This window comes from Streptomyces physcomitrii, assembly GCF_012273655.1.
Classification (GTDB): Bacteria; Actinomycetota; Actinomycetes; order Streptomycetales; family Streptomycetaceae; genus Streptomyces; species Streptomyces physcomitrii.
In genome coordinates, this window is the sequence record NZ_JAAWWP010000002.1 from 1 (window position 1) to 57671 (window position 57671).

General features: G+C 71.9%; 39 protein-coding genes (1 of these 39 running past the window's edge). 15 read left to right on the forward strand and 24 right to left on the reverse strand.

Annotation, left to right across the window (positions count from 1 at the left end; all coding sequences use genetic code 11):
• Nucleotides 1-722 precede the first annotated feature (722 nt).
• The 3 genes from HFV08_RS03260 (at nt 723) to lacZ (ending at nt 6330) form a co-directional block, all read left to right on the forward strand.
• Nucleotides 723-1937: a PucR family transcriptional regulator gene (locus HFV08_RS03260; RefSeq protein WP_210429833.1), complete on the forward strand. Its 1215-nt coding sequence runs from the start codon at nt 723-725 to the stop codon at nt 1935-1937.
• 228 nt (nt 1938-2165) lie between these two features.
• Nucleotides 2166-2624 carry a lamin tail domain-containing protein gene (locus tag HFV08_RS03265; protein WP_168535704.1) on the forward strand — a complete coding sequence of 153 codons (459 nt, stop codon included), beginning with the start codon at nt 2166-2168 and terminating at the stop codon, nt 2622-2624.
• A 490-nt stretch (nt 2625-3114) separates the two neighbouring features.
• Complete coding sequence (gene lacZ / locus HFV08_RS03270; protein ID WP_168535706.1) at nt 3115-6330, forward strand: beta-galactosidase, LacZ type; 3216 nt, start codon at nt 3115-3117, stop codon at nt 6328-6330.
• A 393-nt stretch (nt 6331-6723) separates the two neighbouring features.
• On the opposite strand, the gene HFV08_RS03275 is transcribed toward lacZ, so the two are convergent.
• From HFV08_RS03275 to HFV08_RS03285, 3 genes are all read right to left on the reverse strand, one after another.
• On the reverse strand, nt 6724-8391 hold the full coding sequence (locus HFV08_RS03275; protein WP_168535708.1) for a vWA domain-containing protein: 1668 nt from the start codon (nt 8389-8391) through the stop codon (nt 6724-6726).
• A gap of 344 nt (nt 8392-8735) precedes the next feature.
• Nucleotides 8736-9599, reverse strand: a complete 864-nt coding sequence (locus HFV08_RS03280; protein ID WP_168535710.1) for an ABC transporter permease — start codon at nt 9597-9599, stop codon at nt 8736-8738.
• Entirely contained in the window at nt 9596-12304 is a 2709-nt protein-coding gene (locus HFV08_RS03285) for an alpha/beta fold hydrolase (protein ID WP_168535712.1), read from the reverse strand. Before HFV08_RS03285 ends, HFV08_RS03280 begins: the two co-directional genes overlap by 4 nt.
• A gap of 244 nt (nt 12305-12548) precedes the next feature.
• Between HFV08_RS03285 and HFV08_RS03290 the strand changes: the two genes are divergently transcribed.
• From HFV08_RS03290 to HFV08_RS03300, 3 genes are all read left to right on the forward strand, one after another.
• Nucleotides 12549-13007, forward strand: coding sequence for a GNAT family N-acetyltransferase (locus HFV08_RS03290; protein ID WP_168535714.1), 459 nt, complete (start codon nt 12549-12551; stop codon nt 13005-13007).
• A gap of 339 nt (nt 13008-13346) precedes the next feature.
• Entirely contained in the window at nt 13347-15032 is a 1686-nt protein-coding gene (locus tag HFV08_RS03295; protein WP_168536499.1) for a sugar ABC transporter ATP-binding protein, read from the forward strand.
• Nucleotides 15029-17068, forward strand: a complete 2040-nt coding sequence (locus tag HFV08_RS03300) for an ABC transporter permease/substrate-binding protein (RefSeq protein WP_168535716.1) — start codon at nt 15029-15031, stop codon at nt 17066-17068. Before HFV08_RS03295 ends, HFV08_RS03300 begins: the two co-directional genes overlap by 4 nt.
• 268 nt (nt 17069-17336) lie before the next feature.
• Here the strand turns inward: HFV08_RS03300 and HFV08_RS32635 are convergent, their stop codons facing one another.
• The 11 genes from HFV08_RS32635 to iolC all read right to left on the reverse strand — a co-directional run bounded on the left by HFV08_RS32635 (nt 17337) and on the right by iolC (nt 32403).
• Nucleotides 17337-17531, reverse strand: a complete 195-nt coding sequence (locus HFV08_RS32635; RefSeq protein ID WP_446696842.1) for a hypothetical protein — start codon at nt 17529-17531, stop codon at nt 17337-17339.
• An 844-nt stretch (nt 17532-18375) separates the two neighbouring features.
• Nucleotides 18376-18864 carry a hypothetical protein gene (locus HFV08_RS03315; protein WP_168535718.1) on the reverse strand — a complete coding sequence of 163 codons (489 nt, stop codon included), beginning with the start codon at nt 18862-18864 and terminating at the stop codon, nt 18376-18378.
• 104 nt (nt 18865-18968) lie between these two features.
• Complete coding sequence (locus HFV08_RS03320; protein WP_168535720.1) at nt 18969-19271, reverse strand: hypothetical protein; 303 nt, start codon at nt 19269-19271, stop codon at nt 18969-18971.
• Nucleotides 19264-24048, reverse strand: coding sequence for a wHTH domain-containing protein (locus tag HFV08_RS03325; RefSeq protein WP_168535722.1), 4785 nt, complete (start codon nt 24046-24048; stop codon nt 19264-19266). Before HFV08_RS03325 ends, HFV08_RS03320 begins: the two co-directional genes overlap by 8 nt.
• Before the next feature lie 196 nt (nt 24049-24244).
• Nucleotides 24245-24523, reverse strand: coding sequence for a hypothetical protein (locus tag HFV08_RS03330; protein ID WP_168535724.1), 279 nt, complete (start codon nt 24521-24523; stop codon nt 24245-24247).
• A 373-nt stretch (nt 24524-24896) separates the two neighbouring features.
• Nucleotides 24897-25271: a VOC family protein gene (locus HFV08_RS03335; RefSeq protein WP_168535726.1), complete on the reverse strand. Its 375-nt coding sequence runs from the start codon at nt 25269-25271 to the stop codon at nt 24897-24899.
• Between the two features lie 309 nt (nt 25272-25580).
• Complete coding sequence (locus tag HFV08_RS03340) at nt 25581-27119, reverse strand: CoA-acylating methylmalonate-semialdehyde dehydrogenase (protein ID WP_168535728.1); 1539 nt, start codon at nt 27117-27119, stop codon at nt 25581-25583.
• A 124-nt stretch (nt 27120-27243) separates the two neighbouring features.
• Complete coding sequence (gene iolD / locus HFV08_RS03345) at nt 27244-29133, reverse strand: 3D-(3,5/4)-trihydroxycyclohexane-1,2-dione acylhydrolase (decyclizing) (protein WP_168535730.1); 1890 nt, start codon at nt 29131-29133, stop codon at nt 27244-27246.
• On the reverse strand, nt 29130-30026 hold the full coding sequence (gene iolB, locus HFV08_RS03350; RefSeq protein WP_168535732.1) for a 5-deoxy-glucuronate isomerase: 897 nt from the start codon (nt 30024-30026) through the stop codon (nt 29130-29132). Before iolB ends, iolD begins: the two co-directional genes overlap by 4 nt.
• Nucleotides 30027-30128: 102 nt before the next feature.
• Nucleotides 30129-31016 carry a Cgl0159 family (beta/alpha)8-fold protein gene (locus tag HFV08_RS03355; protein WP_246341513.1) on the reverse strand — a complete coding sequence of 296 codons (888 nt, stop codon included), beginning with the start codon at nt 31014-31016 and terminating at the stop codon, nt 30129-30131.
• A gap of 424 nt (nt 31017-31440) precedes the next feature.
• The gene (iolC, locus tag HFV08_RS03360) at nt 31441-32403 is read right to left on the reverse strand and encodes a 5-dehydro-2-deoxygluconokinase (protein WP_168536503.1); all 963 of its coding nucleotides are present in this window, start codon (nt 32401-32403) and stop codon (nt 31441-31443) included.
• 551 nt (nt 32404-32954) lie between these two features.
• On the opposite strand from iolC, the gene HFV08_RS03365 reads away from it, so the two are divergent.
• From HFV08_RS03365 to HFV08_RS03380, 4 genes are all read left to right on the forward strand, one after another.
• On the forward strand, nt 32955-33854 hold the full coding sequence (locus HFV08_RS03365) for a sugar phosphate isomerase/epimerase family protein (protein ID WP_168535734.1): 900 nt from the start codon (nt 32955-32957) through the stop codon (nt 33852-33854).
• A 275-nt stretch (nt 33855-34129) separates the two neighbouring features.
• Nucleotides 34130-34327: a helix-turn-helix transcriptional regulator gene (locus tag HFV08_RS03370; RefSeq protein ID WP_040253322.1), complete on the forward strand. Its 198-nt coding sequence runs from the start codon at nt 34130-34132 to the stop codon at nt 34325-34327.
• A 363-nt stretch (nt 34328-34690) separates the two neighbouring features.
• Nucleotides 34691-35008 carry a heavy-metal-associated domain-containing protein gene (locus HFV08_RS03375; protein WP_168535736.1) on the forward strand — a complete coding sequence of 106 codons (318 nt, stop codon included), beginning with the start codon at nt 34691-34693 and terminating at the stop codon, nt 35006-35008.
• A gap of 129 nt (nt 35009-35137) precedes the next feature.
• The gene (locus HFV08_RS03380) at nt 35138-37465 is read left to right on the forward strand and encodes a heavy metal translocating P-type ATPase (RefSeq protein ID WP_168535738.1); all 2328 of its coding nucleotides are present in this window, start codon (nt 35138-35140) and stop codon (nt 37463-37465) included.
• Nucleotides 37466-38229: 764 nt separating this feature from the next.
• Here the strand turns inward: HFV08_RS03380 and HFV08_RS03385 are convergent.
• The 3 genes from HFV08_RS03385 to HFV08_RS03395 form a co-directional block, all read right to left on the reverse strand.
• Nucleotides 38230-39546 carry a citrate synthase gene (locus HFV08_RS03385; RefSeq protein WP_312885346.1) on the reverse strand — a complete coding sequence of 439 codons (1317 nt, stop codon included), beginning with the start codon at nt 39544-39546 and terminating at the stop codon, nt 38230-38232.
• A 332-nt stretch (nt 39547-39878) separates the two neighbouring features.
• A complete protein-coding gene (gene recD2, locus HFV08_RS03390) occupies nt 39879-42110 on the reverse strand; it encodes an SF1B family DNA helicase RecD2 (RefSeq protein ID WP_168535745.1) in 2232 nt (743 codons plus the stop codon).
• Between the two features lie 69 nt (nt 42111-42179).
• Nucleotides 42180-43427 (reverse strand): outer membrane protein assembly factor BamB family protein, encoded by a 1248-nt coding sequence (locus tag HFV08_RS03395; protein ID WP_168535747.1) that lies wholly within the window; start codon nt 43425-43427, stop codon nt 42180-42182.
• A 317-nt stretch (nt 43428-43744) separates the two neighbouring features.
• Here HFV08_RS03395 and HFV08_RS03400 point away from each other — a divergent pair, with 317 nt between their 5' ends.
• The 3 genes from HFV08_RS03400 (at nt 43745) to HFV08_RS03410 (ending at nt 47869) form a co-directional block, all read left to right on the forward strand.
• Entirely contained in the window at nt 43745-44806 is a 1062-nt protein-coding gene (locus tag HFV08_RS03400) for a LacI family DNA-binding transcriptional regulator (protein WP_168535749.1), read from the forward strand.
• Nucleotides 44807-44936: 130 nt separating this feature from the next.
• On the forward strand, nt 44937-45722 hold the full coding sequence (locus tag HFV08_RS03405) for a sugar phosphate isomerase/epimerase family protein (RefSeq protein ID WP_168536505.1): 786 nt from the start codon (nt 44937-44939) through the stop codon (nt 45720-45722).
• Nucleotides 45723-46033: 311 nt separating this feature from the next.
• Nucleotides 46034-47869 carry a glycoside hydrolase family 3 protein gene (locus HFV08_RS03410; RefSeq protein WP_168535751.1) on the forward strand — a complete coding sequence of 612 codons (1836 nt, stop codon included), beginning with the start codon at nt 46034-46036 and terminating at the stop codon, nt 47867-47869.
• Nucleotides 47870-48032: 163 nt separating this feature from the next.
• Here HFV08_RS03410 and HFV08_RS03415 read toward each other — a convergent pair whose 3' ends face one another.
• Nucleotides 48033-48206: a CsbD family protein gene (locus HFV08_RS03415; protein WP_168536507.1), complete on the reverse strand. Its 174-nt coding sequence runs from the start codon at nt 48204-48206 to the stop codon at nt 48033-48035.
• A 373-nt stretch (nt 48207-48579) separates the two neighbouring features.
• Here HFV08_RS03415 and HFV08_RS03420 point away from each other — a divergent pair, with 373 nt between their 5' ends.
• Nucleotides 48580-48927, forward strand: a complete 348-nt coding sequence (locus tag HFV08_RS03420; RefSeq protein ID WP_168535753.1) for a PRC-barrel domain containing protein — start codon at nt 48580-48582, stop codon at nt 48925-48927.
• Between the two features lie 18 nt (nt 48928-48945).
• Here the strand turns inward: HFV08_RS03420 and HFV08_RS03425 are convergent, their stop codons facing one another.
• The 5 genes from HFV08_RS03425 to HFV08_RS03445 all read right to left on the reverse strand — a co-directional run bounded on the left by HFV08_RS03425 (nt 48946) and on the right by HFV08_RS03445 (nt 57147).
• Nucleotides 48946-49887: a YihY/virulence factor BrkB family protein gene (locus tag HFV08_RS03425; RefSeq protein ID WP_168535755.1), complete on the reverse strand. Its 942-nt coding sequence runs from the start codon at nt 49885-49887 to the stop codon at nt 48946-48948.
• A gap of 388 nt (nt 49888-50275) precedes the next feature.
• Complete coding sequence (locus tag HFV08_RS03430) at nt 50276-51697, reverse strand: S28 family serine protease (RefSeq protein WP_168535757.1); 1422 nt, start codon at nt 51695-51697, stop codon at nt 50276-50278.
• Between the two features lie 243 nt (nt 51698-51940).
• Complete coding sequence (locus HFV08_RS03435) at nt 51941-52348, reverse strand: hypothetical protein (RefSeq protein WP_312885347.1); 408 nt, start codon at nt 52346-52348, stop codon at nt 51941-51943.
• A 129-nt stretch (nt 52349-52477) separates the two neighbouring features.
• Nucleotides 52478-56275, reverse strand: coding sequence for an ABC transporter ATP-binding protein (locus tag HFV08_RS03440; protein WP_168535759.1), 3798 nt, complete (start codon nt 56273-56275; stop codon nt 52478-52480).
• A gap of 125 nt (nt 56276-56400) precedes the next feature.
• Nucleotides 56401-57147 carry an SDR family oxidoreductase gene (locus HFV08_RS03445; RefSeq protein ID WP_168535761.1) on the reverse strand — a complete coding sequence of 249 codons (747 nt, stop codon included), beginning with the start codon at nt 57145-57147 and terminating at the stop codon, nt 56401-56403.
• A gap of 115 nt (nt 57148-57262) precedes the next feature.
• Between HFV08_RS03445 and HFV08_RS03450 the strand changes: the two genes are divergently transcribed.
• Nucleotides 57263-57664, forward strand: a complete 402-nt coding sequence (locus HFV08_RS03450; protein WP_168535763.1) for a MarR family winged helix-turn-helix transcriptional regulator — start codon at nt 57263-57265, stop codon at nt 57662-57664.
• A gap of 3 nt (nt 57665-57667) precedes the next feature.
• On the opposite strand, the gene HFV08_RS03455 is transcribed toward HFV08_RS03450, so the two are convergent.
• Nucleotides 57668-57671, reverse strand: the final stretch of a protein-coding gene (locus HFV08_RS03455; protein ID WP_168535765.1) for a serine hydrolase. The gene runs 974 nt beyond the window's last position; the window shows 4 of its 978 coding nt (coding positions 975-978); the start codon falls outside the window, past its right edge — the gene reads right to left on this strand; the stop codon is at nt 57668-57670.

The window sequence follows — 57671 nt, forward strand, 5'->3', positions numbered from 1 at the left end:
CCGACGGCACCCTTCGGACCCGGTGACACCACCCCCCAGGTCATCCCGTCGACAGGGGGACACAGTCATACCGGGCCCGGAGGCCAGCGGCCCTCTTGCAGGACCGCGAAAAAGATAACGGGGGCGGCGGATCGGCGGTTCTCGGAGCGGGGGTCCCGGGAGCGGGGGTCCTGGGAGCGGGGGTCCTGGGAGCGGGGGTCCTGGGATGAGTGGTCCTGGGATGAGTGGTCCTGAGACCGCCGGTCCTGGGATCCGGAGTCCTGGGATCGGCCGCCCTGGGACCGGCAGTCCCAGGAACCGGAGTCCTCGGACCGACAACCCCAGGACCCGCGATCCCGGGATCAGCAGCCCTCGGACCAGCAGTCCTCGGATCGACAACCCCGAGACCGGCGATCCCCGGAACAGCAGTCCTCCGCCCGGGGATCACCGGATCCGCAGTGCGTCCCAGAATGAGGAAGGCGGCGGTACGGAGTCTTGGACGCGGCCCACAGTTCCCGGCGCTTGCCGTGGTGGCCCGCCACAACGGCCGCCCGAGCACCCGCTCGGACGCCCTCCCGGCCCGCCACCGCCGGTACGCCCGGCCGTCCCCGCCACGGCTCCGACCCCGGCCCGCTGTCCTCCCGTACAGAATCCGGGCGGTCCGTCTGTGCGCGCGTACAACAGGACCGCTCCCCCGGCGTCCGCCGCTCCCCCGCGCCCGGGCCGGTCGGTAGCCTGCCGCCATGAGCCGCCCTCCCGCACCGCCGCCGGAGATCGCGCCGGTGGCGACCGCACTCCTGGAACGCGCCCCGCACCTGGGCACCCGGATGGCCCGCCGCATCCGTGCCGAGGTGGACTACTACGGCAGCGAGGAGCGTGTCCCCTTCGGGGAGCTGTCCGCGTCCTGTTGCCGCAACACCCGTCTGGTGTTCGGGCAGTTGGCGGACTCGGGCCCGGCCGAGGACCTGGCCTCGGCGCACGACACCGGACGCGAACGGGCCCGGCAGGGCGCGCCGCTCGGCGAGTTGCTGCACGCCTACCGCGTCGGCTCGCAGTTCCTGTGGTCGGAGCTGACGAGCGCGGCGCGCGGGGCGGGCGAGGTCAGCTCCGAGACCGTGGTGGCGCTCGCCGCCTGGTGGGTGAACGAAGGACTGGCCGCCGCGGCGAGCGACGCCTACCGGCAGGCCGCCGCCCAGTTGCTGCTCCAGCGCGAGCGGGCCAGGGCGGCGCTGGTGGAGGCCCTGTTCACCGGCCTGCTCACCGACCGGACCACGCTCTGGGAGGCGGCCACCACGCTGGGCCTGCCGGCGGAGGGGACCTTCCTGGTGGTCGCCGCCGAGGTCCCGGCGCCCGGCCGGGAGGCGCTCCCCGGATTCGAGGCCCGGCTCAGCGGCGAGCAGACCCGCTCGGCCTGGCGGCTGATGCCCGACCTGCAGACCGGCGTGGTCGCGCTGCGCGGCGCGGGCGGCGAGGAGGACGTGGTGCGCCTCGCCCGGCTGTACGCGGACGCCCGGGTCGGGATCAGCCCGCCCTTCGGCAGCCTGCGGGAGACACCGCGGGCGCTGCGCCTCGCGCGGCTGGCGCTCACCGGACTGCCCGGCGGCAGCGCGGGGGTGGCCCGGTTCGACGACAGCGTGCTCGCCCCGCTCGTCGCGGCGGCGCCGGAGGAGGCGGGCCGGATCGCCACCGCGGTCCTCGGCCGGGTCCTGGCCGTGGAGCCCGCGGAACGCGCCCGCCTGCTCGGCACCCTGGAGCACTGGTACGCGGCGGGCGGCTCGGTGCCGCGCGCGGCGAAGCGGCTCTACTGCCACCCGAACACCGTGCGCTACCGGCTGCGCCGCCTCCAGGAGCTGACCGGCCGCTCCCTCCAGGACCCCCGGGTGGCGGCCGAACTCGCCGTGGCACTACAGGCCTTGCGGCAACTGCCGGACGAGACGGCGCCCGGGGAGGGTGCGTAGGCGTACGGATGCGGCGCACGCCCACGTCGCACGCGCCCACCGCGTACGGAGTCCGCGCACAGAGCTCGCGCACAGAACCCGCGTACGGAGACGAGAGGCGCGGCGGGTGGACCTCGCGTGCGGCGAGGAGCTTTCTGCGAAGTGAAGAAAATGTGACGGCGGCGTGCATAATCTGAGGTGCCGCCGGGCCTCAACTGGGGGGTGCCCGGCCCGAATCCAAGGACACGCATGTCTCGTACGCGTATACGCCTCACCGCGGCCGCCTCCGTCGGCGCCGCCGCGCTCGGCCTGGCCCTGCTGCCCGCTCCCGCCGAGGCCGCGGGCTCGGTCCACCTGTACAAGATCTACTACGACAGCCCGGGCAAGGACACCCGCAGCAACGGGAGCCTCAACGGCGAGTACGTGCAGATCCGGAACACCACCTCGGCCTCGGTCAGCCTCAAGGGCTGGACGGTCACCGACTCCTCCCGGCACAGCTACACCTTCGGCAGCTACACGCTCGGCAAGGGCAAGACCGTCACCGTGCGCACCGGCAAGGGCAGCAACACCTCGGCCACCCGCTACCAGGGCCGGGCGGCCTACGTCTGGAACAACGACAAGGACACCGCGACCCTGAAGAAGTCGAGCGGCGCCAAGGTCGACAGCTGCGCCTACAACTCCTCGCGGGTGGACTACAAGAAGTGCTGACGTCTCGTCAGTAGCGGTCAGCGGAGGGCGACTTCGGTATCTCGTCCACCCTCCCGCACCAGCCGCGGCCGACGCGCGTGCGCGTCGGCCGCGGCCTGCCGCCGGGCCCCGCACAGAGGTGGGGGAAGGGGGCCCGACGGCGACTCGGGGCGGGGTGCACTCCTGGGACCCGGGATGCCGAGGCGGCCGCGGACCGCGATCCGCCCGGGAAGGGGGTTCCCTCCCGGAAGAGGGTGAACGGAGGCTGTCCGTTCCCTGAACGGCGGAAGTTTCCCGCTCCCGGGACGACAAGGGCACGAAACCCAACACCCGTGCCAGACCAGTCGAGTTGACGAGAAGCGAGCCGATTCCCGCAGAACCGAGCGAGAACACACAGCAGTTGGCGGACTTCAGGGAATTTCAGCCACAGCCCTGGCGTATTTCCTCTTGTTCCCCGAACAGCGGCTGTCCGACTCTGGTTGTTCTTGTCGCCTTCTGTTCGGAGACCGGAATGAGCGCATCAGGACCCAGCCGCCGCCGCATACTGACCGCCGGAGCCGCCCTGACCGGATGGGCCGCCTTCGCCGCGCAGAAACAGGCCTTCGCCGCGGGCGCGGGCCGCCCGGGGAAGGGCCCCGCCGCCGCCCGGAAGGCGCCGGGCGGGGAGTGGAACGCCGACCCGGAGGTCTTCCAGGTCAACCGGGAGCCCGCCCGCGCCCGCCTCGTCCCCTTCGCCTCGGCCGCCGAGGCACTGCGCGGCAAGCTCACGGACTCGCCGTACTACCGCTCGCTGAACGGGAGTTGGCGCTTCCACTGGGCGAAGAACCCGGCGGCGCGCCCCGAGGGCTTCTTCACCCCGGAGTACGACGACAGCGGCTGGGACCGGATCCCGGTGCCGTCGAACTGGGAGCTGCACGGGTACGAGATGCCGGTCTACCTCAATGTGCCCTATCCCTGGACCGGCTTCGAGAAGCCCGAATTCCCTGATGTGCCACAGGAGTTCAACCCGGTCGGCTCCTACCGGCGCACCTTCACCGTCCCCGGCGACTGGGACGGGCGGCGCACCCTGCTCTCCTTCCAGGGCGTGAAGTCGGCCTTCTTCGTCTGGGTCAACGGCGAGCGGGTGGGCTACAGCGAGGACAGCTACACGCCCGCCGAGTTCGAGGTGAGCCCGTATCTGCGGCCCGGCGAGAACTCCCTGGCGGTGGAGGTCTACCGCTGGTCGGACGGGAGTTGGCTGGAGGACCAGGACATGATCGACCTGTCCGGGATCTTCCGCGACGTCTACCTCTACTCGGTGCCGCGCACCCACGTACAGGACCTCTTCGTCCGTACCTCCTTCCCCGGCGGCGACTTCGGCCGGGCCCGCCTGGACGTCACCGCGGCGGTGCGCGGACCGGCCGGAGCGCGCGGGACGCACACGGTCCGGGTCCAGCTGCACGACGCCGCGGGCAGACCGGTCTTCGACCCGCCGCTGCGCGCCGAGGTCCCCCTCGGTGAGGGCGGCGGGGGCGGCACGGAGGTGGAGCTGCACGGCGAGGTGCGCGCGCCCCGCCTGTGGTCCGCCGAACGACCCGACCTCTACACCCTGGTCCTCAGCCTGGAGGTGGACGGCAAGGCGAGCGACGTCCACCGCACCCGGATCGGATTCCGCGAAGTCGACTGCGGCCCCGGCCGGTTCACCGTCAACGGCGAGCCGGTGATGCTGCGCGGCGTCAACCGCCACGAGACCGACCCCGACCACGGCCAGGCGGTACCCGAGTCGCGGATGCGCGAGGACATCCGCCTGATGAAGCGGCACAACGTCAACGCCGTCCGCACCTCCCACTACCCCAACAACCCGCGCTGGCTTGAACTCTGCGACGAGTACGGCCTCTACGTCATCGGCGAGACCAACCTGGAGACCCACGAGGTGCGCGACCGGCTGCCCGGCTCACTGGCCGAGTGGCGGGCCGCGTGCGTGGACCGGATCCGCTCCATGGTCGAGCGGGACAAGAACCACGCCTGTGTGATCGCCTGGTCCCTCGGCAACGAGGCCGGCGGCGGCGACAACTTCCGCGCCATGGCCGACTGGGCCCGCGCCCGCGACTCCACCCGCCCGATCCACTACGAGGGCATGAACGAGGTCGCCGACATGTACAGCATGATGTACAGCACCCCGGCGACCGTCGAGGAGTACGGCAGGTCCGGCAACCCCGTCCCGCACATCCTGTGCGAGTACGCGCACGCCATGGGCAACTCCACCGGCAACCTGCGCGAGTACGGCGAGATCTTCGACCGCTACCCGAACCTGCACGGCGGCTTCGTCTGGGAGTGGGTGGAGCACTCGGTGCGCCTGCCGGTCCCCGGCGACCCGCGGCACAGCTACTTCTCCTACGGCGGCGACTGGCACCCCACCTACCCCAGCGACGGCAACTTCTGCGCCGACGGACTGGTACGCGCCGACCGGCATCCGCACCCCGGGCTCCTGGAGGTAAAGCAGGTCTACAGCCCCGTCGGACTCGGCGCGGGCGAGCGGGACGGCGAGGTGGCGGTCCGCAACAAGCACCTCTTCTCCACCCTCGCCGCCTACACCCTGAGGTGGAGTGTCACGGTGGACGGCACCGAGACGCAGAGCGGAACCGCCCCGGCGCCGAAGGCCGGTCCCGGACAGGAGGCGCGGGTACGGCTGCCCGTACGCAAGCCCGCCGAGCCGGAGCCCGGGGCCGAGTACCTGCTCACGGTGCGCGTGGTGCTGACGGAGGCGACAGCCTGGGCGGAGGCCGGACACGAGATCTGCGCCGGGCAGTTCGCCCTCGACTGGCGGGTGCCCGCGCCCGCCGCACCGCGGCCCGCCGAGCTGCCCCCGCTCCGACTCGACCGTGCCGGACGCCGGGTGAAGGTCGGCGGCCGCTCCTTCGAGCTGGTCCTCGACGAGAGCACCGGCACCCTCTCCTCCTACCGCGCGGGCGGGCGGCTGCTGCTCTCCGAGGGCCCGGTGCCGCACTTCTGGCGGGCGCCGACCGACAACGACATCGGCCGCGGCTTCGAGAAGGAGGCCCGCACCTGGCGCGAGGCGGGCGCCCGGCGGAAGGTGACCTCCGTCGAGGTCTCCCGGCCCGCACCGGGCGAGGTCCGTATCGAGGTCACCGCGGAACTGCCGACCGAGCCGGAGCCCGCCACCTGGCAGACGGTCTTCCGGGTGTTCGGAGACGGCTCGGTACGGGTCCGCCACCACCTCGACGCCCCCGCGAAACTGCCCGAAATCCCTCTGATCGGGGCCCTGTTGACGGTCCCCGAGGGCTTCGAACGGCTCGAATGGTACGGCCGCGGACCGCACGAGAACTACGCCGACCGCAAGGCAGCCGCCCTCGTCGGCCGCTACCGCGCCACCGTGGACGACCGCTTCACCGCCTACACCCGCCCGCAGGAGACCGGCAACACCACGGACGTCCGCAGCCTCCGCCTCACCGACCGCTCCGGTACGGGTCTCCTGATCCACGCCGACCCCGAGGGCGACGAACCCCTCCTGGAGACGAGCGCCCTGCACTACACCGCCCTCGACCTGGACGGCCCCCGCCACCCGTACGAACTGAAACGGCGCGGCGAAACCCTGCTGGCCGTCAACCACCGCCAGACCGGCGTGGGCGGCAACGACTCCTGGGGGGCGCCGCCGCTGGACGCGTATCGGCTGCGGGCGGGGCGGGGGTATGCGTACGGGTATCGGGTGGTGGGGGTTCGGGGGTGAGGGGAGGTTAGGTGCGGTGAGGTGAGGTGGCCGTGGTCAGGTGCCGTCAGGGTGCCGTCCCCCCAGCTCGTGGGGCAGGGCTCGTGACTTGGGGTTCTGGGGCGTAGGCACGACGGGTGGGGCTGACGGCTGACGGCTGACGGCTGACGAACCGAAGGTGACGGGTGGCATGTGACGGATGACAGATGACGGATATTGATATCTGTCATCTGTCATCTGCTACCTGTCACATGTCACCCGTCACCAACCACCGACCACCGACCACCAGCCACCAGCCACCAGCCGACCGTTATCCACCGCCCCGCCCCACTCCCCCGCTTCCCCCGCTCACTCACCCACCACCCACTCCCCACCCCACCCCCTCACTTCACCTCAACTCACCTCGTCCTCACCTCACCGCAACTCCCCCTCCTCCCCACCACTCCCCGGCGGCTGGCTGGCCCCCCGTTCCCGTAGCTCGGCAGCCTTGTCCAGGGTCTCGGCGAGGTCGTCCACCGACCTGTCGCCCGAGCTGTCCGCCAATTCCTGCGCCTGCTCAGCGAGTTCGCCGAGGGACGGGGTAGCCGGAAGGGTCTCCCAGCGGTCGTCGCGGCCGCGCAGGGCGTCGGCGAAGTAGGCGGCGACGGCGGTGGTGCGCAGACCGGTGTCCGCCTCGTCGAGGTCCTCGGCCAGGTCGCCGGAGTCGAGGCGGCCGGAGGTCTCGTGCGGCTTGCGGTCGTCGGGGTCGAGCCAGCGGACCGTCGCCTTGGCGAGACCGCCCTCGGCACCCTCCTTCAGACGTACCGCGTACAGCGCGGTCACCGTGTGGCCGGGGCCGACCTCGCCGCCGTCGACGCGGTCGTCGCGGAAGTCCTCGTCGGCGACCTGCCGGTTGTCGTAGCCGATCAGGCGGAAGGCACGCACCGTGTCCCGGTCGAAGGCGACCTGGGCCTTGGCGTCGCGGGCGCGCAGGCCGACGTTGGCGGGCAGTTGCTCGGTGAACAGGGCCCGGGCCTCCTCGCGTTCGGAGACATAGGTGGTGTGCCCGTCGCCCTTGTCGGCGAGGCGCTCCATCAGGGCGTCCCCGTACTGGCTGCCGACGCCGACCCCGAAGAGGGTGATGCCGTGCTCGCGGCGCTCCTCCTCGATCCGGTCGAGGATGTCGTCGGCGTCGGTCTCCCCGGTGTTGGCGAGGGCGTCGGACAGGAGCACCACCCGGTTCGTCGCCTCCTTGCGGCGACCGTCGGCGGCGGTGTCGTACCCGGTGCGGACGCCCGCCTCCAGATTGGTCGAACTGGTCGGCTCCAGCTCCTCGATGCGGTCGCGTACCCGGTCGCGGTTGCCGTCGAGCCGGGTCATCGGCAGGATCTCCTCGGCCTCCTCGCTGAAGGCGACGATCGCCATCGAGTCCTCGTCGCGCAGCCCGCCCGCCGCCGACTCCAGGGCGTCCCGTACGAGATCGAGCCGACCGGGCTCCGCCATCGAACCGGAGACGTCGACGACGAAGGTCAGCGCGGCAGGCGGCCGCTCGTCCCGCGGCACCGAGCGGGTCGCGAGGCCCACCCGGACCAGGGACCAGTCGCCGCCGGTGCGCGCGCCGTCGACGGTGACCGCGAAGCCGTCGCCGCCGGGCTGCCGGTACTCCTGCCGGAAGCTGTTGACGAACTCCTCCGGCCGTACGGTCTCCGGGTCCGGCAGCGTCCCGTCCTCGATGGAGCGGCGGGCGAAGCCGTAGGAGGCGGTGTCCACGTCGAGGGCGAAGGTGGACAGGTAGTCCGCCCCGGGCCGCTTCGAGGGCTTCTCGTCCCGCTCGCCCTCCCCCTTGTCCGTGTCCTGCGCGCCGCCCGGCGCGAAGGGCGCGGCACTGCGCGCGGGCGCCCCTCCGGCGGCGTCCTCCCGCGCGGCTCCCGACTTGTCGTCGGAGGAGCCACCGTCGCTCGTACACCCCGTGAGCAGCAACGCGCCCGCGGCCCCCACCGCGACCACCACGCCGAGCGGCCCCGGCCCCCGCCTCCATCGATCCCGCTTCCCTGGATCCGGCTTCCCTGGATCCCGCCTGCGCGTCCCGGTCTGCGTGTGCATCCCGCCCCCTCTTCCCTCTCCCGGTTCCGTCCTCGTCCCGGCGATGTCGGGAACGGGCAGGGCGGGGGCACGGTCGCCCGTACTGCCCCGGCCGGCCCTCCGCCGGACGGCGAGCGCGGTACCGCGCTCACTACTCCGACGCGGCAGGCACCCGTTTCGCTCGGCCTGAAGTGTTGCGAGCCGGTCACAAGGCGGCCACGGGGAGGGAGACTTGGGGGAGGTCTGGGGGCTACGCCGGGACGGAGCGCGGTCCGCCCAGTGGCCGGGGACGGGAGGCGCACAGCCCGGCGGCCGCTCGGACCCGGCCCCGCTCGGCTGCGTACCCCACCCGGGGACTCAGCCCCTCACGACACCACGTCCTTCCCCCGGAACCCCCGGAAGGCCAGCGCCAGGAGCACCACCGCGTACGTCACGGAGAGGGCGGTGCCCTGGATCATCCCGCCCCATTCGGGCTGGGGCTGGAGGGCGTCGGCCCAGGCGAACTGCCAGTGGGCGGGGAGGAAGTCGCGCCAGTCGCCGAGGGCGGTGACGGCGTCGAGGACGTTGCCGAGGATGGTCAGGCCGACCGCGCCGCCGACCGCGCCGAGCGGGGCGTCGGTACGGGTGGAGAGCCAGAACGCGAGCCCGGCGGTGACGAGTTGGGAGGCGAAGACATAGCCGGTGACGATCATCAGGCGCTGCAGGGCCGTACCGGCGGGCAGGGCGCCGCCGGTCGGGATCTCCAGCGGGCCCCAGCCGTAGGCGAGGCTGCCCACCACGAGGGCGAGCAGCGGGAGCAGCACGATCGCGGCGAGGCTCAGGCCGAGGGCGACGGTGAGCTTGGAGACCAGCAGCCGGGCCCGGGGCACGGGGGCCGCGAGCAGATACCGCAGCGAGGACCAGCCCGCCTCGGAGGCCACGGTGTCCCCGCAGAAGAGCGCCACCGGGATGACCAGGAGGAAGCCCGCGGAGACGAAGAGGCAGGTTGCCGCGAAGTTCGGTCCGGAGGCGGTGGCCGTGTCCATCAGGCTGACCCGGCCGTTCCTGCCGCCCGGTTCGCCGCCCACCGCGAAGGCGAGCAGCAGCACGAAGGGCAGCAGGGCGAGCACGGCGCCCATCACCAGGGTGCGGCGCCGGCGCAGCTGCCGGGCGAGTTCGACGCGCAGCGGCAGGGTGCGCAGCGGACGGTAGCCGGGGGCCACCTCGGGGGGTGCGGCCGGGGCGCTCACGCGCTGCCTCCGATCAGGGTCAGGAAGGCGTCCTCAAGGCGGCGGTGCGGGCCGAGGGATTCCACGGGCACCTCCAGGCGTACGAGTTCGGTCAGCAGCCGGGAGGCGCCGGTGGTGCCGTCGAGCTGGACGAGGAGCCCGCCGTCGGTGCGGACGGCGGAGCGGACGCCGGGCAGGGCGGCGATCTTGTGCACCACCGGTTCCGGAACCGCGCCCGCGGTGCCGACCAGGAGCTGTTCGCCGCTGCCGGTGATCTCGGCGACCGGGCCCGCCTGGACGAGGGCGCCGCGGTCCATCACCACCAGGTGGGTGCAGGACTGCTCGACCTCGGCGAGCAGATGGCTGGAGACGATGACGGTGCGCCCGGCGGCGGCGTACCGGATCATCACCTCGCGCATCTCGCGGATCTGCGGCGGGTCGAGTCCGTTGGTGGGCTCGTCCAGGATCAGCAGGTCGGGCAGGCCGAGCATGGCCTGGGCGAGGGCGAGCCGCTGCCGCATGCCCTGGGAGTAGGTGCGCACGGCGCGGTCGAGGGCGCTGCCCAGACCGGCGATCTCCAAGGCCTGGTCGGTGTGCGCGTCCTCGGCGGGGCGGCCGGTGGCCCGCCAGTACAGGTCGAGGTTGGCCCGGCCGCTCAGGTGCGGCAGGAAGCCGGAGCCCTCCACGAAGGCGCCGACGCGGGAGAGCACCGGGGCACCGGGCCGGATGGCGTGGCCGAAGACGCGGATCTCGCCCTCGTCGGGGCGGATGAGGCCCATCAGCATCCGCAGGGTGGTGGTCTTGCCCGCGCCGTTGGGCCCGAGCAGGCCGAGCACCTGCCCCTTCTCCACCCGGAAGGACAGCTCGCGCACCGCGTACCGGTCCGCGGACCTGGCGTACCGCTTGCTCAAATTGCTTATCTCCAGCGGGACTTCGGCGAGAGCCGGGTCCGGCGGCGGGGTCGCCGTGGTGCGGCGGCGGCCGGTGAGCAGCAGGCCGAGGGCGAGCAGGGCGCCGCCGAGCGGCAGCCACCACACCCAGGAGGGCAGCGGGGCGGCGTCGGTGTCCACGGCGGGCGCGGTGGGCACCCGCAGCGGGCCCTTGAGGGTGGCGCGGTAGGCGGCGGGCTCGGCGGGTGAGGCGTAGCCGAGGTCGGTGCTGGCGAGGACCAGGCGCAGGCGGTGGCCCTTGCGCAGTTCGTGGTCGACGGCGGGCAGGGTGAGCTCGGCCTCCTTGCCGCCGCCGCTGCCGGTGCCCTTCACCCGTACCGGGGCGACCAGGTTCGAGGGGAGCACCTCGCTGGTGCCGTCGCCGCCGACGTCGTAGACCTTGCCGAAGAGCACCATGTCCTCGCTGCTGGACTTCAGCTGGACGCGCACCGTGGGCGCGCCGGTGATCCGCAGATCGCGGCGGAGCGGCGCGGAGTCGAAGCGGGCGTGCTGGCCGGGGAAGTCGAAGGAGATGCCGCGGCCGAAGGAGGAGAGCTGGGAGAGCGCGGTGCCCCCGCCCTCCTCGCCTCCGCCGCCGCCCGGCCCGCCGAGTCCGGGCAGGCCGGAGATGGCGGGCGGGCTGCCGCCCGCCGGGTTCTCGAAGTGCCGGGTGCCGCCGCCGAGTTCGACGTCCCGGCGGCGGTTGCCGAGCCCCGGGTACGCCTCGGCGTCGGCGCCGCGCAGGGTGGCGGCGCCGTCGGTGGAGTCCACGCCCCCGGTGCGGGTGACGCGGAAGGCGGGTCCGGTGTCGGTGCCCTTCTCCTCCTTCAGGTACCGGTCGAACCAGTCGGTGACGCGGCCCGCTATCCGCGCGGTCTCCATGGCACCGCCGTCGTGGCCGCCCGCGATCCAGTCGACGTCGACGGGGGCGCCGTTGGCGCGGATGGCCCGCGCCGCCTCGTCGGCCTGGCCGAGCGGGAAGAGCGAGTCGTTCTGCCCCTGGAAGAACAGGGTCGGTACGTCGATGCGCTTGCCGACGGCGGCCGGGCTGCGTGCCTCCAGGAGCCGCCTGGCCGCCTCGTCGGGCACGCCGGTGCGCGCCACCCGCTGGTACATCCGGCACAGCTCGGGCTCGAAGCGGGCGCAGCCGCCGCCGGTGTTGAGGAAGAGGCCCGCCCAGGTCTTCTTGAACACGCCGTTCGGGAAGAGGGCTTCGGCCAGGCTCCAGTAGGTGATCGACGGCGCGATCGCGTCCACCCGCTTGTCGTACCCGGCGGAGAGCAGCGAGACCGCGCCTCCGTACGAGGCGCCGGTGACGCCGACCCGCGGGTCGGCCTTGCCGTCGAGCCGCACCTCGGGCCGCGCGGCGAGCCAGTCGACGAGCCGGGAGACGTCGGCGACCTCCGCCTTCGGGTCGTTGAGGCCGATCTTCCCGCCCGAGTCGCCGAAGCCGCGGGCGGACCAGGTCAGTACCGCGTATCCGTCCCGGGCGAGCTTCTCGGCCTGGCCGCGGACGTCGTCCTTGCTGCCGCCGAAGCCGTGGGTGAGCAGCACGGCCGGGCGGCGGCCGTCGCCGGAGGTGAAGTAGGAGGTGTCGATCCTGGTGCCGCCCGAGTCCAGTACGCGGTCGCTGCGGTGCACGGGCGGCGCCTCGTCGGAGGCGACGGCACGGAAGGTGCCGGCCCCGGCGAGCACGGCCACGGCGGCCCCGGCGGCGAGCCACCGGCGGGGCGTGCGCAGGGCGGGCCGGAGCCCACCGCGCAGCGCGGCCCGCAGCTCGGGCAGTCTCAGATCCATGCGCCCCACCGTACGGGCGCCCGCCGACAGTCGCGGCGCCCGCTGGTCGGAACCCCCGCGCCTCCCCGGGGAGTAGAGGCCCCGGCCGCCCTGCACCCCCTGCGGTACACGGCCGCCCGGATCCCCTCCCTGAGCGCCTTGTGCGCCGTGCACGCCCCCTGCCATGCGCCCGGGCTCGCGGCGCCCGCGCCCCGGCGCCTCCGTGGCGCATCCCACACCCGGCCTACGTGGTAGGAAACCCCGCATGGAGATCCGACGCGCCACGACCGTCTTCCAGATACTGTCCGCGAGCCGCCTCTTCGACGCGCGCGCCGACCCCGACTGGGCCCGGCGATTCCATGACAATCCGGGCCACCATCTCTTCCTCGCCTATGACAGCGGCGCCGAGAACCGCGCGAGCAAATCGGACCCCGTCGGCTTCGTCAGCGGCGTGGAGACCATCCACCCCGACAAGGGCACCGAGATGCTCCTCTACGAACTCTCCGTGGACGAGCCCCACCGCCGCCGCGGCATCGGCACCGCCCTGGTCCACGCGCTCGCCGACTACGCCCGCACCCACGGCTGCTACGGCATGTGGGTCGGCGTCGACCCGGACAACGCGCCCGCCCTCGCCACCTACGCCAAGGCGGGCGCCCGGGACGAGGGCCGGTTCGCGATGCTGGGCTGGGGATTCGGGGCGCGACCGGACGGGAAGCCCCACTGAGGGGTGCACCCCGCCGCCGTCCCCGGAGCACCGGGCCCGGATGCCGTACGACGACGGGTGGTCCCCCGGAGAGGGGCGGGACCACCCGTGAGCGACCCCGGACCATCCGCGAGCGACCCCGAGGACCTGCCGCGGCCGGAACGGCCCGCCGAGAGCGGGGATGTGCCGCGGCCCCAACAGCCTTACGGGGCTGAGGAATTGCCGCAGCCACCTCAACCGGCGGGCAGAGCCGAGGAGTTGGCCGGTGACCAGGCCACCGACCCGACACCCGGCGTCCCGACTCCCGGTGACCCGAGGTCCGGCCGCCCGACGCCCGGCGACCCGGCGGCCGACCGCCCGATGCCCGGCAACTCGGCGGCGGCCGACCCCGCCGAGATCCTCCGCCTTGAGGGCATCCGGAAGTCCTTCCCGGGCGTACTCGCCCTGGACGGTGTCGACTTCGGCCTCCGGCGCGGCGAGGTGCACGTACTGCTCGGCGAGAACGGCGCGGGAAAGAGCACCCTGGTCAAGATCCTCTCCGGGGCGTACCGGCCCGAGGCGGGCCGCATCCGCGTCGACGGGCGGGAGGTGCGCCCGGGGAGCACCCGGGACGCCCAGCGGCTCGGGATCGCCACCATCCACCAGGAGTTCAGCCTCGTCCCGGAGCTCTCGGTGGCGGAGAACATCTTCCTCGGCCGCCAGCCGCGCCGCTTCGGCCTGGTCGACCGCGGGCGTCTGGAACGGGCCGCCGAGGAGGTCCTCGACCGGGTGGGCCTGGACCTCCCGCCCCGCACCCGCCTCGCCGAACTGGGCGTAGCCCGCCGCCAGTTGGTGGAGATCGCGCAGGCGCTCAGCCGGGAGGCCCGGATCCTGGTCATGGACGAGCCGACCGCCGCACTGGCCGCCTCCGAGACCGAGCAGCTCTTCCGTATCGTCCGCCGTCTGCGCGCGCAGTCCGTGGGCCTGGTCTTCATCACCCACCACCTGGAGGAGATCGCCGCCCTCGGCGACCGCGTCACCGTGCTCCGCGACGGCCGGGTGGCCGGTGAACTCCCCGCCACCGCACCCGCCGAGGACCTCGTACGCCTCATGGTCGGACGCACCCTCAGCCGGCAGTACCCGCCACGGGAGCGGAAGTCGACGAAGCCCGACGCGGCGGCGGCGACCGTCACCGGGGCCCCGGACTCCACCACGGCCCAGCCCCCCGATCCCTCAACTCCCCCTCCCCTTCTCCATGTCGAGGGGCTCAGCCGCCAAGGTGCCTTCCAGGACGTGAGTTTCGAGGTACGGGCGGGTGAAGTCGTGGGCCTGGCCGGGCTGGTGGGCGCGGGCCGTACCGAAGTCGTCCGCGCCCTCTTCGGCGCCGACCCCTACGAGGAGGGCAGCGTACGAGTGGCGGGCGTGCCCCTGCCGCGCCACGACATCCGGGCGGCGATGGCCGCCGGGCTCGGGCTCGTCCCCGAGGACCGCAAGGGGCAGGGTCTGCTGCCGGGCGCCTCCGTCGCGGACAACCTCGGCCTGGTCACCCTGCGTACGGCGACCCGCGCGGGGTTCGTGGACCGCGGCGCCCAGCGCACCGCCGCCGCCCGGATCGCGGAGCGCCTCGGGGTGCGGATGGCCTCCCTCGACCAGCGGGTGGGCACCCTCTCCGGCGGCAACCAGCAGAAGGTCGTCCTCGGCAGATGGCTGCTCTCCCGCACCCGGCTGCTGCTCCTGGACGAGCCCACCCGCGGCATCGACGTCGGTGCCAAGGCCGAAATCCACCGCCTGGTACGGGAGTTCACGGCCGCCGGGAACGCGGTCCTGATGGTCTCCAGCGAACTGCCCGAGGTGCTCGGCATGAGCGACCGGATCCTGGTGATGGCCGAGGGCAGACTCGCCGGCGAACTCCCCGCCGCCACCGCCACCCAGGACGCGGTGATGGCTCTGGCGATCGCCAGCGGCAGCGGCAGCGGCAGCGGCAGCGGGAACAGCAACAGCAACAGCAACAGCAACAGCAACGCGACCAGCAGGGAGAACCACAGGACAGGAGGCATCAGCCGGTGACCGCCGACACCACGACCTCGGACACCCCGAACGGCTCGGACTCCCCAAAGGGCCCGGGTGGCCCGGGAGTTGGGCGCAAGACCTCATCGGCAGGAGGCCGCGGCGCGGGCGGAACCCTCGCGGCCGCCCGCGGCCTGCTGCTCGACAACGGCGCACTCGGCGCCCTGGTGGCCCTGATCGCGGCCCTCACCCTCCTCTCCGGCGACTTCCTGACCACCGACAACCTCCTCAACGTCGGCGTACAGGCGGCCGTGACCGCGATCCTCGCCTTCGGCGTGACCTTCGTCGTCGTCTCCGCGGGCATCGACCTGTCGGTGGGCTCGGTCGCGGCGCTCTCCGCGACCGTGCTCGCCTGGTCGGCGACGACCGAAGGCCTGCCGGTCTGGCTCGCGGTGCTGCTCGCGCTCGGCACCGGCGCGGCCTGCGGACTGGTCAGCGGCGCCCTCGTCGCGTACGGCAGACTCCCGCCGTTCATCGCCACCTTGGCCATGCTCTCGGTGGGCCGCGGGCTCGCCCTGGTCCTCGCGGACGGCAGCCCGATCGGCTTCCCCTCCTCGGTCTCGGGGCTCGGCGACACCCTCGGCGGCTGGCTCCCGGTGCCGGTCCTGGTGATGGCGGCGGCCGGACTGCTCACCGCGGTCGTCCTCGGCCGCACCTTCCTCGGCCGCGGCCTCTACGCGATCGGCGGCAACGAGGAGGCCGCCCGCCTCTCCGGCCTGCCCGTACGCCGCCAGAAGGCCGCCGTCTACGCGCTGTCCGGGCTGTTCGCGGCCGTCGCCGGCATCGTCCTCGCCGCCCGGCTCGACACCGCGCAGCCCACCGCCGGGCAGGGCTACGAACTCGACGCGATCGCCGCCGTGGTGATCGGCGGCGCCAGCCTCTCCGGCGGCGTCGGCACCGCCTCCGGCACCCTGGTCGGCGCGCTGATCCTCGCGGTGCTGCGCAACGGCCTCAACCTCCTGTCCGTATCGGCCTTCTGGCAGCAGGTCGTCATCGGCGCGGTCATCGCCCTCGCGGTGCTCCTCGACACCGCCCGCCGCCGGGCGGGCGCCCCGGCCCCCGTCCCCGGGGCGGGCGGTACGAGCGGACGGGCCTCCCCCGGCGGCAGGGGTGCCCGGGCGGCGCGGTACGCGATCGCCGCGGTCCTGGTGGCCGCCGTCATGGGCGGTACGGCCCTGTGGCGCGACGACGGCTCCGGCGGCAGGACCACGGTCGGCATGTCCCTCTCCACCCTCAACAACACCTTCTTCGTCCAGCTACGGGCCGGCGCCCAGGCCGAGGCGAAGGCGCGCGGCGTCGACCTCACCGTCACCGACGCCCAGAACGACGCCTCCCAACAGGCCAACCAGCTCCAGAACTTCACCAGCGGCGGCAAGTCCTCGATCATCGTCAACCCGGTCGACTCCGACGCCGCCTCCCCCGCGGTGCGCTCCGCAATCACCGCGGACATCCCCGTGGTCGCCGTGGACCGCGCGGTCAGCAAGGCGAAGGTGGCCTCCCTGGTCGCCTCGGACAACGTCAGCGGCGGCAAGCAGGTCGCCCGTGCCCTGGCCGAACGCCTCGGCGGCGAAGGGCGCGTGGTCGTCCTCCAGGGCACCGCCGGCACCTCCGCGAGCCGCGAACGCGGCGCCGGCTTCACCGCGGGCATCAAGGCGTACCCCGGCATCGAGGTGCTGGCCCGCCAGCCCGCCGACTTCGACCGCGCCAAGGGCCTCGACGTCATGACCAACCTCCTCCAGGCCCACGACGACATCGACGCCGTCTTCGCCGAGAACGACGAAATGGCTCTCGGCGCCACCAAGGCCCTCGGCTCCCGCGCCCGCAGCATCCCGGTGGTGGGCTTCGACGGCACCCCCGACGCCCTGAAGGCGGTCAAGGCAGGCACGCTCTACGCCTCGGTCGCCCAACAGCCCCGAGAACTCGGCAAGTTGGCCCTACGCCAGGCCCTCACGGCAACCGACGACAAGAAGACCGAGGCGGTGGTGAAGGTACCGGTGAAGGTGGTGACGGGGCGGAATGTGGGGGACTTCTCCTGAGAGGGGAGGCTGACTCTGGGGACCGGAGAAAGGGGTGGAGCACCGCTCTGGAAAGCAAGTCTTCGAAGTCAAGCGGTGGGACATGGCCATGCCATCCGACCGTAAAGCAGGAGTTACTCCGGGCAGTTGCGACACAGACGCCGAGCCGCGCAGCGCTCCCGTCGACAGTTGTCATGTACGCGCGCACCCCTCACTGGCCTTGAACGTGTGATGTCGTCATGGCGGCTGGCGTCGGAGGTCGGTGCCAGTGAGGCAGCCGTAGGGGACATCATGGCGGTACTGGAGCTGGCGTAGGTCGCACCGGATGGCGGTGATCAGGTCTTCGGGGTCGGAGAACGCGTTGTTGGCCGGTGGTGGTACGGCGCAGGACCGACCAGAGGCCCTCGGCCGGGTTGAGGCCGGGTGCGTGGGGCGGGAGCTGGTAGACGGTGAGCCAGCCGCGTTCAGTAACGTACCGGTACATCCCGGCGGTGAGGTGGACGTTCAGGTTGTCCCAGACAGGACGATCGGACCGCCGAGTTGTTGGTACGCGGTCTGGATCAGGTCGCGGTAGTCCTTCTAAGGGAAGCTCTTGCGCCCGTCAGGCCGGGCGTCCGGGCAGGGCCGGTACAACAGCCGCGATCGCTCGCCAACTTGTAGCAGGCCAGGGCGGCCACCGATAAGTGGCGGCACAAGCGGCCCCACACGCGGATAGCAGGGGTGTGGCCGCAGCGGGACCAGGTGCGGGTGGCCGACGGCGTCATCGAAAACCGGCTTCATCCCCGAAGACGAGCCAGGCGTCGAGCGCTGCCACGGTCCTTCCACCTGAGGCCAGGTTTCTCTCAACCAGTCGGCCACCAGGTTCTCGTCCCGCTCGATCGCACGCTGGGCGGGAACCTGGAGCTCCAGCCGTGCCGCTTGAGCAGGGCAGCCACGCCTTGCATGGCCAGGTCCCCTCCAGCACGGCGAACAGTTCATCGCTGAGCAGCGGCACCGATGCCGGGCTCTTTTGGGCCAACGCTCCCGATCCGTCCTGCGACCAAGCCCTGCGCCAACACTGTACCGAGCAGACGCTGACCCTCAGATCGTGAGCAATGACCGCGTTCTCCTCGCCCAAGGCGAACCATCCGGCCACATCCCTCCTCAACTTCTCACGGAAGGCACGCCGTTCGTCGGCCAGTCCGCCCCCCTTGTGCATACCTCAGGACTCGGCATGCCGCAGGGGTCACCGGCCGTCAGCCCCTGCCGACACCACGCTTTGAAGGTCATCAACTTCGAAGACCCATCATGGCTCACCACCACCGCCATTGGGCATGGGTGCAGTTCCATCAAGGTCGGCTACAACTCTTCACGGGCTCGATGGAGACGATCCATTTAATCGGCGTTTTCCTCAGGGTCTCCCCCTTGACTACCACGTCATCTCCAGCAGTTCCCACAAGTTCACCGCACATGCTCTCACCCCGAGTAACTACCCGAACCATCGGTCTTGCGGGGTCCGAAGCCGGACCGAACCAGGTGAAGCCGAGAGCGGTCACCAAGAGCGAAAGCCCCGTTAAGGTCAGGAGAGCCGCGCACCAGATCCGCCGCGCGATGACCCTGACCTCATTCCTGGTCCACTCGCGAAGTCCCTCGCCGGTCAAGAGGATTTCCTCGCCGGGGGTCCCGGCAGCCGCCCGGACTGCGAAGACTGTCGCCGCAAGGAGGCCTCCGAACGTTGTGACGAGCAGCACGGCGACAGTCACCCTTGTCCAGGGGACCAGATCACCCACGGTCTCGCGCCCCTTCAGGACCAACACGACCCCCAGCAGTGCAGTCATACCGGCCAGCCCGGCCCGCCATGCCTCCGCCTGCTTGCGTGCAGTCGACAACTGCTCAAGCCGCAGCTCCTGGGCACGCTGAGCCCACCGCTTGTGCTCGATACTCATCCGATGTCGACCGACCAGTAGGCGCCGCAACCCGTATCCGGTAACTCGGGAGGCCTGTCTCCGTGCCAGTAGCCGCATTCGCAGTACATCGTCACCTTTCTCAGCTGCGTCTGCCGGGCCCGCCGGAAAAGGCCTTTCGCACCTTGAGGAGTGCCGAACACGAACGTCATCTCGGTGTGGGCCGCGCATTGAGGACACAGTCCCACGACAGTAAGCCCGTCCTCGTCTCGCACCACAGCGAAGCCTGTCTGGAGAGGGAACTCCACTTCGGCAAAGGTGACGCCGTCGTGATCAACCATCGAAAGGCTCTTCGGAGAGGTCCAGGGAGAACAGGCGGGCGTAAACTCGCACTCTTTTCAGAACGTACGCGACTGATTCCCCCGTCGCTTCGGCCGCCCGTGTGAAGTGGTCCGGGCTCACGCGCCCCCTGATTTCTGGCTTTTGTCCGTCCAGATGGACAGTCAACGCAAGTAGATCACGCCAGTACACAATGCCCTCTGGGACCGCGTCGGCAGCGTATACGAGACGCAGACCGAGCGGAGCCATCCGGGTGAGCCGCTGGTGGGTCTCCTGCAGTGACATGCCGAGCCGTCCGGCGATCTGCACCAGACGCAAGGCGTCTACTTCCGTCAGATAGACCTCGTGCATACCGAGAGCGGGTGTTTCTCGAGGGTTTACGAGCAATTCATGGTCGTAAAGATCCGGATGCCAAGCGCTCAACTCCGCGGCGTCTTCATCCGAAAGCTCCGGGAGAGGCGCACCCAGTACTCGATAGGGAGCGACGGTGTTGAGGAACTCACCGACAGTAGAACCGAAGTCGAGGGCACCGGAAATGATCTGCCCGACACCCAGGCTCCAGTTTACTGGCTCCACAGCCCAGCGTGGAGTGATCAAATATTCCTGAAGCAGCCAAGGTTGGAGGCCCTCGGCGCTTTGAGCGATCTCAGGGAGCTGGGCCTCAGGATAAGTCCTGGAGAAACGCTCTCGGGCTTCTCCGATCGATCCAATAATGATTGACGCTAGAGAAACTAGGTCCGGTTCGGTGATCGCCAGGTTCGGGACTGTGAAAGCGACCAGTTCTTCCACCTGGGTCGTCACACCGCGCCGTATATAGCGGCCGGATAATGTCGCCGCCACTGCCAAAGAGGCGGGGCGGTGCAGGAATACTTGTCTGCCTGTCTCAGGATCTATGGTCTGCAGCGCTTGGCCGATGAATCCGACTGTGTCGGCATCGGGCACCAGATCCTCCACACCATTGGTCTCCGGCAGCCGAAGGAGTCCGCACTCTTCCAGCGCCCCGAGTTCCGACCTAACTTCTTGATAGCTCGTTCCAGCCAGTCCAGCGATATGAATCAGCTGGATGGGTGTCAGAGCACTGCCAACCACCTCCAGATGCCGCAGCGCCTCCACCTGCACCTGATTGAGCGACGCCGGGTACAGCTCACGTCCAGCCACACTCACCCCCAGAGGGGAAAATCGTTCGCACATCTCAAGGATCTGCGAGATGTCCCGGCCGAGTTCACCCGCCGCGTGGGCGATATGGGCGGGCTGCAGCGCCCCAGACGTCCAGGGAGGAAAGGTACCGAGTCGAACTGACAGAAGCCTCATTTCGGCCACCGTGCAGATGTGGTCTCCAAGCTGACCGAGTTCTGCACACGGCCCGGCCCATCTTGCGGGCGCTGCCGCGGCCGCCCTGCGCACGACCTCGCGCAGCGGCTGGTCAAGTCGCACGGATGCCTTGACCAGACTCCCAGCAGTGCTTGAAGAAGGCGGCAGACCAGGTGGGGACCAGGCCGCAAGCGCCCCGGCAAGCGCGGCGTCCCCTTCCTTGAATGTCAGGTCGACAGAGGCACAGCGACGAAGATGGCGCAGGTCCAGACCCGTTATTGCAAATTTCCGCAACCGATGGAGAAGTTCCGCAACCGTGTGCTTCTCATGCGCGGTTGCCTCGAGAATATCATCGAGCAGAACGGGACTGTCCTCGCCATATCGGCGACGAAGCCGGGCCAAGAGAGCTCCGTCAATAGGATCGGCCAGGGGAAAACCCTCGACAGAGAGCGCCTGAGGTATGCGACGGGAGTTTCGCTGAGTACTAGACCTTCCCTTCCAGGCACCGGACCGCCAGATCGTGAACCATCGAGGGTAAAGATAGTAGTTTCTGCTCTTTGGGTCGAAGAGTTCCTTGTCCTGGGGAACGCAACCAACTTCCGCCAGTGGAACACTGGCACTCTGACCCCAGCCGCCACCAATCGGTATCTCCACTGCAGCTTCGACGAGATATTCAAAAATACGCTCAGCCACCTCTGCCGAGGAATCAGTAACTTCCCACAACCAGGACAGCGTTAATCCCGGCCATTCGCTCAGGGCAGGCAGCGAGTCATCGACTTTTCCATAAACCCAGTCTTCATGCCAGGTGCGAAGCTTCTTTCGGTCGACGGTGAATTGAGGGCGATGCTCGTCGCGCAGATTAACGATCAACCCGTAAATCTTCTCGTTGGTACGCAGACCATCCGCCGCCAGACCACCCGCGCCCGATACCCACCAAAGGTCACGATCAAATTCGAGCGATTCAGCTGAATCGTCCTGATATCGCAGCTGGCGAGGCTTCCACTCCTCTGGGGCCGAGTCATACTCGGCGGCGACAACCTTGTATTCGGCGATCCATAGCAGTCGGCGAAGCGTCTGCAAAAGGGAGATCTTCTTGTCGGATTCTTCGTCTCCAGTGAGGTAGAGCCTGATTCTTGTTCCACCTTGCAGCATTTCTTCCGACGGAGTCACCTGCATCAGACTGCCACTGCTGGCAATCTGGACTGCAAATCCCTCAGAGGAGGGGATGCCCTGCTGATCCACAGGGCGCGTGTACAGAATAATCTCGTCCGCAATCATGAAATAGCTAAAGACCCCAACGCCGAACTGACTGTTGGAGACCATACGTAGTGGTGGATCGAGTTCCTGCCAGGCGGCGTGTTCAGCGCGGTAGTCCTGCGAGTAGACGAATCTCTCCCCGGCGCGAGAAAAGACGTGCTCCAGCACTTCCCGGGTCATACCGACGCCGTTGTCTTCGCATTCGATGTATTCTCGGTCGCCATCCAAGCCCTGCCGGAATCCGATCTCTCCAGTCCACGGCGCGGGATGCCGCCCTTTCCTCCGTAGCCCTTCGAGACGAGTATCCCGGTATCGGCAGGCATCCAGAGAGTTCTGGTAGAGCTCACGGATCGCAAGTGCGGGGTCATCGTAGAGCTGTCGCCCCATCAGCAGTTCGCGGATCTTGTCTTCGGAGAGCTGGAACCGGGTGAGGGGCACCTCGTACACGGCGATGCCGTCCGGGCCCGGACGGTCGGGCCTCACTCCGTCATGAGTGATCCGGAAGGGCAGTGCGTCGGCGACCAGGCCCAGCCGCCCGAGTTCATGCAGACGGCTCAAGACATGCTGCCCGGCGTTGGCCACGGCCTGAAAGGCATCCTGCTGGGCGGGATGAGTGCAGATCAGTGCCAGATCGAGATCCCCCTTGCGTCTCTGCATACGAAGCAGATCGGCGGCGTCCTTGACCGAGGCAAGAGGGAGCTCAAGGCCGGTGCCGATGTGATCGGCGATCACTGCGGGCAGGCGGCGTGGATCGGCCGCCAGGGTCCCCGCAAGCCACAGAACTCCAGTCCTCCCCCGCCAGTCGTCCGGCAGCGCAGCGAGTCTCTCCACCAGTCGTCCATCGGTCGGCCCTGCGGCAACCGCGCGGATCAACGTCTCTACCAGATGGCGGCACTCACCCTGGCTTAGATCGTCCACAGTCCCGCGGATCAGGTACGCCCCTCGATCAGCACAAGCCTGTGATCGCTGGAGCTTCCACAGACCAACGAAGCCATCAAGCCAGCGGTGGACCAGCCACATGGCGAGGGTCTCCGCGGCTTCCGTCTCGTGTCGTCGGGTCAGTCCCTCGACCCGACGGGTCACCTGGGGGTACATCTCGTGGGTGAGCTCAAGGTCTGTACGGTGTCCCCGCTCGTAGCAACGCTTGAAGTCACCTGGCCGGATCACAGCGGCCTTTCGCACTCCTTCCGCGAGAACCGCTTCACGCATGAAGGGTGCTGCAATCATCACGGCTGCCTCTGCCGGCAGGATCGGGGGGCCCTCGGTGAGGATTTCCGCGGTGAAGTCGATGGTTCTGGCCGGATAGTTCGGGTCAAACCAGTGGTCGGTCATCCCCGTCTTCTCACGGAGCAGGTTAGAGACCTCCAGATGTGCGCGCGCACAGTCCTCCGCGATCCCCGTCACATGTGCCCGTATCTCATCCGTGATTCCGGAGGTCAGGGCCCAGAGACGGTTGTCCGCGGCGACGCGGCGCCACGCGGAAACGAGTTCGTCACCCTCACAGATCACCTGGTCCGCGGCATCCCGCAACATCGTCACCGGGTAGGCATTCGGAACCTGGGAGCGGTCGTCTCCTCTCCCCGTAGTCCTACGCATTTCCTTGGTGACCTCATGGAGTACCGCGGACAGTGTGCGCGCCGGGTGGCGGCGGTCGAGCACCCGGGCGAGTGTTCTCGTGAACACGCTGCCGTCCTCGCCGTAGTGGCAGACCTGCCCGGGTGCGCATCCCGCCACCATCACCTGCGAGCCCCCCGCCGGATAGTGGAGCACACCTCCGCCACCGCCCTCCGAAGGAAGGCCGGCCGGGGAGTCTCGGCACGCATCGACGAAGAACACCACGAGTTTCGCCCGGCAGTGGCTCAAGTCGGGAATCACAGGAACAAGACTGTCCAGGACGAGCTCCCCGCCCTCGCGGAAGCCATCGCTGGGAACCAGGTAGTCGACACCGTCGATACTAACGCCGTGTCCAGAGAAGTAGAGGAGCAGCACACTGCCCTCCGGGGCTCCAGCACAGGCCTTCCTTATGGCAGCCCGAATGCGGTTTCCGCTCGGATCCAGCGTGTCCTCACCGATCGAATCGATCGAGTAGGAAGACAGTGTCAGTGCCGACCGCATCTTCTCGAGGTCGTTCCTCACCACCTGCGAGATGGGGGAAAATGTCGTGTCATCACATTGCGGCACACCGATGAGTAGCGCTTGACGTTGCGTCACCGGCCTATGGTACGGAAGGTGCACGACGGTCGGCAGCCGATCTACTCAACCAGCTGCTGCTCTCAGCAGCGCGGTCGCCTACGCCGGGCGATGCGGATCCTGCCCAGGACGCCGCAGTTCTTCAGGCCAGCGAATCCATGCTCGCCCAATGCTCGGACGGACCGCCACTAGCTGTTGAACAGCTTCTGCCCTCGTGTCAGAGGCCGTTCTCGGCGGCCTTGCAGGCGTTAATCGCCGCCAGGTCGGCGCCGGGATCAATGTCGTCGAGCCCGAAGAATCTAAGGTCGGCGATCGCGCCGAGCCCGGCCGCCCGCCACTTCTGCGTGAGCTTGTCGTGACGGCAAGCGGTGATCTCCGAGGTCGGACTGTGGAGACCCAGACCAATCGGCCCTGTTCCCGGCAGAGATCGACCTCGACAAGATCTGACCCACGCGCTGCTCAGCAGCCAACCGCGCGTGGGCAGACGGCCCGACACAGGGCGGCATAGCCGGATCAAGCGGCTCGCCGCACGGTTCTGACCAGGGGAAACAGTACTGCGCGGCAGCGCCAGGCATCCCCCGGCAAGGATTTCGGTCCCACTCCTGCAGCGGGTGTTGGGAGTTGAATTCGGCCGGGGGTTCGAGAGGCAGTGGGCTTGAACCCTGCTGTCCGAGGGGCAGTTCAGCCGGATCGCCCGCCGCTGGTGCCCCTGGTACTCCAAGTGCTCTGCTCGAAAGCGTCCACCGAGAGGACGGCACCGCGAGAGACCTGGTGCGCCTACGTTCCCGAGGGTCTCGCGCGGCCGACGCCAGCTGGAATAGCCGTGGAGCAAGCCAGAAGGCTGCCCGATGGGCTCAGTGGAAGCAGGCTCAGTGCAAGCAGAGGCAGAACGGGTGGCCGGCCGGGTCTGCGTAGACGCGCCAGTTGGCCTCCGGGCGGAGCTGGTCCGTGCGCTCCAGCACGGTCGCGCCGAGCGCGAGCGCTCGCTGCTCCTCTCCGTCGAGGTCGTCCACGTCGAAGTCCAGGTGGAGTTGCTGGGGGCGCTCCTGGCCCGGCCATGCGGGCGGTCGGTAGCCGTCCACCCGCTGGCAGGCCAGCGGTGTGCCTTCGAAGCCGTGCACCTCGATCCAGTCGGGGTCCTCCGGGTCGGTGACCACCCGGCCGCCGAGCAACTCCGCGTAGAACTCGGCGAGTTGCACCGCATCGGCACAGTCCAGGGCGACCGCCTGCAGCTTACGGATCACTTCCGCCACCTCTCGTTTCGCTCCGCGACCGCTTCCGCCGCCGCCCGGCCGGGGCACTCGGCCTCCGGCTCACCGACCGGAGCGGGCACAGCCGCCGTGGCACGCGCGGAAGACGCGCTCCCGCAACTTACCCGGCCGGCAGACACCGCTCGCTCCGGGGCGCGCGTGGGGCCCACCCGGACATCGCCCTGGCCCTCCGCCATGTTCTGGTCGGCGTTCTCGAGGGCACCGGCCGCATCGGCGATCTGCGCCCTGCGTGGGAGGGGTGGACCTGGAGGTCCCTGCCGCCACCCCTCCCCGCCCCACCCCTCAGTCGTGCTGCGGGAACCCCAGGTCCACTCCCCGGGCGCCCTCCGACGGGTCGCCCCAGCGTGAGGTGACGACCTTGCCGCGGGTGTAGAAGTGGGGCCCGTCGTTGCCGTAGATGTGGTGGTCGCCGAAGAGGGAGTCCTTCCAGCCGCCGAAGGAGTGGTAGCCGACGGGGACCGGGATGGGGACGTTCACGCCGACCATGCCGGCCTGGACCTCCAGTTGGAAGCGGCGGGCGGCGGCGCCGTCGCGGGTGAAGATGGCGGTGCCGTTGCCGTAGGGCGAGGAGTTGATGAGGGCGAGGCCCTCCTCGTAGGTCTCGGCGCGCAGGACGCACAGGACGGGGCCGAAGATCTCGTCGCGGTAGGCGTCGGCGGTGACCGGGACCCGGTCGAGCAGGGAGAGGCCGAGCCAGTGGCCGTCCTCGTGCCCCTCGACGGTGAACCCGGTGCCGTCCAGGGCGACTTCGCAGCCCTGGGCCTCGGCGCCCCGTACGTAGGAGGCGACCTTGTCGCGGTGGGCGGCGGTGATCAGCGGGCCCATCTCGGAGGCGGGGTCGGTGCCGGGGCCGATGCGGACCTTGGCGGCGCGCTCCTTGATCTTCTCGACCAGGGCGTCGCCGCTGGTGCCGACCGCGACCACGGCGGAGACGGCCATGCAGCGCTCGCCCGCGGAGCCGTAGGCGGCGGAGACGGCGGCGTCGGCGGCCGCGTCGAGGTCCGCGTCCGGCAGCACCATCATGTGGTTCTTGGCGCCGCCGAGGGCCTGGACTCGCTTGCCGTGGGCGGTGGCCGTGGCGTGCAGATGGCGGGCGACCGGGGTGGAGCCGACGAAGGAGACGGCGGCGATGTCGGGGTGTTCCAGGAGGCGTTCGACGGCCACCCGGTCGCCCTGGACGACGTTGAACACGCCCTGCGGCAGGCCCGCTTCGGCGAGGAGTTCGGCGAGCAGCAGGGAGGAGGAGGGGTCCTTCTCGCTGGGCTTGAGGACGAAGGTGTTCCCGCAGGCGATCGCGAGCGGGAACATCCACAGCGGCACCATCGCCGGGAAGTTGAAGGGCGTGATGCCCGCGACCACGCCGAGCGGCTGGCGGATCGCGGCGACGTCCACGCCGCTGGAGACCTGGGTGGAGAGTTCGCCCTTGAGCTGCTGGGCGATGCCGCAGGCGAGTTCGACGACCTCCAGGCCGCGGGCGACCTCGCCGAGGGCGTCGCTGTGCACCTTGCCGTGCTCGGCGGTGATCAGCGCGGCGATCTCCGCGCGGTGCTGGTGCAGGAGCGCGCGGTAGGCGAAGAGTACGGAGGTGCGCTGGGCGAGGGAGGAGCCGCCCCAGGCGGGGAAGGCCTCCTTGGCGGCGGCCACCGCGGTGTCCACCTCGGCGGTGTCGGCGAAGGCGACCTGCCGGGTGACCCGGCCGGTCGCCGGGTCGGTGACGGGGCCCGAACGCCCGGAGGCGGACGGGGCGTGCTTGCCGCCGATCCAGTGGCCGACCACCGGGGTACTGATGGGCCCGGCCGCCGGGGTGCTCGTCTCGGTCATGGGGCTGCTCTCCTTCGGCTCGCTTCGGTCCATGGGTACCGCACCGCTCCCCGCGGGCGCCATCGGTTCGCCGCGACCGCCGCTCTTGACTTCCGGCGCGCCGGGGAGGCGGGTTCGTCGCCGGTCACAGGTGCCGCCGCCGCCGGGCCGCCGCGCGCTCGTACTCCGCGCGGGCGGCCACCGCCTCGGGGCGCCCCGAGGTCCCGGCCACCGGTACGTCCCACCAGGCCTGCGCGGGCGGGGCGGCGCCGGGTCCCTCGGCGGGCGCGGGGGCGGTCTCCACGTACACGCAGACGGGGCCGGTGGCGGCGCGGGCCTCGGCGAGGGCCTGGTGCAGGGCGGTGACGGTGGGGGCGCGCAGGACGCGCAGGCCGAGGCTCTCCGCGTTGGCCGCGAGGTCGACGGGCAGGGGTTCGCCGGTGTAGGTGCCGTCGGCGGCGCGGTAGCGGTAGGCGGTGCCGAAGCCCTCGGCGCCGACCGTGCGGGAGAGGCCGCCGATGGAGGCGTAGCCGTGGTTCTGCAGGAGAACCACCTTAAGGGGCAGGCCCAGTTGGACGGCGGTGACCAGTTCGGTGGGCATCATCAGATACGTGCCGTCGCCGACCAGGGCCCACACCGGGCGCCCGGGGGCGGCGAGTTGGACCCCGATCGCGGCGGGGATCTCGTAGCCCATGCAGGAGTAGCCGTACTCGACGTGGTACTGGTCCCTGGACCGCGTACGCCAGAGTTTGTGCAGGTCGCCGGGGAGGGAGCCGGCCGCGTTGAGGAGGATGTCCTCGGGGCCGACGAGCGCGTCGAGGGCGCCGAGGACCTGGGCCTGGGTGGGGGCGGCCCCGGGGTCGGGGGCGGCGTAGGCCTCGTCCACGCGCCGCTCCCAGTCGCGGGTGGCGCGGGTCCAGGAGCGGACGTACTCGGGGTCGGGTCCGGTGCCCTCGCCGCGCAGGCGCTCGGTGAGCGCTTCGAGTGCGGTGCGCGCGTCGGCGGTCAGCGCGGTGCCCGCCATCTTGTGGCCGTCGAAGGGGGCGATGTTGAGGTTGAGGAAGCGGACGGCGGGGTGCGCGAAGAGGGTGCCGGAGGCGGTGGTGAAGTCGCTCCAGCGGGTGCCGACGCCGATCAACAGGTCTGCTTCGCGGGCGAGTTCGTTGGCCGGGGCAGTGCCGGTGTGGCCGATGCCGCCGACCGCGCAGGGGTGGTCGTACGGCAGTGCGCCCTTGCCTGCCTGGGTGGCGGCGACGGGGATGCCGTTCTGCTCGGCGAAGACGGCGAGCGCCTGCTCGGCGGCGCTGTGCCGCACGCCGCCGCCCGCCACGATCAGCGGCCGCCGGGCGGCGCGCAACTGCCGTACGGCCGCGTCGAGTTCGGCGGGGTCGGGGGCGGGGCGGCGGACCGGCCAGACGCGTTCGGCGAGGAAGTCCAGGGGCCAGTCGAAGACTTCGGCCTGGACGTCCTGGGGCAGGGCGAGGGTGACCGCGCCGGTGTCGGCCGGGTCGGTGAGCGTGCGCATCGCGGCGAGCGCGGCGGGGATCAGCGCCTCGGGGCGGGTGATCCGGTCGAAGTAGCGGGAGACGGGCCGCAGGCAGTCGTTGACGGACACATCGCCCGCGTAAGGGACTTCGAGCTGCTGGAGCACCGGGTCGGCGGGCCGGGTGGCGAAGGTGTCGCCCGGGAGCAGCAGTACCGGCAGCCGGTTGATGGTGGCCAGGGCCGCGCCGGTGACCAGGTTGGTGGCGCCGGGGCCGATGGAGGTGGTGACCGCGTGGGTGCTCAGCCGGTCGGACTGGCGGGCGTGACCGACGGCCGCGTGCACCATCGCCTGTTCGTTGCGGCCCTGGTGGAAGGGCATCAACTCGGCGTATTCGACGAGGGCTTGGCCGAGTCCGGCGACGTTGCCGTGGCCGAAGATGCCCCAGGTGGCGCCGATCAGTCGCCGGCGTTCGCCGTCGCGTTCGGTGAACTGCGCCGCCAGGAAGGCGAGCAGGGCCTGTGCGACGGTCAGTTGGCGGGTGCCGGTCACCGGTAGCCCTCCTGGTGGTCGGGGTGGAAGCTGATGCGCCAGGCGCGTTCGGCGCCGGGGCCGGCCATGACGTTGAGGTAGTACATCGGGTGGCCGGGCGCGGCGATGGACGGACCGTGCCAGCCGTCCGGCACCAACACCGCGTCCCCGTCCCGGACTTCGGCGAGCAGCTCGCTGCCGCCGGGGCGGGAGGGGGAGATCCGCTGGTAGCCGAGTCCGTGCGGCCCCGCGATCGCGAAGTAGTAGATCTCCTCCAGGCGGGTCTCGGTCCCGGGCCGCTCCTCGTCGTGCTTGTGCGGCGGGTACGAGGACCAGTTGCCGCCGGGGGTGAGCACCTCGACGGCGATCAGCCGGTCGCAGTCGAAGACCCCGGCGGCGGCGAAGTTGCGTACCAGGCGGGCGCAGTTGCCGCTGCCGCGCTCCTCCACCGGGACGTCCTCGCGGGGCCCGTAGCGGGCGGGCAGCCGCCGTTCGCAGCGCGCGCCGGTCAGCGCGAAGCGGCCGCCCGCGGCACTGGCGATCCGTACCCCGGCGTCCCTGGGGACGTACGCGAAGTCGCTCGGACCGGCGAACACGTCGGTCCTGCCGAGGAGTTGGAAGGTCTCCTCGCCGGGTGGGCAAGGCTCCTCCGGTCCGCGGGGGCGAGTCTCCGGCCCGCGGGCACGGGTCTCCTCCCCGGCGCCGCCGGACCGGACCCCGACCGTGCAGGCGCCCGCGAGGGGCAGCACGATCCACTCGCTGTCCCCGGTCGCGAAGGTGTGCTCCGCGCCCGGGGCGAGGTCCAGCACCCGCAGGGCGGAGAACTCCCAGCCCGCCCGCGCGGGATCGATGTGCAGCTCGTAGGGGCCCGCGGCGGCGCTGCCGCGCGGCAGATGCAGACCGGTGTCGGTCATCGGCTCCTCCGGTGCTCGGGCGGGGCCGCCTGGGCGGGCGCCCGGCACCCACGGCGGCCTGCGGTCTCGTTCATGGCCCACTCCTACCCGTCCCGTCCCGCGTCACAGCAGCCCCACCGCCGTGTCGACGGCACCCGCCACATCTCCGTCCGCCGGAAAGAGCAGCGCGCGCCCGGCCACCAGCCCCTGCACGGTCGGCAGCCGCAGCGCCTGGCGCCAGCGCTCGTAGACCTGGTCCTGCTTGCCGTCGCCGAGGTCGCCGCCGAGCAGCACGGTCGGCAGGGTGACGGCGGCGAGGGCCCCGGCCATCTCCTCGGGGTGCTCGGTGACCGGCATCTTCAGCCAGGTGTACGCGGAGGTGCCGCCGAGCCCGGCGGCGACGGCGGCCGAGGTGGCGATCGCCCGACCGCTCAACTCGGCGCGAAGTACGCCCCGTTGGCGGCGGACCAGGAAGGGTTCCACGAACAGGGGCAGCCGCCGGGCGGCCATCTCATCGACGGTGCGGGCCGCGGTGTGCAGGGTGTCGAGCGAGCCGGGGTCCTCCAGGTCGAGGCGGAGCAGCAGCTTCCCGGCGTCGAAGCGGAGCCGGGTGAGGTCCTCGGGGCGGTGGCCGGTGAAGCGGTCGTCGAGTTCGAAGCGGGCGCCGAGCAGTCCGCCCCGGTTCATCGAGCCCATGACGACCTTCCCCTCCAGGGCGCCCAGGAGCAGCAGGTCGTCCAGGATGTCCGCGCTGGCCAGCACCCCGTCCACCCCGGGCCGGGACAGGGCCAGGCACAGGCGGGCGAGGAGTTCCCCCCGGTCGGCGAGCGCCATCGGCCGGTCCCCCACCGCGAGCATGCCGCGGGCGGGGTGGTCGGCGGCGATGATCAGGAGGCGGGCGGGGGCGCTCGCGTCCACGGGGCGGGTGCGGGGGGTCGCGCCGGGGGCGGGCGGGGCGCCGGGGGGCGATGAGGTGCCAGGGGCGTGGTCGGGCCGGGCGCCGGGCTTCAGGGGGACACCGGAATCCGTCGATGTGCCGGGAGCCGGGGATGCCCCGGGATCCGGCGGCTCGCCGGGCCTCGGAGGCGCGGCGGGGGGCGCACTCGGGCGCGGGGGCACGGCCGGGGCGGCCGCCGGGGTGGCGGGCGCGGCGGACCCCGGGGCCGCGCTCGGCCTCGGCGGTTCCGCGGCGGCCGGGTCGGCGAGGAGCGGACGGCGGCTGCGCCGGGCCGCCGCCTCGGCTATCGCCTCCGGGTGGCGGGCCCGGATCCGGGCGAGGGCGCGTACGTCGATGTCCTCCGCCCCGGTCGGCACCGCACCGGCGCTCATCGCACGGCTCCGCTTGCCGGCGCTCATCGCACCGCTCCGCTCGCCGGCGCACCGGACGCCGCGCCCGCCGCCGGCCCGGCCCGCGTCCCGGCCCGCACCGCCGCCCTCATCGCACCGCTCCGCTCGCGAGCGCGGCCGCCACCTCGTCCGGGCGGGGCATCGCCGAGGAGCACTCCAGCCTGCCCGCGACGATGGCCCCGGCGGCGTTGGCGTACCGCATGAGGTACTCCAGGTCCCAGCCCGCGAGGAGGCCGTGGGCCAGGGCGCCCCCGAAGGCGTCCCCCGCGCCGAGCCCGTTGACCACCTCGACCGGCAGCGGCGGCACCTCGGCGCGGGTGCCGTCGGCGTGCAGGGCGAGGACGCCCTTGGGGCCCTGCTTGACCACCGCCAGTTCGACGCCGCGGGCGAGCAGGGCGCGGGCGGCGGCCTCCGGTTCGCGTTCGCCGGTGGCGACCTCGGCCTCGTCCAGGTTGCCGACGGCCACGGTCGCGTGGCGCAGCGCCTCGGCGTAGGCGGCGGTGGGATCCCCGCGCCAGAACATGGGCCGCCAGTCGAGGTCGAAGACGGTGGTGCCGCGCCTGCCGCGGTGGGCGAGGGCGGCGAGCGTCGCGGATCTGCTCGGCTCCTCGCACAGCCCGGTACCGGTCATCCAGAAGATCCGCGCGGCGGCCACCGCGCCCAAGTCCAGTTCCTCCGGGCGGATTTCGAGGTCCGGCGCCTTGGGCTGGCGGTAGAAGTAGAGCGGGAAGTCGTCCGGCGGGAAGATCTCGCAGAAGGTGACGGGCGTGGCCGCCCCGGGGACCTCGGTGACCCAGCGGTCGTCCACCCCGAACCCGGTGAGCGCCTGGTGCACATAGCGGCCGAAGGGGTCGGCGCCGGTGCGGGTGATGACGGCGCTGCGGCGGCCGAGCCGGGCCGCGGCGACGGCCACATTGGTGGGCGAGCCGCCGAGGAACTTGCCGAAGCTGCTCACCTCGGACAGCGGCACCCCGCTCTGGAGCGGGTAGAGGTCCACGCCCACCCGGCCGATGGTCAGGAGGTCGAGGGGGGCGTGGGCAGAGGTGACCACGGCTCCGTCCGGGTCCCGGTCGGGGGTTTGGTCGGCGTCCCGGTCGGGGGCCCGGTCGGGATCCCCGGGCGCCGCGTCCCCGCCCCCGGGGCCCGCGGCCTCCTCGCCCGCCCCGGATCCCCTGCCGTGCTCGCGCCCCTGGCTCACTCCCGCACTCCCCTTCCGGTTCCCGCTGCCGTGCCCGTTCCCGGTCCCGTCTCTGTTCGTCGCCGTTCCCGTTCCCGTGCTCGTCCCTGGTCGTTCCTGTTGCCGTTCCGCCGGACGATCCGGACGTGCCGTACGCCCCGTACCGCCTCGGCGTCTCGCCTCGGCCGTCCGCTCTCGTCCCACCCGCCCGTCGTCGACCCACTCGCTGTGCACCCCGCCGGAACGCGTACCGCAGCCTCCACCAAAGCACGCCGCCGCACGGGTGTCCTGTCTCCCGTCACACCGGTCTCCTCCGTCACCCGCCGGGTGCCGTGCCAAGCGCCCCGTCCGCGCCCGCCCGCGCCCCGGTCCGGGGCGGCAGGCGCGCTTGACACCCCGCTCGGCGGACGGTGACTCTGGCGGGCATGACGACGCTGTCGCGGATCCGGATCGGTTCGGCCCCCGACTCCTGGGGGGTGTGGTTCCCGGACGACCCCCGGCAGGTGGACTGGCGGCGCTTCCTCGACGAGGTGGCGGCCAGCGGCTACGAGTGGATCGAGCTGGGCCCGTACGGCTATCTGCCGACCGATCCCGTACAGCTCGCCGAGGAGACCGGGAGCCGGGGCCTGAAGGTCTCGGCCGGGACCGTCTTCGCGGGGCTGCACCGCGGGCCCGGGGTCTGGGAGTCGACCTGGGAGCACGTCTCGTCCGTGGCGGCGCTGGCGCAGGCCTCCGGGGCCGGGCACCTGGTCCTCATCCCCTCCTTCTGGCGCGACGACAAGACGGGCGCCGTCCTGGAGGACCGCGAGCTGAGTGCCGAGCAGTGGCGCACCCTGGCCGCGGGCACCGAGCGGCTGGCCCGCGAGGTCCGCGACCGCTACGGGCTGCGCACGGTGGTGCACCCGCACGCCGACACCCATGTGGACACCGAGGAGCACGTCACCCGGCTCCTCGACGCGACCGACCCGGACCTGGTCTCGCTCTGCCTGGACACCGGCCACTACGCCTACTGCGGGGGCGACAGCGTGCGCCTGATCGAGACCTACGGGGAGCGCATCGGCTATCTGCACCTCAAGCAGGTGGACCCGGCGGTCCTCGCCCAAGTGCACGCCGAGGACCTGCCGTTCGGGCCCGCGGTGGGCCGCGGGGTGATGTGCGAGCCGCCCGCGGGCGTGCCCGCGCTCGAACCCGTGCTGCAGGCCGCGCAGTCCCTGGACGTGGACCTCTTCGCCATCGTCGAGCAGGACATGTACCCCTGCGAACCGGACCGTCCGCAGCCGATCGCCCGCCGCACCCGGGAGTTCCTGCGCAGCTGCGGGGCCTGAGCGGGAGCGGCGCCGCCAACTCCCGCCCGTACGCGGGCGGATCGCCGGACCGTACGGGCCGCCGGCCCATGCGTCACCTCTGTCACAAATAGCCGTGACTCGTCACATCCGTCACGCCTACGCGGGTTTTGGGTCACATGCCACCGACAGCGGCTCAGCGACATCACGCTGCGTCGTTGTCCGGGCACAGGCTGAAGATCGCCAGCGCGAGATGCCCGGACTTCTCCGGCGCCCGAACGGGTCGCCGTCCCGGCGCGCGCATTGGAGGTGCACGAATGACGGACCGCAGGCTCTGGTCGTACAAGGAGATCGCTGCACACATCCGCGTACAGCCGGACACGGTGCGCTCCTACCGCAAGCACGGACTGCTGCCGCCACCGGATCAGGTGGAGGGCGGGCGGCCGTACTGGTACGCGGATACGGTGCGCTCCTGGGCCGCCGCCCGGCCCGGCAACCGGGGACGCAGAGCCTGAGCGCCCCGCACAGCCCGCCCTAGCGACCCCGCCCACGCGCCCCGCCGCCGGACTCCGGTGGCGGGGCGCCTCTCTGCGCCGGGGCGGGTCGGCGGGTCGGCGGGTCGGCGGGTCGGCGGGTCGGCGCCAGGGTGCGCGGGGGGCGTGCGGACACGGAGCGCGCGCGGGCGCGTACCGAGCGAATTACCCGGGGGCGAAGTGCGCCGCACGGGCGCTCTCGGCTTGGATTCATACCCCCTAGGGGTATACCGTGGGAAAGGTGGAGAGCCCCCGGACCACCGGGCCGCCTTCGCACGCTATGCCCCCGGCCCCGCACCGGCCGCACGGCCGCACCGGAGCCGCCCGACGACCCGTGGAGAACCCATGACCGCCGCACAGACCGGGACCGCCGCCGAGTCCGCCGCCTCCTGCTGCTCCCCCACCGGCTCCTGCCACGGCGGAGCGGCCGAGGGCGCCGAGGGCACGGGCGGCGTCACCACCGTCTACCAGGTCAGCGGGATGACCTGCGGGCACTGCGAGGGCGCGGTGACCGAGGAGGTCGGCGCACTGCCGGGAGTCACCTCGGTGACGGCCTCCGCCGCCGAGAACCGGGTCACCGTGGTCTCCGCCGCGCCCCTGGACCCGGCGGCGGTACGCGCCGCCGTGGACGAGGCCGGCTACGAGCTGACCGGCACCGCCTGAGCCTGCGCCCGGGGCGCCCCGCCGCCCCGGGCACCTCCCGGCAAACCCGCCGGGGCACCGGGCCGTACCGGCCGGCTGATACCGGTTCCGTACGGCGCGGTCCGCACACGGATTCCGTGGAGCATGACGATGACGAGCACCGCACCCGAAGCACCGCCCGCGGGCGGGGACCGCCCCGCGGGGAAGAGCACGGCCGGGGAGAGCACGGCCGGCAGGAGCGCCGCCGGGGAGGTCGAGCTGACCATCGGCGGGATGACCTGCGCCGCCTGCGCGGCCCGGGTGGAGAAGAAGCTCAACCGGATGGAGGGCGTGCGCGCCACGGTCAACTTCGCCACCGAGAAGGCGAAGGTGGCCTACCCCACGGGGGTGACCGTCACCGAGCTGATCGCCACCGTGGAGCGCACCGGCTACACCGCCGAGCCCCCGCCCCCGCCCGAGCCGGCGCCCGCGGCGGCGCAGGACCCGGCGGCCCCCGCGGCCGAGGCGGACCCCGCGCTGCGTGCGCTGCGCGAGCGGCTCACCGTCTCGGCGCTGCTCTCGCTGCCGGTGGTCCTGCTCTCGATGATCCCGGCGCTGCAGTTCGACAACTGGCAGTGGCTCAGCCTCACGCTGGCCGCGCCGGTGGTGGTCTGGGGCGGATTCGGCTTCCACCGGGCGGCGTTCACCGGGGCCCGGCACGGCGCCGCGACCATGGACACCCTGGTCTCGGTCGGCACCCTCGCGGCCTTCGGCTGGTCGGTGTGGGCGCTGTTCTGGGGGCACGCCGGGATGCCGGGGATGCGGCACGGCTTCGATCTGACGCTCTCCCGCGGGGACGCCGGATCCACCCTCTACCTCGAAGTCGCCGCGGGCGTGGTCACCTTCCTGCTGCTCGGCCGCTATCTGGAGGCCCGCTCCAAGCGCCGGGCCGGTGCCGCCCTGCGCGCGCTGCTCGAACTGGGCGCCAAGGACGTGGCCTTGCTCCGCGAGGGCCGCGAAGTGCGCGTACCGGTGGCGGAGTTGAAGAAGGGCGACCGCTTCGCCGTACGGCCGGGCGAGACCATCGCCACCGACGGCACGGTGGTCGAGGGCAGTTCGGCCGTGGACGCCTCGATGCTCACCGGGGAGTCGGTGCCGGTGGACGTCGCGGTCGGCGACACCGTCACCGGGGCCACCGTCAACGCGAGCGGGCGGCTGGTCGTCGAGGCCACCCGGATCGGCGCCGAGACCCAACTGGCCCGGATGGCGCGGCTGGTGGAGGACGCACAGAACGGCAAGGCGCAGGTGCAGCGGCTCGCGGACCGGATCTCCGGGGTCTTCGTGCCGGTGGTGCTCCTGATCGCCCTGGGCACCCTGCTCGGCTGGCTGCTCGCCACCGGGGAGCCGACGGCCGCCTTCACCGCGGCGGTGGCGGTGCTGATCATCGCCTGCCCCTGCGCGCTGGGCCTCGCCACGCCGACCGCGCTGATGGTGGGCACCGGCCGCGGTGCCCAGCTCGGCATCCTGATCAAGGGCCCGGAGGTCCTGGAGTCCACCCGCCGTGTGGACACCGTCGTCCTCGACAAGACGGGCACGGTGACCACCGGCCGGATGGCGCTGGCGGGGGTGCACCCGGCCGAGGGCACCGGCGCGGACGAGCTGCTGCGGCTCGCGGGGGCCGTGGAGCACGCCTCGGAGCATCCGGTGGCGCGCGCCCTGGCCGCGGGCGCCGCCGAGCGCACCGGGGCGCTGCCGCCCGTCACGGAGTTCGGGAGCCTGGCCGGGCTCGGGGTGCGCGGCACCGTGGAGGGGCACCGCGTACTGGTGGGCCGCCCGGGGCTGCTCGGACAGGAGGGCGTCACGCTGCCGAAGGCCCTGACCGAGGCGGCCGGGCAGGCCGAGCGGGACGGGCGCACCGCGGTGGCCGTCGCCTGGGACGGCGCGGCCCGGGGGCTGCTGACCGTCGCGGACACCGTGAAGGAGACCAGCGCCGAGGCGGTACGGGAGTTGCGCGCTCTCGGCCTGACGCCGGTGCTGCTCACCGGGGACAACCGGGCGGTGGCCGAGTCGGTGGCCCTGGAGGTCGGGATCACCGAGGTGGTCGCCGAGGTGCTGCCCGAGGACAAGGTGGCCGCGGTCCGGCGCCTGAAGGAGGAGGGCCGCACCGTGGCGATGGTCGGCGACGGGGTCAACGACGCCGCCGCGCTCGCCACCGCCGACCTCGGTCTCGCGATGGGAACCGGCACCGACGCGGCCATCGAGGCGAGCGATCTGACCCTGGTCCGCGGGGATCTGCGGGTGGCCGCGCAGGCGATCCGGCTCTCCCGGCGCACCCTGGGCACGATCCGCTCGAATCTCTGCTGGGCCTTCGGTTACAACCTCGCCGCCCTGCCGCTGGCGGCCGCCGGACTGCTGAACCCGATGATCGCAGGAGCAGCCATGGCTTTTTCCTCGGTTTTTGTGGTCAGCAACAGCCTTCGCCTGAGAAACTTCAGGTGACCGGACAGGGAGCGCCGAAAATCGGACAGCTTCCGGCCCGGTTGCCGGCGGCCTCCGGCCGGGCCGGTCACGCTCCTTCCCGAGAACCTTCACGAATTTCGGGACCAGGCGTGCCCATCTGGTCAACGGAACGCTAGGCTGGATACAGCCCTTCACAGATCCTGCTCAACTTCCTTACTGTTGAGTCGCGATCACCGCTCGGCGCTCGCGCAGTTGTAAAGAAGCTGTGCGAGAGACGTAGATCACACCGTGGACTACGTAACCATCGGCGGGGGTTGTGAGTCTTAGAGGGTGATGGCGGAAGTGTCTTGGGGGACGCGTCCGGCATCGGGGAGGTGTCTTGGGGGACGCCTCCTGGTTCGACAGCGTGGCCGGGACACGTACACGGAGAGCTTTGAGCGGCCCTCCCGTCCGTACGGGTCCCGGCACACCGCACCACCGCAGCAGGCGCTGCACCCAGAGCGCCCGTCCGGATCCCGTGGGGGGAATCCGTTCGGGACAGCGCCCGGCCGGATCCCGTGGGGGGAATCCGAATCCGGGACATGGAAAGCGCCCCGATCGCCGGCCCGTGGGGGGACTGGTGACGGGGCGCTTTTCCGCGTTCTGTGCCGTGCGGCGCCGTGTTCTGTGCCGTGCCGTGCTGTGTTCTCTGCCGTGCGGTGCTGTGCGTGTGCCGCCGTGGTCCCGGCGCGGAGCGGACGTCCGGTGGACGCCCTTCCTGCGCCGGGCGGGCGGTGCGGGGTGGTGCGGGGGTGCGGTGCGGCTCAGCGCTGCTCGACCGGGACGAAGTCCCGCTCGACCACGCCGGTGTAGATCTGCCGGGGACGGCCGATGCGCGATCCCGGCTCCTTGATCATCTCGTGCCACTGGGAGATCCAGCCCGGGAGGCGGCCCAGTGCGAAGAGCACCGTGAACATCTCGGTCGGGAAGCCCATGGCCCGGTAGATCAGGCCGGTGTAGAAGTCGACGTTCGGGTAGAGCTTGCGCTCGACGAAGTAGTCGTCGGCCAGCGCGTGCTCCTCCAGCTTGAGCGCGATGTCGAGCAGCTCGTCGCTCTTGCCGAGCGCCGAGAGGACGTCGTGCGCCGCGGACTTGATGATCTTCGCCCGGGGGTCGAAGTTCTTGTAGACGCGGTGCCCGAAGCCCATGAGCTTCACGCCGTCTTCCTTGTTCTTCACCTTGCGGATGAAGGTGTCGACGTCGCTGCCGGACTGCTTGATGCCTTCCAGCATCTCCAGGACCGACTGGTTGGCGCCGCCGTGCAGCGGGCCCCACAGCGCGGAGATGCCGGCCGAGATCGAGGCGAACATGTTCGCCTGCGAGGAGCCGACCAGGCGCACGGTGGAGGTCGAGCAGTTCTGCTCGTGGTCCGCGTGCAGGATCAGGAGCTTGTCGAGCGCCGAGACCACGACCGGGTCCAGCTCGTACTCGGCGGCCGGCACCGAGAAGGTCATGCGCAGGAAGTTCTCGACGTAGCCGAGGTCGTTGCGCGGGTAGACGACCGGGTGGCCGATCGACTTCTTGTACGCGTACGCGGCGATCGTCGGGAGCTTGGCGAGCAGCCGGATCGTCGAGAGGTGCCGCTGCTTCTCGTCGAAGGGGTTGTGGCTGTCCTGGTAGAAGGTGGACAGCGCGCTGACCACCGAGGACAGCATCGCCATCGGGTGGGCGTCCCGCGGGAAGCCGTCGTAGAAGCGCTTGACGTCCTCGTGCAGCAGGGTGTGCTGGGTGATCTCGTTGCGGAAGGTGGCGAGTTCGTCGACCGTCGGCAGTTCGCCGTTGATCAGGAGGTACGCCACCTCCAGGAAGGTGGAACCCTCGGCGAGCTGCTCGATCGGGTAGCCCCGGTAGCGCAGGATGCCCTGCTCGCCGTCGAGATAGGTGATGGCGGACTTGTACGCGGCCGTGTTCCCGTAGCCGCTGTCCAGGGTGACCAGGCCGGTCTGGGCGCGGAGCTTGCCGATGTCGAAGCCCTTGTCGCCGACGGTGCTGTCGACCACCGGGTAGCTGTACTCATCGTCGCCGTACCGGACTACTACCGCGCCGTTGTTCTGGGTGTTGTCGCTCACGTCTTCCCTCACCGACGTAGTGCCTCATCTTCGAGGTGCCCTGACTGTCTCTACCCTCCCCCATTTGGCTCAGGAGAGTGCACTCGGGGTCGACCATTAGGCCTATCCGCGGCACTGAGTGCCGCGCAACCTGCTCATCCTGCCCGTCTTCGCCCCGGTTCCGGAAGAGCAGTGTGACCTTTCCTACTCGTTTGATCGATCAAAATTTTCGCACGGGGGCGGGGAGGCGGCAGGACAGGGGCCGCGCGGACCCGCCCCCGGCCGACGGATTGGCCTGCTCCGGGCCGGGTCGGGGCGCCTCCGGACCTCGTCCGGGGCTCCTCGGACACCGCCCCGGCACCGCCTCAGCGCGGCGCGGCGGCGGACGTGGCGGCCCCGGAGAGCCGGAAGTCGAGGGCGGTGCAGCGGCGGCCCGCCGAGAGGGTGCGCACGGCCTGCCCGAGCGCCCGGCGGGAGCCGACCAGGACGACGAGCTTCTTGGCGCGGGTGACCGCCGTGTAGAGCAGATTGCGCTGGAGCATCATCCAGGCGCTCATGGTGACCGGGATGACGACGGCCGGGTACTCGCTGCCCTGGGAGCGGTGGATGGTGACCGCGTAGGCGTGGGACAGCTCGTCGAGTTCGTCGAAGTCGTAGGGCACCTCCTCGTCCTCGTCGGTGCGTACGGTCAGCCGCTGGTCCTCGGTGCTGAGCGAGGTGACCACGCCGACGGTGCCGTTGAAGACGCCGTTGGCGCCCTTCTCGTAGTTGTTGCGGATCTGGGTGACCTTGTCGCCGACCCGGAAGACCCGGCCGCCGAAGCGCTTCTCCGGCAGGTCCGGGCGGGCGGGCGTGATCGCCTGCTGGAGCAGGCCGTTGAGGGTGCCCGCGCCCGCCGGGCCGCGGTGCATGGGCGCGAGGACCTGGATGTCGCGCCGCGGGTCGAGGCCGAAGCGGGCCGGGACGCGGCGGGCGGCGACGTCCACGGTGAGCCGGCCCGCCTCCTCGGTGTCGTCCTCGACGAAGAGGAAGAAGTCGTCCAGGCCCGAAGTCAGCGGCGGCGTACCGGAGTTGATGCGGTGCGCGTTGGTCACCACGCCGGACTGCTGCGCCTGCCGGAAGATCCGGGTCAGCCGCACCGCGGGCACCGGGCTGCCGGGCGCCAGCAGATCGCGCAGCACCTCGCCCGCGCCGACGCTCGGCAGCTGGTCCACATCACCGACGAAGAGCAGGTGCGCGCCCGGCGGCACCGCCTTGACCAGCTTGTTGGCGAGCAGCAGATCCAGCATGGAGGCCTCGTCGACCACCACCAGATCGGCGTCGAGCGGCCGGTCCCTGTCGTACGCGGCGTCCCCGCCCGGCTTGAGTTCGAGCAGCCGGTGCACGGTGGAGGCCTCGGCGCCGGTCAGTTCGGCGAGGCGCTTGGCGGCCCGGCCGGTGGGCGCGGCGAGGACCACCTTGGCCTGCTTGGCGCGGGCCAGCTCCACCACCGAGCGCACCGTGAAGGACTTGCCGCAGCCGGGTCCGCCGGTCAGCACCGCCACCCGCCGGGTGAGCGCGAGGCGCACCGCTTCCCGCTGCTCCGGGGCGAGTTCGGTGCCGGTACGGGTGGCGAGCCAGCCGAGCGCCTTGTCCCAGTCGACCTCCGCGAAGGCGGGCAGCCGCTCCTGCTCGGTGCGCAGCAGCCGCAACACCTGGGCGGACAGGGAGAGTTCGGCGCGGTGGAAGGGCACCAGATAAACCGCGGTGACCTCCTCGCCGCCCTCGGGTCCCGGCACCCGCTCGCGGACCACGCCTTCGTCCTGGGCGGCGAGCCGGTCCAGGCACTCGATGACCAGCTGGCTGTCCACCTGGAGCAACTTGACGGCGTCGCTGAGGAGTTGCTCCTCGGGCAGGAAGCAGTGGCCCTGGTCGGTGGACTGGGACAGGGCGTACTGGATGCCCGCCATCACCCGCTCCGGGCTGTCGTGCGGGATGCCGACGGACTGGGCGATGCGGTCGGCGGTGAGGAAGCCGATGCCCCAGACGTCGGCGGCGAGCCGGTAGGGCTGGTGGCGCACCACGTCGATGGAGGAGTCGCCGTACTTCTTGTAGATGCGCACCGCGATGGAGGTGGAGACGCCGACGCCCTGGAGGAAGATCATCACCTCCTTGATCGCCTTCTGCTCCTCCCAGGCCGCGCCGATCAGCTTGGTGCGCTTGGGGCCGAGCCCGGGCACCTCGACCAGGCGGCCCGGCTCCTCCTCGATGATGTCGAGGGTCTTCAGGCCGAAGTGCTCGGTGATCCGGTCGGCGATCCGCGGGCCGATCCCCTTGATCAGGCCGGAGCCGAGATAGCGCCGGATGCCCTGGATGGTCGCGGGCAGCACGGTGGTGTAGTTCTCCACGGTGAACTGCTTGCCGTACTGCGGGTGCGAGCCCCAGCGGCCCTCCATCCGCAGCGACTCCCCCGGCTGCGCGCCGAGCAGCGAGCCGACGACGGTCAGCAGGTCCCCCGCGCCGCGGCCGGTGTCGACGCGGGCGACCGTGTAGCCGTTGTCCTCATTGGCGTACGTGATCCGTTCGAGGACGCCCTCGACCACCGAAAGACCGGACATGCCCCGACGCTACCGCCTGCCGCCGACAGCGGGCGGGGCGCCGGGGCACCGGCCGGGCGACCGGCCCGCTCAGCCCTTGCCGAAGCCGATCAGGAAGCCCTCGTCGGCCGGGGCGAAGAGCCGCCCCTTGGCGGTGGCGATGCCCGGCACCGTCCAGCCGCTCCAGTCCGACTCGGCCCAGACCGGCTCCTGCGGGTGCGGGGCGGGCCACAGCCGGTACGACCACACCTTGCGGCCGGACTTGGCGTCCAGGACCACCAACTGCCCGTCGGCGTCGGCCACATAGACCTGGTTCTTCGCGACCAGGCGCACGGTGGCCGCCGCGACCGGACTGGTGTACGTCCAGGCCGTCTTGTACGTGGCGGTGTCCAGCGCCTTCACCTTGCCGCGGTAGGCGACGTAGGCGCGGCCGGGGCCGAAGGCGGGGGTGGCGTCGGCGGGCAGCGAGCGCAGCGCCCGGCCGGTCTTCTCCTCGAAGGCGGTCGTCTTCTCGGCCTGGTAGGTGCTGCTGCGCAGCCACAGGGCGCCGTCGCCGAGCACGCCCGGGTTGCCGCCCGGCCCGGAGACGTCGGGGACCTCCATGCGGCGGATCTCCTTGCCGGTCTTGCGGTCCAGGAGCTGGTAGGCGATGTCGTCGAAGCCGATCCAGACCCCGGTGGCGTCCACGGCGACATTGGTGAAGCCGTTCTCCGCGAGCGGCGCCCGCCACAACTCGGCGCCGTCCGTGGCCCGCAGCGCGATCGCCCGGCCGCGGCCGTCGTGGGTGTAGAGCACGCCGTCGTACCAGGTCGGCGGGAACTGGCAGTAGCCGTTGCCGAGTTCGGCCCGCCACCGCTGCTTGCCGGTGGCCGGGTCCCAGGCGGTCACCTCGGCATCGGAGGTCTGGGTGTAGAGCAGTCCGCCGCCGTAGGTGACGGTGGCGTTCGGCCGGAAGGTGAGGAACTTCTGCGGCCACAGGTCCTTGCCGGTGGCGGCGTCGAGCCCGACCAGCTCCATCCGGGGGCCGCCCTCGTCCCCCCGGTCGGCGTTGACCACGGCGAAGACCCGGTTCCCGACGGCCACCGGAGCCGAGACCACCTGCCCGAAGTCGCGCGCCCACAGCTTCTTGTACGGCGCCGCGGCGGTGGCCCCCGGCACCGCGCTGTCACCCCGGGCGGTGGCCCGGTAGCCGAGGGTCGCGTCCTGCAGTTCGGCGGCGGTGGCCGCCGAGCCCGGCTCCGGTGCCGCCGCCTGCGGGCTCGCGGTCACCGCCGTCGCGAGCGCGGCGACCGCGGTCACCAGGCCGAGTCTCGCGCGCAGTCGGCTGGTTGAGATCATCAGGGAAACCCCCCACGGGTATCTGCGGATACGGAAGAGAAAGCGGTTCCACCGGTGGGCGGAACCGCGCCGGAGGACCGGCAGGAAGCCCGGTACCCCGATTCCGGCGGGTGATCCGCACCTCGCCCACACCTTTTCTCCGCACTTTCGCCCCGGCTGCCCGGTCCGCGGCACCGGGCGCCGGTCCGGGCGGCAGGTCGCCGCCCGGATTCCCGGCCCCTTCCGGGAGGTCCCCCGCGGGGCGGGATCCTGCGACACTGGTGCACAGGGGGCCGATGGGCCGCCGGTGACGGTGACGGACGGTGAAGGACGGCGAGATGAGCGTGACCCTGGCGGACGTGGCGGCCCGTGCGCAGGTTTCCCCGGCCACCGTCTCCCGGGTGCTGAACGGCAACTACCCGGTGGCGGGCCCCACTCGGGAGCGGGTGCTGCGCGCGGTGGCCGACCTCGACTACGTACTGAACGGGCCCGCGAGCGCGCTCGCCGCGGCCACCTCCGACCTGGTGGGCATCCTGGTCGCCGACATCGCCGACCCCTTCTTCGGGATGATCGCGGCGGCCGTGCAGTCGCAGATCGGGGCGAGCGGCGGCCGCGCGGGCGGCGAACGGCTCGCGGTGGTCTGCGCGACCGGCGGCGCCCACGAGCGCGAGCTGACCTATCTCACCCTGCTCCAGCGCCAGCGGGCCGCGGCCGTGGTCCTCACCGGCAGCGCCGACGAGAACCCGGAGCACACCGAGGCGGTCGCGGCCAAGGTGCGGCGCCTGGAGGAGTCCGGCACCCGGGTGGTGCTCTGCGGCAGGCCGCCGCTGACCGGCACCGAGTCCACCGCGCTGCCCTTCGACAACCGGGCCGGGTCCCGCCTGCTCGCCGAGCACCTGCTCGCCCTCGGGCACCGCCGCATCGGCTACCTCGCCGGTCCCGAGGGGCGCACCACCACCCGGCACCGGCTGGAGGGCCACCGCGAGGCGCTGGCCGCCTACGGGCTCCCGGACCCGGAGCCGCTCAGCGTGCACGCCCTCTACGAGCGCGGCGCCGGATACACCGCCACCCGTGAACTCCTCGCCCGTGAACCGGACTTGACGGCCGTCGCGGCGGCCAACGACAGCCTCGCGCTCGGCGCCTGCGCCGCCCTGCGGGACGCCGGTCTCGCGGTGCCCGGCGATGTCTCGGTCACCGGCTTCGACGACCTGCCCTTCAGCGCGGACGCGGTGCCCTCGCTGACCACGATCCATCTGCCGCTCACCGAGGCGGGTGCCCGCGCGGGCCGGATCGCCCTCGGCATGGAGGCCCGCCCCGGCGAGGTGCTCCCGGTGGAGGGCACCCTGACGGTCCGGGACTCCACGGGTCCGGTACGGGAGCGGGCGGCGGCCCGGGGCTGAGGGCGCCCGGCGCGGGTCCGCGAGGCGGCGCCCGGGGAGCGGCGGCCGGTGGGCGATCCTGGAGTCCCGCAATCCGAGGAGCACAGTGAACAGTCCTCGCTTCGCCTTCTCCACGCTCGGCGTGCCGGGCATGGACCTGCAGACGGTACTCGGCCTCGCCACCACCCACGGCTACCAGGGCGTGGAGCTGCGCGCGCACCCGGAGGAACCGGTCCACCCCGGCCTGGACACCGGCCGACGCGCCGCCGTGGCAAGGGAGTTCAGGGACGCCGGGGTGGTCGTCAGCGCCGTGGCGGGCTATCCGCAGGTGGCGGCGCCCGGCCCGGACGAGCCGGTGCTCGCCGAGATCCGCGCGCTGGCCCGGCTCGCCCACGACCTCGGCTCCGGCTGTGTCCGGGTCTTCCCCGGCGGCGGTACGGCCCCCGGCGCGGAGGCCGACGCGGCGGCGGTACGGCGGCTCGCGGCGGCAGCCCGGGAGACGGCACCGCTCGGCGTACGCGTCCTCCTGGAGACCCATGACTCGCACCGCCGGGCGGCGGACGTGGCCCGGGTCCTCGCGGCCGTCCGCGAGCGGGAGCCCGGCAGCGAGGCGGGCGCCGGACCGCTCTGGGACCTGATGCACACCTGGCTCGGCGGCGAGAGCCCCGCGCAGAGCCTGGCCGCCTTCGGCGCGGTGCCCCACTACGTCCAGGTCAAGGACATCGCCTCGGCCGAGGACACCACCCCGCTGCCGCTGGGCGCCGGGGTGCTGCCGCTGCGCGAGGCCCTGCGCGCGCTCGGCGGCCACCGCTACGGCGGCTGGCTGTGCTGGGAGTACGAGAAGCGCTGGTACGAGGAGGCGGCGCCGCTCGGCCCGCTCCTCGCGGCGGGGCGGGCCCGGCTCGACACCCTGCTCTCGGCCGGAACCGGCGACTGAGCTGCCGCTTTCCCGCCGGGGGCGCCCCGGCCCCGGGCCGGAGGCGGGCGCCGAACGGGCCCCGGACGGCGGCGAACGGGCTCCCGCCATCCGCGCCGGAGACGTCCGGATCCCTTGACTGGCAGAAATTTTCGGGCTATCCGTGCTCCACGGAAGTTTCCTTCAACCAGTCCGCGACCCGTCCCGAACCATCCGCCTGCCGCCCTCCGTTCCCGCAACCGGCAACGGAAGCACGGACGTTGCCGGGCGAGTGCGCCCCGCGCCCGCCCCCGTACCCGGCCGTCGGCGACACCGCCAGCTAAGGAGCGCACGTGCACGACCGAGACCCCGGCACCACCAGACGGACCCTGCTGACCGCCACCGCGGGCAGCGCCGCCGCGCTCACCGTCGGCGGCGCCCTCTCCCCCGCCGCGGCCGCCGCCACCCCCGGCAAGGGCCACGACGACCGCGCGCTGCGCCGGCTGCTGTCCCGGATGAGCCTGGAGCAGAAGGTCGGCCAGCTCTTCGTGATGCGGGTCTACGGGCACTCCGCGACCGCCCCGGACCAGGCCGACATCGACGCCAACCTCAAGGAGATCGGCGTCCGCACCGCCGCCGAGCTGATCAGCACGTACCACGTCGGCGGCATCATCTACTTCACCTGGGCGCACAACACCCGCGACCCGCACCAGATCGCCGCGCTGTCCAACGGCATCCAGAAGGCCGGGCTCTCCCGGCCCGGCGGGCTGCCGCTGCTGATCTCCACCGACCAGGAGCACGGCATCGTCTGCCGGATCGGCAAGCCCGCGACCCTGCTGCCGGGCGCGATGGCGCTCGGGGCGAGCGGTTCGCGCTCCGGCGCGCGCGCCGCCGCGCGTATCGCGGGCGCCGAACTGCGCGCGCTCGGCGTACGCCAGAACTACGCGCCGGACGCCGACGTCAACGTCAACCCGGCCAACCCGGTCATCGGGGTCCGCTCCTTCGGCTCCGAGCCGAAGGCGGTCGCGGGTCTGGTCGCCGCGCAGGTCAAGGGCTACCAGGGCGCCGGGGTCGCCTCCACCGCCAAGCACTTCCCGGGCCACGGCGACACCGAGACCGACAGCCACTACGGCTTCCCGGTCATCGAGCACAGCCTGGCCGAGTGGAACACCCTGGACGCGCCGCCGTTCAAGGCGGCCATCGCGGCGGGCATCGACTCGGTGATGACCGCGCACATCATGGTCCCCGCGCTCGACCCCTCCGAGGACCCGGCGACCCTCTCCCGGCCGATCCTCACCGGCATCCTGCGCGAACAGCTCGGCTACGACGGGGTGGTGGTCACCGACTCCCTCGGCATGGAGGGCGTGCGCACCAAGTACGGCGACGACCGCGTCCCGGTGCTCGCCCTCAAGGCGGGCGTGGACCAGCTGCTCAACCCGCCGGACCTCAAGGTCGCCTGGAACGCGGTCCTGAAGGCCGTGCGCGAGGGCGAGTTGACCGAGGCGCGGCTCGACGAGTCGATCCTGCGGATCCTGCGCCTGAAGGCGAAGCTGGGGCTCTTCCACGACCCGTATGTGAGCCGGCGCGAGGTGGACGAGGTGGTGGGCCGCCGCTCGCACCTCGCGGAGGCGGACCGCCTCGCGGAGTCCACCACCACCCTCCTTGTCAACAAGGGGCGGCTGCTCCCGCTGAGCCGCCGGAGCCGGCGGAAGATCCTGGTGGCCGGCGCCGACCCGGCCTCGCCGACCGGCACCACCGGGCCGCCGACCACCGTGCTCGCCCGCGAGCTGAGCGGCCTCGGCTTCACCGCCGACTCGCTGCCCACCGGCACCGAGCCCACCAAGGCCCAGATCGACGCGGCGGTGGCCGCGGCCGAGGGCAAGGACGCGGTGGTGGTCACCACCTACAACGTCACGGCCACCGGCGGCCAGCGCAAGCTGGTGGACGCGCTCGCGGCGACCGGGGTCCCGGTGATCGCGGTGGCGGTGCGCAACCCGTACGACGTGGCCCAACTGCCGGGCGCCGACGCGGTGGTGGCCGCGTACTCCTGGACCGATGTGGAGGTCAGGGCCGCCGCCCGGGTGCTCGCGGGCCGCGTGGCGCCCGAGGGCCGGCTGCCGGTGCCGGTGCGCCGGGCGGACGACCCCACGAAGGAGCTGTATCCGGTGGGGTACGGCCTCTCGTACTGAGACGCGGTACGCCTGCCCCGTAGGGAGACCTGGGAGGCGATACGTCCCCTGCGGATCCTAAAAACACAGCGCGCCGGAGACACAGGGCGCCGGGGGCGCGGAGTATGTACTCCGCGCCCCCGGCGCGTGTCTGTCGGGGCGGGGTACGCCCCTGGCCGCGGGCTCAGTGGCCGAAGGCGTCCTTGGCCTTCTCCTTGGCCTGGCGCAGATCGCCCTTGGACTGCTCGGCGCGGCCCTCGGCGGTCATCCGCTCGTTCCCGACCGTCCGGCCGAGGGTCTCCTTGAGCTTGCCCTTGAGCTGCTCGGTCTTCGCCTGGTTCTTTTCCTCGGCGGCCATCTCACTCAACTCCCGTACCTGTTCGGCAATGCGGTGCGCGGGCATCCGGCGCGCCCTGGTCATCCGGTGACCCGGAATTTCCCCGGGGTGCGCCTCGGTCCGTACCACTCGCCTGTCCGGCACTCCCCGGCGTAAACAAGAAAAATCTCCGCGCTGCTGGCGATGATGCTTTCCCCGCTCCTTCTTCCGGCCCTTGACCTCGCCTTTCGGGGTTCTCCCCGGATCGCGCGACCGGTCCCTGAATGACTCCCGTACGAGAGGGCACACGGGCTGCCGAGAGGAGCGGATCTGCCCCTCTCCGGTATTCCCGCATTCCGGGAAATGCCGCGCACGAAGAGCGAGAACGCCACGAGAAAGCCAAGGGAGAACCCTCATGAGTGAGTACCTCTGGAACTACCAGCCGACTTCGGGTCACACCCCGGACGCCGATCTGACGGGTTACCGGGTCGAGGCGCTCGACGGGCACATCGGAAAGGTGGACAAGCACTCCGACGAGGTGGGCGCGCAGTATCTCGTCGTCGACACCGGGGTGTGGATCTTCGGGAAGACGGTGCTGCTTCCGGCCGGGACCGTGGACCGGGTGGACCACGACGAGCGGAACATCCACGTCTCGCGTACCAAGGACGAGATCAAGGCGGCCCCCGAGTTCGACAAGGAGAAGCATCTCGGCGACCCCGCTTACCGGGACCAGCTCGGCGGCCACTACGGCTCCGGGCACTGAGCGGGGCGGGCGGCCGGGTCAGCTCCGCGGGGTCTCGGTCCCGGACTGCTCGCCCGGCATGGTCCGGTGGAGTTCGACGGTGAACTGGGCGCCGGTGAGCAGCGCCAGATTGGCCATCCACAGCCAGATCAGGAAGACGATGACCCCGGCGAGGGAGCCGTACAGGCGGCTGTAGGTGTCCAGACCGGTGGCGTAGAGGCTGAAGGCGGCCGAGGCGACCAGCCACAGGACCCCGGCGAGCAGGCCGCCCGGCAGGGTCCGGCGGACGCCCCGGCGCTGCTTGGGCGCGCTGCGGAAGAGGATCAGCACCAGCAGGACGACCAGGCAGACCAGGAGCGGCCAGCGCAGCAGGGACCAGACGGTGGCGCCGGTGTCCCCGAAGCCCAGGTGGCGACTGAGCACCGAGGCCAGCGGGCCGCCGACCACAAGCACCACCGCGCTGCTGAGCAGCAGCAGGAGCAGGGCGAGCGCGGTGAGCACCAGGCGGTGCGCGCGGCCGAGCGGGGTGCGGTGGTCCTCGATGCCGTGCATGGCGTGCAGGGCGCGCCGGAAGACGGCGAGGTAGCTGGAGGAGGACCACAGGGCGCTGGCGAAACCGGCGATGACGACGGTCACCGCGGCCGAGCGCTCCTGGGCGGTCTGTTCGAGGGTCTCGTTCAGGGTCCGCCCGGACTCGGCGGGCGCCCAGCGGGTGACGTCCGCGATCAGCGTCTCGGTGGCGGTGTCACTGAAGAGCCCGATCAGCGAGACGGTGGTCAGCAGCGCGGGCAGCAGGGCGAGCACGGTGTAGTACGTCAGGGCCGCCGCGTGGTCGGAGACGTCGTCGTTCCACATCCGGACCGGGACGCGGCGCAGCGCGGTGCGGGCGCGGGCCCAGTCGCCGGGCCGGAAGGGCGAGAGCGGACGGGACGCGGCGGATGCCGGGCGGGTGTCCGGCTCCGCCGGGGTGTGAGGGCTCATGTCTCTCCGCGGGTGACGGTGCCGCCCATGGTGCGGCGGGCACGGTGACGCACGGGTACCCGCAAACGGCGGGGTTCAGCGCTCCGGGACGCGATCGGTACGCGAAGGCGGGACGAAGGGCGGGTGTCCGGAGGCGGGACACGCGGTGCCGGGAGGCGGGACACGCGGCGCGGGAAGGCAGAAAGCGCGGCGCGGGAAGGCGGCACGCGCGGCGCGGGAAGGCGGCACGCGCGGCGCGGGAAGGCGGCACGCGCGGGTGGAGGCGCGGGCGCGTGGGTGAGGTGCGCGCCGGTGCACGCGCGGGCGCCCGCGCCGGAGTACGGCTGCGGGCGCCCGCCCGGCCGCTGTCCGTCAGGGACGGCGGCCGGGTGGTGTGCCTCCCCGTGGATCAGGGACGCAGACCGTGGTGCTGCTCGACCTCGTGGCGGTCCAGCTTGGCGTCAAAGCGCGCCAGCGGCTTCGCCTTCTTCGGGTCCTTCTCCACGGCCGAGGGGGCGACGCCCGCCCAGTCGAGGATGCGCGCGGTGGCCTTCGCCTTCTCGTCGGCGACCAGGCCCGCGACATTGGCGCCGTGGTTGGCGCCGGGCGCGGTGAACACGTAGGTGTCCTTGGTGCCGTGGCCCGGGCGGAAGCGCTCGGAGCCCCAGGGGTCGTTCTCGCCGTAGACCCACATCATCGAACGGGCCTTGTGGCGCACCCAGTTGTCGACCTTGCTCATCGCGGTGCGGTCGAACTTCATCGGGATGTCGCGCGGCACGAAGTTCCGCGGCGGCTGGTAGCCGTAGCGGGACAGGTCGGCGACGTGCGGCAGCTTGATGTCGGGCGAGCCCAGCTGCGTACCCGCCTGGTAGTAGTACGGCGTGTAGGGCTCCAGGCCCTGGTCGCTGTAGGAGCTCCAGCCGCCGACCTCGTCGATGTAGTCGAAGAGGGCCTGGTCGGTCACCGTCTTGGCGTCGGGGGCCTGGTCGCAGTCCGAGAGCAGCGAGTACTGCCAGAAGCCCCAGACCAGGTCGAGGACGACGCCCTCGAAGGCCTTGTCGAGGGTGCCGATGGTCTTGAAGGTGTACTTGTTCTTCTCCGCGTAGGCGGCGTACAGCTTCTCCAGCGGCTCACGGCGGACCAGGGCCTCGCGCTGCACGGCGTTCAGGCGGTCGCGGCACTCCTTGGTGCCGACCTTCTCGAAGAACTCGTCGTAGCGCGAGTCCTCGTCGTTCTTCACGTCGTTGGGGGCCACGTAGGCGACGACGCCGTCCATGTCCTTGGGGTAGAAGCGCTCGAAGTAGGTGGCGGTCATGCCGCCCTTGGAGCCGCCGGTCGCCAGCCAGTTCTTGCCGTAGATCGGCTTGAGCGCCTTGTAGATGCGGTGCTGGTCGCTCGCGGCCTGCCAGATGTCGAGCTTGGACCAGTCGGCGGGCTTGGGGCGCGAGGGAGTGAAGAAGCGGTACTCCATCGACACCTGGTTGCCGTCGACGATCTGCGTCGGCTCGCTGCGGCTCGGCGTCGTGGAGACGTTGTAGCCGCTGGTGAAGAAGACGCTCGGGCGGTTGGTGTCCTTGTGCAGCACGGTGATGCGCTGTTTGAAGGTGCCCTTGGACGGGTGCCGGTGGTCGACCGGCTGGGTGTAGTTGAGGACGAAGTAGCGGTAGCCGTCGTACGGCTTCTCCTCAACCAGGCTCATCCCCTTGACGGCGAGGAGCCGGTCCTTGATGTCGTCGGGCTCCGGCTTCGCGGCGGCGGTGGCCGCCGGCACCGTGCCCGCGGCGCCTATCAGCACCGCGAGCGAGAGAACCCATCTGAGTGCCTTGCGCATGCACCCTCCTGTGTAGACACACGTGTGCCCGGAACCTAGCGAAGCCGGGGGCGTGGCACCAGGGGTTGCCGGGACCTGTGGTGCTTCGCCGGGCAGCCGTGGGCCCGCTGTTACACGACGGACGGATACGGAGGGGGCGGGCGGGGGCGTTGGGCCGTGCAGGTGGCGGGGGCGGGAGGCGGACGGGCTCGCGGTGGCAGCAGGAAGCCGCCCGGGCTCAGGGCAACCGCAGCGGCAGCCCCGCTAGCAGAGGATCCACCCCGAACTGACCGACTTGTTCCCTATCTTCCCGCGCACCCAGACGCAGCGGTGTCCCGCGTGCACCTTGACCGGGCCCGCGTGGTACTTGAAGGTGCCCTTGTCCGCGACCGCCGCGCTGCCGCGGGCCTGCACGGTCACCGACATCGCCTGCGGGGTCCCGGCCCTGTCGGCGACGGCGACCGCGCAGACATAGCCCTTGTCGCGGTAGACGCGGACCTCTCCGGTGCGGAAGTGGAGGGTGCGGGCCTTGCGGCCGTTGCACAGTTCGGCGGCGTCGGCGGAGTGCAGCCCGGGCCCGAGGAGCGCGACGAGGCCGCTCGCACCGAGCACCGTGGCGATCACGACGGGGCCGCGCAGCCGCCGTCGGCGGTGCGTTCCCTTGCTGCTCACTTCTGGATCCCCTCCCCGCCGCTTGCGCCACAGCGTACTGGTGTACGGACGCCGTACGGCAGACCGCGGTTCCCGGCCACGGCCGGGAACCGCCCTGCGGAGGCCGCCCCCAGGGGGCCCCGGCGCGGGTCAGCCGGCCGCCTCCACCTCCACCGGTTCGCCGATGAAGGTGCGCCACAGCTCCGCGTACCGGCCGTTCCGGGCGAGGAGTTGGTCGTGGGTGCCGTCCTCGGCGACCCGGCCGCGGTCCATCACGACGACCCGGTCGGCGCGGGCCGCGGTGCTCAGCCGGTGCGCGACGACCAGCGTGGTGCGCCTGCCGGTCAGCCGCTCCGTGGCCTGATTCACCAGGGCCTCGGTCGCCAGGTCCAGGGCGGCGGTCGCCTCGTCGAGGAGCAGGATGTCGGGGTCGACCAGTTCCGCCCTGGCCAGCGCGATGAGCTGGCGCTGACCGGCGGAGAGGTTGCGGCCGCGTTCGCTGACCTCGTGCAGATAGCCGCCGTCGAGGGTGGCGATCATCTCGTGCGCCCCGACCGCCCGGGCCGCCGCCTCCACCTCGGCGTCACCCGCCTCCGGCCGCCCGTAGGCGATCGCGTCGCGCACGGTCCCCGGGAAGAGGTACGACTCCTGCGGGACGACGCCGAGGCGGTGCCGGTAGGAGGTGCGGTCCAGGCTGCGCAGGTCGGCGCCGTCGACGGTGAGGCGCCCGCCGGTGGGGTCGTAGAACCGTGCGACCAGCTTCACCAGGGTGGACTTGCCCGCGCCGGTCTCGCCGACGAAGGCGACCGTCTGCCCCGCCGGAATGCGCAAGTCGACGCCGCGGAGCGCCTCTTCCTCCCCGGAGTAGGCGAAGTCCACGTTCTCGAAGGCGAGTTCACCGCGCAGCGAGAGCACTTCCTGCGCCTGGGCGGCCTCCCCGGTGGAGGCCGGTTCGCGCAGCAGCTCCTGGATACGGCGCAGCGAGACGCTGGCCTGCTGGTAGCCGTCGAAGACCTGCGAGAGCTGCTGGACGGGGGCGAAGAAGAGGTCGATGTAGAGCAGGTAGGCCACCAACGCCCCGGTGGTCAGGGTCTGTTCGTCGATCCGGCCCGCTCCGACGATGATGACCGCCACCGCCGCGGCCGCCGAGAGCAGCTGGACGAAGGGGAAGTACACCGAGATCAGCCACTGGCCGCGGACCCGGGCCTCGCGGTAGGAGCGGCTGTGCGCGGCGAACTTCTCCCGGCCGTCGGCCTCCCGCCCGAAGGCCTGCACGATGCGCAGACCGGCGACCGACTCCTGGAGTTCGGAGTTGACCACCGAGACGCGCTCACGGGCCGACTCGTAGGCGGCCACGCTCTTCTTGCGGAAGACGTACGTGCACACGATCAGCGGCGGCAGCGTCGCGAAGACCACGAAGGCGAGCTGCACATCGATGACCACCAGGGTGACCATGATGCCGAAGAAGGTGACCAGGGAGACGAAGGCGGTGACCAGACCGGTCTGCAGGAAGGTGGACAGGGCGTCCACGTCGGTGGTCATCCGAGTCATGATCCGGCCGCTCAACTCGCGTTCGTAGTAGTCGAGTCCGAGCCGCTGGAGCTGCGCGAAGATCTTCAGCCGCAGCGCGTAGAGAATCCGTTCGCCGGTACGTCCGGTCACCCGGGTCTCGCCGGTCTGGGCCGCCCACTGGGTGCCCACCGCGAGCAGGCCGAAGGCGGAGGCCGTCCACACCGCCCCGAGGGCAAGGGCGTTGACGCCCTCGTCGATGCCGTGCCGGATCAGCACCGGGAGCAGCAGGCCCATGCCCGCGTCCACGGCGACGAGCAGCAGCGCGAAGAGCAGCGGGCGCCCGAAGCCGTGCAGCAGCCTGCGCAGCCCGTAGGAGTCCTCCGGCCGCACCGCGCGGGTCTCGTCGACCTCCGGGGCGTCGGTGGCGGGCGGCAACTTCTCCACCTGGGAGAGGAGTTCGGGGGTGGAGGGCATCCCGCCGAGCGCGGTGTCGCGCACCTCGCGGTCCCCGCTCCACAGCGCCGGGGTCACCCCCCGCTCGGCGTCGAACTCCGCGTCCAGCTCCTCCCGTACGGTGCCGTGGCCGCCGGACCAGGAGGGGCACTCGCACACCTCGGGATCCGTCTCGCGGGCGGGCCCGTGGTGGCCCGGGGAGGCGGCGCCGAGCTCCTCGGGGTCGGTCAGGAGCCTGCGGTAGAGGGCGGAGCGGGCGGTCAGTTCCTCGTGGGTGCCGAGGTCGGCGAGGCGTCCGCCGTCCAGGACCGCGATCCGGTCGGCGAGGTTCAGGGTGGAGCGGCGGTGCGCGATCAGCAGGGTGGTGCGCCCGGCCATCACCGAGCGCAGCGCCTCGTGGATCTCGTGCTCCACCCGGGCGTCCACCGCGGAGGTGGCGTCGTCCAGGACGAGGAGGCGGGGGTCGGTCAGCAGCGCGCGGGCGAGGGCCACCCGCTGGCGCTGGCCGCCGGAGAGGGTGAGCCCGTGCTCGCCGACGGTGGTCTCGTAGCCCTCGGGCAGTTCCTCGATGAAGCGGTCCGCCTGGGCGAGCCGCGCCGCCGCCTCGATCTGCTCCGAGGTGGCACCGGGCCGGCCGTAGGCGATGTTGGCGCGCACGGTGTCGGAGAAGAGGAAGCTGTCCTCGGGCACCAGGCCGATCGCCGCGCGCAGCGAGCCGAGGCTCAGCTCGCGCACATCGTGGCCGCCGATCAGCACCGCGCCGTGGCTCACGTCGTAGAAGCGGGGCAGCAGCAGCGAGAGCGTGGACTTGCCGCTGCCGGAGGCGCCGACCACGGCGAGGGTCTCCCCGGCGCGGATCTCGAAGCTGAGGCCGCGCAGGACGGGGCGGGGCGCCTTGGCGTCGGTGCCCTCACCGGTGGCGTAGGCGAAGGAGACGTCGTCGAACTCGACGGTGGCGGGGGCGTCGGCGGGCAGTTCCTTGGGGCCGCCGGTGAACGAGGGCTCGGTGTCGATGAGTTCGAGCACCCGCTCCACCCCGGCCCTGGCCTGCTGGCCGACGGTGAGCACCACGGCCAGCATCCGCACCGGGCCGACCAGTTGGGCCAGATAGCTGGAGAAGGCGACGAAGGTGCCGAGGGTGATCTGCCCGCGCACCGCGAGCCAGCCGCCGAGCGCCAGCATCGCGACCTGCCCGAGCGCGGGCACCGCCTGGAGGGCCGGGGTGTAGCGGGCGTTGAGGCGTACGGTGCGCAGCCGCCCGGCGAAGAGCCGCCGCCCCACCTCGCGCAGCTTCCCGGTCTCCTGCTCCTCCTGCCCGAAGCCCTTGACCACCCGGACCCCGGAGACCGCCCCGTCGACCACCCCGGCGACCGCGGCGGCCTGCGCCTGCGCGTACCAGGTGGCGGGGTGCAGCCGGGCCCGGCTGCGCTTGGCGATGAACCAGACCGCGGGTGCCACCGCGAGCGCCACCGCGGTCAGCGGCAGCGAGAGCCAGGCCATCACGATCAGCGAGATGACGAAGAGCAGGACGTTGCCGATGGTCATCGGCAGCATGAAGAGCAGGCCCTGGATCAGCTGGAGGTCGCTGGTGCCGCGGCCGACGACCTGCCCGGTGGACAGCTCGTCCTGCCGCCGCCCGTCGAGGCGGGTGATCGCGTCGTACATCTCGGTACGCAGGTCGTGCTGCACGTCGAGGGCGAGCCGTCCGCCGTAGTAGCGGCGCAGATAGGCGAGGACGTAGACGACGGCGGCCGCGGCGAGCAGCAGCCCCGCCCAGACGGCCATCGACCGGCTCTTGTCGCCGATCACATCGTCGATGATGACCTTGGTGAGCAAGGGCACCAGGGCCATCACCCCCATCCCGGCCAGCGAGGCACCGAGCGAGAGCACCACGTCCTTCGGATGCCGCCACGCGTACCCGAAGAGCCGCCGCGCCCAGCCCTGCTCCCCCGCCGCGCCCGCCGGCCCGCTGTCCCCTGCCACCCGTCCGCCTTCCGTCACCACTGCTCTGCCGGAAGGCTGCAACGCCCCGGGGCTGGGATTTCATCCCGCCGCAACAAAACCCCGGCCCGGTCCGCGGGTGGCCCCGGCCCAGGGGCGGGCGGTGGTCAGAAGAGGCCGCCCCCGGCGCCGAGGGCCTGGCCGGTGATCCAGCCGCCGTCCGGCGAGGCCAGGAAGGCGACGACCGCGGCGATGTCCGCGGGCTCGCCGAGGCGGCCGAGCGGGGTGCCCCGCCGCGCCGCCGCCAGGGTGTCCGGGTCGGCGCCCGCGACCATGGCCTCGGTACGGGTGGCGCCGGGCAGCACGCTGTTGACGGTGATCCCGCGCGGCCCGAGCTCCTTGGCCGCCGTGGCCACCAGCTGCTCGGCGGCGGCCTTGCTCGCCGCGTAGACCCCGCTCGCGGGCCGTACCGTACGCGTCGCTCCGGTGGAGATCAGCACGAAGCGGCCGCCGTCGCGCAGGCGCCGGGCGGCCTCGCGCAGCAGCAGGAAGGTGGCGCGGGCGTTCACCGTGAAGAGCAGCTCGAAGTCCTCGTCGCTGACCTCGGCGAGGGGGGCGAACCGGGCGAGGCCCGCGTTGCCGACCAGGATGTCGACTCCGCCGTAGGCCTCCTCCGCCGCCGTGAACAGGTGCCGTACCTCGGCCGGTCGGGACAAGTCGGCGCGTACCGCCGCGGCCCGGCCGCCGGACTCCTCGACGCGGGAGACCACCTCGGCGGCGGCCCGGGCGTCGGAGCGGTAGTTGACCACCACCCGCGCGCCGTCGGCGGCGAGCCGCTCGGCGATGCCGCGTCCGATGCCCCGCGAGGCTCCGGTGACCAGGGCGACCCGGCCGTCCAGCGTTGCTGTTCCCATGGGTCCCACTCGCTCCGCTCGCGCCCGGCCGCCAGTCGGGGCCCGGGCAGATCAGTTGAGATGCTCGACTAATTTAGTCGAGCATCTCAACTAATCGCAAGGCTAGGCTGAGCCCATGGAGCCCCGGGACCTCACCGCAGCCGTGGCCGCGCTGCACCGCGAGACCTCCGCCCTCTACGCCGAGGTCGCCCGCGACTTCGGGCTGACGAGCCAGCAGATCCAGCTGCTCTGCCTGCTGGCCGGCCGCCCCTCCTTCGGCGAGCTGGCCGCCTCGCTCGGCTGCGACAAGACGAACATCACCGGCCTGGTCAACCGGCTGGAGAAGCGGGGCGTACTGGCCCGCGAACCGGACACCCGGGACCGCAGGATCAGCCGCGTCGTCCTCACCGGGACCGGCGAGGAGCTGCGGGAGCGGGTGCGGCGACAGTTCAGCGCCGCGGTCCGGGAACGGTTCGAACGGCTCGGCCCCGAGGAGCGGGCGCGCTACGCCCCGCTGACCGCGGCCCTCGGCGGCTGACCCTCAG

What these genes read in the sequence shown, in the direction of transcription:
- HFV08_RS03405 (WP_168536505.1), top strand. Translation starts at nt 44,937, where the DNA reads ATGGACCTGCAGACGGTACTCGGCCTCGCCACCACCCACGGCTACCAG.
- HFV08_RS03290 (WP_168535714.1), top strand. Translation starts at nt 12,549, where the DNA reads ATGGAGATCCGACGCGCCACGACCGTCTTCCAGATACTGTCCGCGAGC.
- HFV08_RS03295 (WP_168536499.1), top strand. Translation starts at nt 13,347, where the DNA reads ATGCCCGGCAACTCGGCGGCGGCCGACCCCGCCGAGATCCTCCGCCTT.
- HFV08_RS03425 (WP_168535755.1), bottom strand. Translation starts at nt 49,887, where the DNA reads ATGAGCCCTCACACCCCGGCGGAGCCGGACACCCGCCCGGCATCCGCC.
- HFV08_RS03400 (WP_168535749.1), top strand. Translation starts at nt 43,745, where the DNA reads ATGAGCGTGACCCTGGCGGACGTGGCGGCCCGTGCGCAGGTTTCCCCG.
- HFV08_RS03315 (WP_168535718.1), bottom strand. Translation starts at nt 18,864, where the DNA reads ATGACTGCACTGCTGGGGGTCGTGTTGGTCCTGAAGGGGCGCGAGACC.
- HFV08_RS03370 (WP_040253322.1), top strand. Translation starts at nt 34,130, where the DNA reads ATGACGGACCGCAGGCTCTGGTCGTACAAGGAGATCGCTGCACACATC.
- HFV08_RS03375 (WP_168535736.1), top strand. Translation starts at nt 34,691, where the DNA reads ATGACCGCCGCACAGACCGGGACCGCCGCCGAGTCCGCCGCCTCCTGC.
- HFV08_RS03285 (WP_168535712.1), bottom strand. Translation starts at nt 12,304, where the DNA reads ATGGATCTGAGACTGCCCGAGCTGCGGGCCGCGCTGCGCGGTGGGCTC.
- HFV08_RS03320 (WP_168535720.1), bottom strand. Translation starts at nt 19,271, where the DNA reads ATGGTTGATCACGACGGCGTCACCTTTGCCGAAGTGGAGTTCCCTCTC.
- lacZ (WP_168535706.1), top strand. Translation starts at nt 3,115, where the DNA reads ATGAGCGCATCAGGACCCAGCCGCCGCCGCATACTGACCGCCGGAGCC.
- HFV08_RS32635 (WP_446696842.1), bottom strand. Translation starts at nt 17,531, where the DNA reads ATGTACCGGTACGTTACTGAACGCGGCTGGCTCACCGTCTACCAGCTC.
- HFV08_RS03365 (WP_168535734.1), top strand. Translation starts at nt 32,955, where the DNA reads ATGACGACGCTGTCGCGGATCCGGATCGGTTCGGCCCCCGACTCCTGG.
- HFV08_RS03420 (WP_168535753.1), top strand. Translation starts at nt 48,580, where the DNA reads ATGAGTGAGTACCTCTGGAACTACCAGCCGACTTCGGGTCACACCCCG.
- recD2 (WP_168535745.1), bottom strand. Translation starts at nt 42,110, where the DNA reads ATGTCCGGTCTTTCGGTGGTCGAGGGCGTCCTCGAACGGATCACGTAC.
- HFV08_RS03340 (WP_168535728.1), bottom strand. Translation starts at nt 27,119, where the DNA reads ATGACCGAGACGAGCACCCCGGCGGCCGGGCCCATCAGTACCCCGGTG.
- HFV08_RS03450 (WP_168535763.1), top strand. Translation starts at nt 57,263, where the DNA reads ATGGAGCCCCGGGACCTCACCGCAGCCGTGGCCGCGCTGCACCGCGAG.
- HFV08_RS03415 (WP_168536507.1), bottom strand. Translation starts at nt 48,206, where the DNA reads ATGGCCGCCGAGGAAAAGAACCAGGCGAAGACCGAGCAGCTCAAGGGC.
- HFV08_RS03430 (WP_168535757.1), bottom strand. Translation starts at nt 51,697, where the DNA reads ATGCGCAAGGCACTCAGATGGGTTCTCTCGCTCGCGGTGCTGATAGGC.
- iolB (WP_168535732.1), bottom strand. Translation starts at nt 30,026, where the DNA reads ATGACCGACACCGGTCTGCATCTGCCGCGCGGCAGCGCCGCCGCGGGC.
- HFV08_RS03380 (WP_168535738.1), top strand. Translation starts at nt 35,138, where the DNA reads ATGACGAGCACCGCACCCGAAGCACCGCCCGCGGGCGGGGACCGCCCC.
- HFV08_RS03265 (WP_168535704.1), top strand. Translation starts at nt 2,166, where the DNA reads ATGTCTCGTACGCGTATACGCCTCACCGCGGCCGCCTCCGTCGGCGCC.
- HFV08_RS03395 (WP_168535747.1), bottom strand. Translation starts at nt 43,427, where the DNA reads ATGATCTCAACCAGCCGACTGCGCGCGAGACTCGGCCTGGTGACCGCG.
- HFV08_RS03445 (WP_168535761.1), bottom strand. Translation starts at nt 57,147, where the DNA reads ATGGGAACAGCAACGCTGGACGGCCGGGTCGCCCTGGTCACCGGAGCC.
- HFV08_RS03260 (WP_210429833.1), top strand. Translation starts at nt 723, where the DNA reads ATGAGCCGCCCTCCCGCACCGCCGCCGGAGATCGCGCCGGTGGCGACC.
- HFV08_RS03275 (WP_168535708.1), bottom strand. Translation starts at nt 8,391, where the DNA reads ATGCACACGCAGACCGGGACGCGCAGGCGGGATCCAGGGAAGCCGGAT.